The following is a 46,828-nucleotide window of genomic DNA, read 5'->3' on the forward strand; positions in this document are numbered from 1 at the left end:
CACACAAGTTGTTCTTCATAATCTCTTAATGATCTTTCTAACATCTCGTCAATGATAGAAGCTGGACTCGAAACACTTAACAACTCAGCAACATGCTTCGTTCGTTTCCGTGTATCTCGTCGGTATGGGGTGCATTCTAGAGCATTTCGAAATCATTGCAAGTGCTTTTAACCCCATGTTTTAATGAGTGTTCTATTTTTATGCACCATTATGATTCATTAATAATCACATTTACACTTAACCCTATAATATTGAAGCAAAAATATTAATTTAATATTTCTGCTTCTTTTTTTAATCACTATTTCGCTTTTGAAGGTTTTATATTCACACTTAAAATTTTAATAGGATTTTTTGGCACATCTTGATACATACCAAATCTACCAGTAGGCACTTTTGCAATTTTATCGACAACATCCATGCCCTTAGTTACCTGACCAAACACAGCATAACCAGGATTCATTGGCGCTTTATTTAGAAAATCATTATCCGCAATATTGATAAAAAATTGGCTTGTTGCTGAATCAGGCTGGTTTGTACGTGCCATGGCTAAAGTGCCACGGTTATTCTTTAAGCCATTATAAGACTCGTTCTTGATTGGAGGTCGATTCGCTTTTTCTTTCATCGATACATCTAATCCTCCACCTTGGATCATGAACCCTGGAATAACCCGATGGAAAATTGTGCCGTTATAAAAATTAGCTTTCGCATAAGTTTCAAAGTTCTTTGCTGAAATCGGAGCTTTATCATTAAACAACTCGATTTCGATATCTCCTGCTGATGTTTTGATTTGCATATGCGTATTTGCTGCCAAAGACAAAGTACTCATCGCCGCAACAGAAGCACCTAACATCATTTTTTTTAACATACGCTATCCTCTTATTGATGTTTTATCTTATCTATTATTCACGAATCAATCGCCAGAAAAGATTCAATTTTTTGTTAAGCATCAAAGTATTTTTATTCGATTGCTGTATATAAAGAAAAAATCCTGAGTTTCGTTTGAAACTCAGGATTTGAAAGTAAGCATCTATTAACTATTTTTATCCCAAAATTTTCTAAACTCTTTACTCATTTCAATCAACAACTTTTTAGAACGCCCTGAGACTAGCGTTAGATTAATAAATCCGTGTGTTTGATCTTCAAAATCTTGATACAACACTTTAGTGCCATTTTGACGTAATTTGTGGGCGTAAATTTTGCCTTCATCATGCAATACATCATGTCCCGCTGTAACAACATAAGCTGGTGCCAATTTTTTTAGATTGCCGTATGTTGGGGAGATTAGTGGATTATCCAAAGCAACTTTATGTCTTGTCGCGTAGTATTCTGTCACATAGTCAATATCGCTGTTGGTTAATACTAAACCATCTTTATACGCAAAGAATGATGGATGACGACTTTTGAAATCAACCGCAGGATATATTAAAAATTGAGCTTGAGGCGCATAACTAGCATTCAATGCACGTTGAGCAACGACAGCACTAATATTACCGCCAGCACTATCTCCTGCCACAGCAATACGGTTTTTTAAGATTTTAAAGTGACGGCGATTTTGATATACCCATGCCAATGCATCTTCACATGATTGAATCAATGATTGTGGAGAAACTTCTGGCGCTAAAGGATAATCAATACTGATCACTTGTACTTTTGCATAATTCGCAATGATTCGGCACGCTTCATCATGTGTATTCACACTTCCGACAACAAACCCACCACCATGATAAAACACAATCATTGGTAATTTTTTATTCGGGGCAGGATGATAATGTCTGGCAAATACAGTACCACTTTGTAGAGGAAGACGAATATCTTCTACATATTGAACATGAGATGATTTATGTGTGATGGATTGGATTTGATTTTCAAATTCTTTTCTTGATTTATCAATATCAGCGCCAATAAAGCCTGATTTTCCTTGTTTCAACTGTGCAGCCATCAAGCATTTTGTAAAACTATCGAGTTGAGGATAGTCATAGGGATAGCCAAGTAACTTCACTAGAGATTCTTGAACGATCTTTGGGAGTCGATCTAATGCACGTCCTGCAGAACCCTGACCATTTTCAAGTAATTGTTGTATTTTTTGATTCACGATTCCGATCCTTTTAAAAAATCCGTATTCTTCATAATTTCTACACGATCAGCCATTTCATGACTATTTTGTTAACTAAGTCTACTGATCAATATACAAACTTCAATTCCATTTACGCTAATCTGACTATAGCAGTCTTGTCATTGACTATTTAATCCAACATCAGGAATTTTTTGGTTGTTCTGATTCAACATATAAAGGTGAAAGCTATGGCAATAAAAGTAATGATAATGTCATTGGCCACAGCAGTTCTTGCAGTCGGTTGTGTGGCCTTCCCTGACGATGGCCATTATTATAATGGTAATTATGACCATCGTTATGATCGTGATTATGATCGCAACTATGACCGTCAACGTTGGGAGAGAGAACGCGCACAACGTTTACATCAACAGCGCCTTGAACAAGAAAAGCGCAAACGTGAATATGAACGTCAACGCCAACAACGTGAATTAGCAGATCGACGTAATAAAGAACGTGCTGAGCATGATCGTCGTAAACAGATTGAACAACGTCAAAAGGAAATTCTAAAACAACGTCAAGCTGAACGTAATCGTTGGAATCAAGATAATCGTAAAAAAGCGATTGAAGAACAACGTAAGCGCTTAGAACAGGACCGCAAGAAGCGAGAACAGGAACGTCAACACGATCGCCGAGATCGTTAAGCTTTCTTGGACTCAAGACAATTGATTTAAAGTTACCTCACAAACCTAACATTCACATTTGAATGTTAGGTTTTTTTAAGTGCTGTGATTCTAAAAATAGACAGTAAAGGCATCCTATTTACTCTCTATTCTCTGCTTTTTCATAAAATTTAATCCATTATAAGCAGTTTAAATGAATTAAATTTCATTGCATTTTACTCAACAACTTGAGGGGCTTCTGCACCTTCAGCTGGGACAGCTTGAATCGGTTCAGCAGACTCTACACTTGGGTCAGCTTGTACAGCCACACCATTTTGGGTATCCATTTCAGTAGTTGCCGCTTGCGCTATTGAAGCATCTGTTTGTGTGGTCGGTTGAATCGCTTGAGCAGTTTCATCAGATTGGTTTGAAGTACAACCTACAGTAGCAAAACCAATAGCTGCAAATGCCAGGGAAATGAGACCTAATTTTTTCATTGTTTAATTCCTTACTTGAAACATTCAAAGTCAGAGTTAACTTTGAAGGCTTATCATTCCTGACTTTTTTATTTCATGCGTCAGTTCTTGGTTCAAGTTTCGATGACTTCAGGTTGAACTTATGAAAAAAGTGTAAAGAAAATGCAATTCAACTTTTATAGTTGAATATATTTCCTAAGCCATTTATTTAATTTATTTTTTAGTGAATATGTGGTGCGATATAAGCCCTTTTTGAAGGTGACTGAATCACAGTGTGGCTACACGGTATATCGGTTGCTTAACATTGTTACTCAGATCTCGACAAGCAAAAAAAAACTCATCCAAGGAGGTTGGATGAGCTATTAAAAAGCAAAAACAAAATAAATAGAAACTACAGCGTTAGTATCTGGTTAAAGATAATACAGTTTTGATTATTTAAAAGGAAAGACTTGTTTTATCTGAATCTATATTTTTTATATATAAAATATACACTAAATCATATTTTTATAATCTTTCTTCAGCTCATCTCCTCTTCTTATTCTAGACTTTAGATTTCTCTAAATGGATCGAAAAATTTTCATTCCTTGTTGTAAAGATGAATTTAGTAGAAATAAACATCGTTTAAGCTTGAATTATTTATAGTCGCCCACATTACCTTTGTATTGATGAATTACACACGCATGGCAGTTCAGATTAACGCAGTTAACACTGATGCCAAAGGACTGTACATGTTTAAAAACCCATTTAAGCGGAGATCTTCCATGGCAAATGAGCAAAACGAACAAACTCAGGACGTTCAAACGGAACAAACTGAACAGCAAGTTGAAAATCAACAAGCTGAAGTCGAAGTTTCTGTAGAAGACCTTCAAGCGCAAATCGCAACGCTGACTGAAAACTTAAAATATGAAAAAGCAGTTGCTGCAAATGCGAAGTATGAAGCAGAAAAAACTAAAGAACGTTTAGAGCGTGAAGCGGATACTGCGAAAAAATTTGCTTTAGAGAAATTTGCAAAAGAATTATTGGATTCAGTTGACAACCTTGAACGTGCAATTGCTGCTGCAGGTGATGAAAAAACGCCTTTATCAGAAGGTGTAGAACTCACACTGAAGTCATTATTAGCAACATTAGAAAAATTTGGTGTTGTGGCAGTTGACACTGAAAATGGTTTTAATGCTGATTTGCATCAAGCAGTAGGTATTGCTCCAGATGCAAAAGCGGGTGAGATTGGTACGGTACTTCAAAAAGGTTACACCCTTTCTGGCCGTTTACTTCGTCCTGCAATGGTCATGGTAGGCCAATAAGTCAAGAAATACGGGAGTTTGTAAAAATTTTTTTAAGTTTTTAACTTGAAAAATAATGAATGGCTCTCATATCGGATAACAAGTGAAAGATCACAACAAAATTTTCGAGGAACACATCAATGGCTAAAATTATTGGTATTGACTTAGGTACTACAAACTCATGTGTTGCAGTACTTGAAGGCGATAAAGTTAAAGTAATCGACAACGCTGAAGGCGCTCGTACAACTCCGTCTATTATTGCGTATAAAGATGGCGAGATCCTTGTTGGTCAATCAGCTAAACGTCAAGCGGTAACAAACCCGAAAAATACATTATTCGCGATCAAACGTTTGATCGGTCGTCGTTACGAAGATCAAGCAGTTCAAAAAGATATTGGTCTTGTACCTTACAAAATCATCAAAGCTGACAATGGCGATGCTTGGGTTGATGTAAACGACAAGAAACTAGCACCACAACAAATCTCTGCAGAAGTTCTTAAGAAAATGAAGAAAACTGCGGAAGATTACTTAGGTGAAACAGTTACTGAAGCGGTAGTTACTGTTCCTGCATACTTCAACGATGCTCAACGTCAAGCAACGAAAGATGCTGGTAAAATTGCTGGTTTAGATGTTAAACGTATCATCAACGAACCAACAGCTGCAGCGCTTGCGTTCGGTATGGATAAGAAAGAAGGCGATCGTAAAATCGCGGTTTACGACTTAGGTGGTGGTACTTTCGACGTATCAATCATTGAAATCGCTGACCTTGATGGCGACCAACAAATCGAAGTGTTGTCTACAAATGGTGACACATTCCTAGGTGGTGAAGACTTTGATAACGCGTTAATCGACTTCTTGGTTGAAGAATTCAAGAAAGAACAAAATGTAAACTTGAAAAACGATCCACTTGCTTTACAACGTTTGAAAGAAGCTGCTGAGAAAGCGAAGATTGAATTGTCTTCTTCGAATGCAACTGAAATTAACCTTCCATATATCACTGCTGATGCGACTGGTCCTAAACACTTAGTGATCAACGTAACACGTGCGAAATTAGAAGGTCTTGTTGCTGACTTAGTTGCTCGTACAATCGAGCCATGTAAGATTGCACTTAAAGATGCTGGTTTATCAACTTCTGATATCTCTGACGTGATCTTGGTTGGTGGTCAGTCTCGTATGCCGCTTGTACAACAAAAAGTACAAGAGTTCTTCGGTAAAGAGCCACGTAAAGACGTGAACCCTGACGAAGCTGTAGCAATGGGTGCTGCGATCCAAGGTGCTGTACTTTCAGGTGATAAAAACGACGTTCTATTACTTGACGTTACACCATTGACACTTGGTATTGAAACAATGGGTGGCGTGTTAACTCCAATCATCGAGAAAAACACAACAATCCCTGCGAAAAAATCACAAGTGTTCTCTACAGCTGCTGATAACCAGCCTGCAGTAGACATTTCGGTTTACCAAGGTGAACGTAAAATGGCTCAACAAAACAAATTGTTGGGTAACTTCCAATTGGGCGATATCCCACCTGCTCCACGTGGTGTGCCGCAAATTGAAGTATCGTTCGACATCAACGCTGATGGTATCTTGAAAGTATCTGCGAAAGACAAGAGCACGGGTAAAGAGCAATCAATTCAAATTAAAGCAAACTCAGGTTTGAGCGATGCTGAAATTGAAGCGATGATCAAAGATGCTGAAGCGAATGCGGAAGAAGACCGTAAGTTTGAAGAATTAGCAAAAGCGCGTAACGAAGCTGATGCATTAGTTTCTTCTGCTCAAAAAGCAGTAAAAGACCTTGGCGAACAAGTAACTGCTGATGAAAAAACTGCGGTTGAAACTGCTATTTCAGAACTTGAAGCTGCAACAAAAGAAAATGATGTTGATGCGATCAAAGCGAAAACTGAAGCACTTCAAAACATCATCATGCCGATCACTCAACGTGCTTATGAAGCTGCGCAGGGTGCTCAAGGTGGTGCGCAAGGTTTTGATCCAAATGCATTCCAAGGTGATGCTGCTGGTCAACAACAAAAAGCGGACGACGGCGTTGTAGATGCTGAGTTCACTGAAGTAAAAGATGACAAAAAATAATTTGTCTCTTTAAATAAAAGACCGCGCGAAAGCGCGGTTTTTTTATTTACATCTTTGAATTTTTAAATGATTATCAGATATTTGTATCTTGCATTGCAGGCATCATAATTTCTTTCACACAAGATGCTCTAGACGTATTAAGCACAAAATGAACGGCAGCAACTACATCAGACACAGGAATTAAAGATTCGTCTGTTTCTTCTAGGACAGATTCTATTGTTGTATCTAGATCAAAATCAGGTGCTAAATATCCAAGATTTAACACCGTAACGCCTATTCGATCCTTTCGTATCAACTCTCTTAAGGCATGGGAAATTCCACGTATTGCAAATTTGGTAGCTGAAAATACTATTTCTTTTCCATTGTGATTGTCTAAACCCCATGTTGAACCAATGAGGATCACTTTGGCATGATCTGATTTCTTTAAATTTTCCAAAATGGATTGTATAGATAAAATACAACTGGTGATATTTGTATTGATGATCGTTTGAATTTCTAATGCTGAGATTGATGAAAAATCATAGTCATGCGTAAAAGCATCTTGCTCCCAAACACCTACATTATAAATAAATACATCTAATGCTTTATCTCCAATTACGTCTTTAATTTTCTTGCATGCTTGGACAGGATAAGCTAAATCAGTTTGAATCCACTCAATCTGGCGTGGTAGTTGTGGGGTTGAGCGTGATATTCCATAGATTAAATCATCATCATTTGGAACTAAAGTAGCTAACGCTTTTCCTAGACCATAACTGATTCCATGAATTAAAAAAGTTTTATTGATTGATGATGGCACTGTCGTTTTTCCAATTTTGTTATTAGATTTCTTATGATCAAAACTCAAGTTAGCTTGAGGTCAAGTTGAATTAAAAACACAAATAAAATAAAAAAATTAAAATGACAGTTTTTATGACGATGACCAAAATAACGCCTATTTTAATAAAAAAGCCCAATCTACATTGGGCTTTTTATCACAAATTACTCATCAAACGAACTTTCTAACTCTTCAAGTTCCATCATCAGTTCAAGCATTTTTTCTTCTGCTTGTGCTAATTTTCCTTTAAGCTCAGTTTGTTCATTCATCAATTTTAAAAGATCATCTTTCCGAGACGCATCATAAAGTGATGCCTCCCCTAAAGCATCCTCAATTTGAACTAAACGTGGTTGAATCTTTGCAATCTCAGCTTCCAATTTTTCGATATTTTTACGAATTGGGCGGCTCATTTCACGGCGACGCGCAGCTTCTTTACGCTGTGCTTCTTTATCTACTTTAGAAACTACAGGCTTATCGATCACTTGAGATTTTACTGGCTCAGGTGCTTGCTGCCCTTGCTTCATCAACTCTGCACGTGCTTGACGTAACCAGTCTGCATAAGCGACCAGATCACCTTCAAACTCACGACATTTACCGTTATGCACTAGGAGTAATTCATCACAGACACTTGCAATTAATTGGCGTTCATGTGAGACCAACACCACTGCCCCTTCAAAGTCTTGTAGTGCCATAGTTAATGCATGACGCATATCCAAGTCTAAATGGTTGGTCGGTTCATCTAGAATTAAAACATTTGGACGCTGCCAGACAATCAAAGCCAATGCTAAACGTGCACGCTCCCCCCCAGAAAAGCTTTCACACTGTGTATCCATACGCTCACCAGAGAAGCCAAAACTTCCTAAGAATGCGCGTAAAGTCGCTTCACTGATCTTCTTATCTGCGATACGAGATAACTGCAACATTGGACTCGCATTACCATCTAATGCATCCATTTGATGTTGGGCGAAATAACCAATATTAAGTAATTCGGATGCTTTACGTTGACCTTGGATTAAAGGTAAATCACCCACCAAAGATTTAATTAATGTGGACTTACCTGCACCATTCATACCCAGCAGACCGATACGGCTGGTTGGCGTGATTTGTAGCTTCACATTGGTCACAATCAGTTTGTCGCCATAACCAATATCAGCACTATCCAGTTGTAACAACGGAGAACTCATTTTGGTCGGTTCACGGAAGCTAAAGGTAAAAGGCGTATCGACATGCGCAGCAGAAAGCTCTTTCATTCGTTCAAGCTGTTTAATACGACTTTGTGCCTGTTTCGCTTTGGTTGCCTTAGCTTTAAAACGATCAATATATTTTTGCAGATGTGCACGTAGCTCGAGCTGTTTCTCATAGGCTTGTTGTTGCTGAGCTAAACGTTCACTTCGGGTACGTTCAAATGTTGAATAGTTGCCGGTATAAAGCGTTAATTCTTGGTTTTCGATATGCAAAATATGGTCGGTAATGGCATCCAAGAAATCACGGTCATGCGAAATCAGTACCAATGTGCCTTCATATGCTTTTAACCAATCTTCTAACCATAAAATAGCGTCTAAATCTAAATGGTTCGTCGGTTCATCAAGTAAGAGTAAATCTGAACGACTCATCAAAGTACGTGCAAGATTTAAACGCATACGCCATCCACCAGAGAAACTTTTTACACTAAGTTCTGACTGATGTTCAAAGAAGCCTAGCCCAGCCATCAGTTGTGATGCTTTAGACGGCGCTGAGTAGCCACTAATTTCATCAAAACGACCATATAGATTTGCCAAATCTTGATCAGATAATCCCTCAGGATGCTCAAGTTTGTGTTGGATATCCCAATACTCTTCATCACCGGATAGAACGAAATCAATCGCTTTCATATCCAGCGCTTTAATCTCTTGCGCCATATGCGCCACTGTCCAAACCGATGGTCGTGTTAATGAGCCACCATCTGATTCCATGCCTCCAAGTAATGCTGAAAACAACGTCGATTTTCCTGCACCATTGACACCTGTTAAACCAATCTTCCAACCAGGGTGAAGTTGCATAGACGCTTTTTCAAATAAAATGCGACCGCCGCGGCGAATGGTAAGTTGGTCTAACTGAATCATAGATATTCAAACAAATAAGTATTGGATGGCGCATTTTAATGGATTTCAACCAGAACAACCAAAAATTAATCCATCTTTCATCTTCATTTCATTCTTGACATAAACAAGCCATCACTCAGGATGGCTTTTGAATCATTCAAAACTTAACGATTTAGTCAGTAAAAGTTACTTTAGCAATGGCCTTTTTACCTGCTTGAACAATCACTGTTTTGTTTTCGTTAATTGAGAATGATGCATCCACCACTTCCCAATCAACTTTTACGGCTCCACGTGAAACAGCATCTTTGGCTTGCGCTGCATTTTTGGTTAAGCCCGCTGCACGAACAATAGAAGCAATAAACATTTCACCACCGAATTCACCACGTGAAATCGTCACTTCTGGCGTTCCTTCAGGAAGCTCACCTTCTGTGATGATATTCCCTGCACCTTTATGTGCATTCGCAGCAGCTTCGCTTCCATGGAAACGTTCCACTAACTCGAGCGCTAAGATACGTTTAATTTCTTGAGGGTTACGACCTTCAGCCATTTCTTTCAATAAGCCTTCGATCTCTTCCATTGACTTGAAGCTCAGCAGTTCGAAATATCGCTCAATTAAGCTGTCTGGCATCGAAAGTACTTTTTGGTACATCGCACCAGGTGCATCGAATACACCAATGTAGTTACCTAAAGATTTAGACATTTTGTTGACGCCATCTAAACCTTCAAGAATTGGTACAGTGATACACACTTGTGGCTCTTGATTATAACGACCTTGTAAAGTACGCCCCATCAGCAAGTTAAAGGTCTGATCCGTACCACCTAACTCAACATCTGCCTCGAGCGCGATAGAGTCATAGCCTTGCACCAATGGATATAAAAACTCGTGAATCGCAATCGGCTGTTGGTTGTTATAGCGTTTAGTAAAGTCATCACGTTCAAGCATACGTGCAACCGTTTGCTGTGAAGCCAATTGAATCAGGTCAGCAGCAGTTTTTTGAGCAAACCATTCTGAGTTAAACACCACCTTAGTTTTATTTGGATCAAGAATTTTGAACACTTGTTCCTGATAGGTTTTCGCGTTTTCTAAGACTTGCTCACGTGACAATGGTGGACGAGTTGCACTTTTACCTGTTGGGTCACCAATCATCGCAGTGTAATCACCAATCAAGAAGAATACTTCATGACCTAAGTCTTGAAACACTTTAAGCTTGTTAATTAATACCGTATGACCTAAGTGTAAGTCTGGTGCTGTAGGATCAAAACCCGCCTTAATTTTCAAAGGACGATTCAATTTTAATTTCTTCAGAAGATCTTCTTCTGAAATAATTTCATGTGTGCCTCGTTGAATGAGGGCAAGTTGTTCTTCAGCAGGCAGGAAATTTGACATCACAAAACCCAAATACATCTGTTGTTCAATTTGTGCGATATACTAACACTTTTTCAGCACAATGCAGGCTTAAGAATAATCATGACCACAATCTACATTGGTGTAATGACTGGCACGAGTATGGACGGCGTCGATTTTGTAGCCGCTTCTTTTGATCCATTACAGATCCATGCAACGCTGACATTAGCCTTTGATCCAGATTTACGTGATGAACTGATGGCACTTACTTTGCCAGACGATAATGAAATTGACCGCATGGGTAAAGCTGATGTCGCTTTAGCACAGATGATCGGTCATGGAATCAATCAACTTATACAAGAAAATAATCTCGATAGAACTCAAATAAAAGCCATTGGATCTCATGGTCAAACGATTCGTCATCGTCCCGAACATGGATTTACCCTGCAAATTGGTGATCCCAACATTATTACTGAAATCACTCAAATTCCTGTGGTATCAGATTTTAGACGCCGTGATATGGCTGCTGGTGGTCAAGGTGCTCCTCTAGTGCCAGCATTCCATCAAGCCTTATTTCAGCATCCGACGATACACCGTGTGATCTTAAATCTCGGTGGAATTGCCAATGTCAGTATGTTACCTGCGGGTAATCCTAAAGGCGTATATGGCTTCGATACTGGACCAGCCAATATTTTGATGGATGCTTGGTGTGAACGTTACACAGGTCAGCCTTATGATGAAAATGGCAATTGGGCTGCTTATGGTACGCCTATTCGCGCTTTGCTTGATCGTTTGCAATCACATGACTTTTTCTCCAAAGAACCGCCAAAAAGTACTGGTCGTGAAGACTTTAATTTGGAATGGTTGGATGAACAAATTGCCGATTGGCGTAGCGATGTTGAATACGATGAACTTGAAGATACGCCTGAAAATATTCAAGCAACGCTGATGAAACTCACGACACGTGCCATTAAGAAAGCCATTTATCGCTCCCCTATGGACACAGGTGAAGTTTATGTCTGTGGGGGTGGTGCGTATAACTCACAATTATTAGAACAATTACGTTGGCGTTTACGTAAACATGAGTGGAGTGTTCAAACCACAGCAGATTTGGGATTAGCACCGACTTGGGTGGAGGCGACTGCTTTTGCGTGGTTGGCTATGCGATTTGTAAACCAGCTTGCTGGTAATTTACCTGAAGTGACAGGAGCTCAAGGAGATCGAGTTTTAGGAACGATCACTGCGGTTTAAATGAAGAATCGATGTATCCACTATCCTGAGTTGATACATCGATTAACTTAAACAGGTGCAAAATTCAATTTTGAAAGTGGCGAGTTTACAGCAAAGATTCGATGTCTACATTCAGTAAAGCCATTTTCCCTTAAACGCTGAAGATGCATATTTAGATAGTCCTCTGCATCTGCTTGGCTTTCAAATAAGTAAATTCCACCTGCTTCTTTGGATACTTCATTTTCAGTCCAAATTTTCCAAATCAAGCCTTTCTCATTTGCTATTGAATCCGCGAGTGTTTTGAAACTTTCAAACATTTCATGACCCCAAGGTCCATCATAGGGAAAATCAATTTGTAGAATAATTGCCATTCAACTTTTCCTTATATACGCGCATCTTTGATTAAGTCATCAATAGCTTGTGTTAATTTTTCCAATGCCACATGACCAGAGCCTATGATTTTGACATTGTCTCCATGACGTATCACAAAACTTGGGAACCCTTTTATGCCCCAACTTCGGTTAAGCTTGAACTCTTCATAGGTCGCTGTTTGGGTCTCAGGTAATTCAAACAAAGTTGAGAATACGTCGAAATCCAGCTCAAACGTTTCACATATACTTCGATAATATTCAAGCTCGTTCGGATCTTCACCATCCACATAAAATTTATATTGGATTGCTGAAAAAAATGCCAAAAGTTTTTCATCGTGATGATCATGGTCTTGCCAAAGTTGTCGAGCAACGTAAATAGCACGTGCTGAAGGCTCGGTATCATAGTTAAAATGTGCTCTTTCTAACAATTTTTCAGTGAAAGGCTGTTGAGTCAGTCTCTGAATATTTTTCCATTCGGTGCGTAAAAAATTTTTGAAAGTATCGGTCCAAGCATCACCTCCACCAGGTCTTAAACCACCGCTAATCACTTGAAAGCCAACACCATGCTGAATTGCATATTCACGCGCTTGTTTAATGATATTTGAACTTCCCCAACACCATGAGCACATTGGGTCACCCACATAAATCAGGCTGAGGTCAGATGCTACATTGACCACTGCATTTTGGCCTTTTTCCAATTCGGCTACTGAACAAGTACCAGTTTCTAAATCACAATTCATTGTCATTGCTATGTCCTCAATTTGCTAAATCAGATCATTTGCTACATCTGATCGATTGACTTAACTTAGCGGTTCTATAATGATGTGAATAGACAATAAAAATGAAAGGTGGTGTTCGATTTTATGAACAGATTACCCTACTCAATCGATGACCTATATTGGTTCGTACTGATTGCAGATGCTGGAAGTTTATCTGCGGCAGCAAGACGTTATGATATTGCTAAATCCACGTTATCCAATCGACTTTCAAGACTTGAAGAATCCTTAAATATTAGATTATTAAATCGAAATACTAATTCAAGCTCACTGACTGATGCTGGGAAGATTTTCTTAAAAGAAATCTCCCCCCTATTTCATCAGATTGAATCTCTGACGAATGATCTCACACAATTAGAAATACAACCCAAAGGTCGAATTCGAATAGCTGCTTCGGGAACTTTTGGAAAATTGGTGGTATTGCCTTTAATCTCTCAATTTTTAATTGAATATCCACACATTGATATTGAAATTGATTTGAATGACACTAAAGTTGATTTGATTTCTGGAGGATATGACTTAGCCATCAGACTTGGTGATTTAGCAGACTCTACACTCCATGCTCAAAAGGTTGGACAAGTTCGAAGAATTTTATGTGCCAGTCCGACCTATCAAATGCATTGTGGCATTCCTGAAAACCCAGAGCAACTGTGTGATCATCATTTTATCTCGCATAACCGCGAGCTGTCCAAAATCACACTTTTCAAAAACGGTACGATAAAAAAATTTCAAATTTATACCCATTTGATGGTGACACCATCCGAACATGCACTTGCTGCTGTAGAAGCACATTTAGGTATTGCCGCCGTTGCAGAAATCCAAGTGGCCCATCAATTAGTCAACTCAACGTTAATTCATATTTTACCTGAATGGTCTCTAATCCCTGAAGATGTCCACTTGGTTACTCCGAGCTTAAGCTATCGGACCTTAGCTTTGAGACTTTGCTTAACGTTCTTACAAAAACAAATACCAATACAAATACACCGTTTAATCAACCCATAATATTGTCAGACAATGAACGACCTTCTTTCACCTAGAACTGACCCGTTCAGCCCTAGTTCTATCATCCAAATTTGATAAAGATATGTAAAGGAAAGAGGATATAGATCATGGAAAAACAACAACGACTCACTGAGTTTCAAAAAGGTAATCTTATTTTTGATGTAATAGACAGCGGTCCAATCGATGGCACTCCAATTGTGCTATTACATGGTTTTCCTGAAACATCAAAAATTTGGCAGCATAGTGCCGAAATACTAAACCAACATGGTTTTCGCACCTACGCGTTAAACCAACGTGGATATAGCTTAAGGGCTCAACCAAAGAAACGTGCAGATTATGCCATTCAACATTTAGCAGATGATGTAAATGTTTTACTCGACTTAATTGGAGAGCCTTCATATATCGTAGGACACGACTGGGGCGCAGTCGTTGCTTGGGAAGTTGCTCTACGTTATCCTAATAAAATTAAACATTTGACCGCGATCTCCGTCCCTCACAAAGCAGCATTTATGCGGGCTTTTTACAGCAGTACACAACTTTTTAAATCCTATTATATGGGACTATTTCAGCTTCCATGGATACCTGAGTTGCTCTTTAATAAAACACCTCAAATTGGCGAGGCTTTATTAAAAAATTCTGGAATGACAGTTGAACAATTAAATGACTTTAAACAAGAAATGATTATAGAAAAACGGCTCAGCCCATCACTCAATTGGTATCGAGGTTTACCTTTTAGCTCTAATAAAACGCTATTCAATAAAGTCAAAGTTCCCACTTTATTTATTTGGGGCAAAGATGACGTTGCAATTGATGCTAAAGGTGTTCAGTTCAATCAAAATTATGTTGAAGGTCCGTATACGGAAATTCATTTAGAGGCGAATCATTGGATTCCAGTTCAAAATTATCATGAGCTGACTGATTTAATTCTGAAAGAACAGCAAAAATTATCATAAAAAAAGCCCGCTTAGCGGGCTTTTTTTTTGCTGCATATTAAATTGAGAATGAAGATCCACAACCACATGTCGTTGTCGCATTAGGATTTTGCACGATAAAGCGTGATCCTTCCAAACCTTCGACATAATCAACAACTGAACCAACGAGATATTGATAACTCAGTGAGTCAACAAGCATCTTCACATCACCATTCACAAATTCAGCATCGTCTTCATTTTGAGATTCAGCAAAATTGAATCCGTAAGAAAAACCAGAGCAACCACCACCTGTCACATATACACGTAACATCAAATCTTGATTTCCTTCGCTCTCACGAAGTTGACGAACTTTATTCGCAGCATTGTCAGTCAGCTCAAGTGCTTGGGCAGTCATGATGGATTCCTCAAAAAATTAAATAGGCTTTGAAATTAAAAGACCATATATCAAGTATAACATACTCGATATATGGTCATAACTCGAACTTTAAAGTTTATTCAGAGTAAATTTATCGGATTTAAATGTAACGTCCTATGAACTTATTTGTAGTTCTCATCCTGCAAGCTACATTCAAAGTTTGTCGGTTCATTCTTACAACGGAACTGCCAAAGTAGTTTCATCATTTGTTTGTTGTAAACACCTTGTTTAGTAAGTGCAATACGAGATTCACGCATCAATTTTTGATAACCAGGTTTATCTCCAGCTGGCACATTCATCCAATATTTAGCCGGAATATCCGCTTTCATTTTGCCTAAAATTTGATTCGCACGTGGTAATTGTGTTTTCACCCAATCACGCGATTTCTGTCCGAAACCTTCAGGGAATTTATCATGACGAATGATGATGTTACCGGTCACTTGAAGAATTGGATAATTCACAATTGCACCTTTCGTTCCTAGCCCTTTATGAAGTTCTAAAGGACGGAATACCGCTGCTGGTGCACCAATAATATCAACTTGGCCGTTATTGAATTTACTACCAAAATTAGTGACATCAGAACTCACTGCCTGCGCACCAATTTGCTGTACCATAATTTTTTGTGCCTGATCATAATCAAGTACGGCGATCTTTTTACCCGCAGCTTTAGCAACCGTATTAATACTACGATCACGCACCATTAAATAAGCATCGCCAACAGGAATCACACCTGCAACTTCATAGTTGCCATTTTTCATATGCTTTGCAAAGGTTGGACTTGCTAAACCTTGCATAACTTTGACAGCTAAATTGAGATTAGTAATCGCACCAATGGCATCTAAAGAGCCAGTGAAATTATTAAACTGACGACCGCGCATCCCTGTGATACTTACACCGTCACATTTACCTGCTTTGAAATCTTCAGCAATTACGCCTTCATTTTGTCCGACTTTAAGCTCAATATCAGCTCCCCACTGCTTAGCAGCAAGTTGATAATCTTTCATTAACGCATAGACATCGCCGTTTTTCCCGACGAGATCAAACACGCAGACGACTTGCTTTGCTTGTGAAGCCGTTGCAGCAGTCATTAAACCTGCTGATAGCAATAATGTTTTGGTTAAATTCATTTTATTGTTTCCTATTCCTTCTTTCTTATAGTCTCGAATATCCCATATCAAACACCTTAAACTTCAGTGTCAGTGTGTTGAACTAAAATGAGATTACACGATCCAATTGTGTAGATACTGATCCTGAGATGCTGTATGTATATGGTTTTTAGATACAGATCATTTAAATAGTACTTATTGTGATTAAAGCATACTTTTTTCTTATAAATGTGCATTGGCGAAAATGACATAAAATGAATAAAAAAAACCCTAGACCAGGTCTAGGATTTTTTCTTTAGAAATCAGAATTATTCACCACCAAGAGAACATTCGAAGTTGGATTTATCGACAGAGCAACGTGCTTTCTTAAGAACAGACATCATCTCTTTGTCATAAATACCTTGTTTAGTGAGATCCATACGACCATCACGAAGTAGTTTTTGATATTTCAGCTTTTCTTCAGCTGAGAATTGCATTTTGTACTTAGCAGGAATTTCACCCTCTAAACGCTTGATCATTGCGTAGCTTTTCGGTAAGTTTTTAACAAACCAATCACGTGATTTTTGACCAAACCCTTCAGGGAATTTTTCAGGCTTCATCACAAAGTTTGCTGTAATGTGTACTACAGGGAAATCAAACATTGCCCCTGTATTGCCTAAACCTTTATAAATTTCAAGAGGCTTATAGGCATATGCTGGTGCACCCACCATATCCACTTGACCATTATTGAACTTCGCAACAAAGTTCGAAACATCAGAGCCGACTGCTTGAGCACCGACACGTTGCACCATAATTTTTTGTGCTGGATCATAGCTTAATACTGCGAATTTCTTACCAGCGGCTTTTTCAATAGAATCAATTTTTTTATCACGCACGAAAATATATGCCGCGCCTAGTGGTGCAATACCAGCAACTTCATATTTTTTCCCGCCGAGATTTGTGACCATCTTTGCAGCATTACGTTTGTCTAAAGCAAAAGTAATCGCACGTTGTGCAATTGCATTTGATGGTGCGCCACCTAAAGAGTCAATCGAACCCACAAACTTGTTATATTGACGAGAACGCATCGCTGTTAAGAAAACAGCATCACACTTACCTGCTTTAAAATCATTATCGGCTACAGCCTCATCTTGACGTGGAATCAGATTGATATCTGCACCCCAGCCCTTTGCTGCCAATGCCCATTCTTGAGCCATTTGGAAAGATTCACCAGACTTACCGAGTAAATCAAATACACACACATCAACCTTTGCTTGAGCAGTTGAAACCATACCCATGGTTGAAGCCGCCAATAAAGCCAGAGTTGTTTTTTTCATTCTTAGTTCCTTTTAAGCATTTAAATGGATTCTTTTCCATGACAAAAATTTTAATCACTCTCTATTTAAAAAAATAGAGCTATTGCTCTATTTTTTATTATTCAATTATAAATTATTGAATTCTATAGTTTTAATTATTTATTAATTTCGTAAATGCTTATTTAATTATCTTTATATTTCATATAATAAATAGAATATGTGACTTCAAGCACATCATTTTATTCAAATTAATTACCAAAAAATGACTTAAGATTTTAGATTGATACAAAAAAAGCACTCCTAAGAGTGCTTTTTTTAACTTATAGCATTAAGCATCAATATCTGCATTCAATGCATTCTCTTCAATAAATGCACGACGTGGTTCAACATCATCACCCATGAGACAAGAGAACATGCGATCTGCTTCAATTGCATCATCAATCGTCACTTGAAGCATATTACGATTTTCAGGATCCATCGTGGTTTCCCAAAGCTGCTCTGCATTCATCTCGCCCAAGCCTTTATAGCGTTGGATCATCATGCCACGGCGTGAATCTGCCAATACTTGTTGCCATACTTGATGGAAGTTAGCAACATTGACTTTACGCTCACCTTTTTGCAAATAAGCCCCGTCTTCAAGTAACGTAAACCAACTCTTTGAGTTTTGAAGTAAACGTTTATATTCACCTGAACCCAATAAACCAGCATCTAATAAATAGTGATGAGGAAGGTTGTGTACATACACTGTTAAACGTGGCCAATAATGTGTTTCACGTGAACCATCTGCGAGTTCTTTTTCGAATGCTTCGAGCGTGAATTCAGGTCTTAAGCTTGGCTGTTGTGTTTCAATTGCTTGACGCAATTGCTCAGCCCAAGACGTCACATAAGCTTCATCTTGATTTTGATCTAATTTAAATGCATCTAAACCAAGTAAAGCATCTAACAAAGTTGCAGGATAACGAATCGTTAATCGCTGTAAGCTTTTTTGTGATGTCTGATAATCAGCAATGACTTTTGCAAGCGCTTCACCACGAATCGCAGGTGCGTCAGCACTGATATGTAATGCCAACTCATCAATTGCATTCGAAATTAAATATGTTTCAAGCGCATCATTATCTTTAATATACTGCTCTTGCTTACCTTTCTTTAATTTATAAAGTGGTGGCTGAGCAATATAAATATGACCACGTTCCACTAATTCCGGCATTTGACGGAAGAAGAAAGTTAATAACAGCGTACGAATATGTGAACCATCCACGTCCGCATCGGTCATAATAATAATTTTGTGGTAACGTAATTTGTCTGGATTATATTCTTCACGACCGATACCACAACCTAATGCTGTAATCAGTGTTCCGACTTCAGCAGAAGAAATCATCTTGTCAAAACGAGCACGTTCCACGTTTAAGATTTTACCTTTGAGCGGTAAAATCGCTTGCATTTTACGGTTACGACCTTGTTTCGCTGAACCACCTGCTGAATCACCCTCGACAAGATATAGTTCAGATAAAGCTGGATCTTTTTCTTGGCAGTCCGCCAATTTACCAGGAAGACCTGCTATATCAAGCGCACTCTTACGACGAGTCATTTCACGTGCTTTACGCGCCGCATCGCGTGCACGTGCTGCATCAATAATTTTACCCGCAATTGATTTAGCTGCAGCTGGATTTTCAAGAAGATATTCTGAAAAAGCTTTATTCATTGCTTGTTCAACAGCAGGTTTTACCTCGCTCGATACCAATTTTTCTTTGGTTTGAGAAGAGAATTTTGGATCAGGAACTTTCACTGAAACAATTGCTGTTAAACCTTCACGTGCATCATCACCAGAAACCGCAACCTTCTCTTTTTTGAGTAAGTTTTCGTTTTCCATGTAGTTATTTAGGCCACGAGTTAAAGCAGCTCGGAAACCAGCTAAGTGAGTACCACCATCTTTTTGAGGAATGTTATTGGTAAAGCAACGTACGTTTTCTTGGTACGTATCATTCCATTGCAATGCAACTTCAACACCAATGCCATTATCAGCTTGCGTGGTAAAGTGAAAAATATCGTTAAGATGCGTTTTGCCTTCGTTAATGTATTTAACGAATTCTGATAAACCACCCTCATAATCAAATACATGTTCTAAACCAACACGTTCGTCACGTAGAACAATTCGAACGCCCGCATTTAAAAATGACAGTTCACGTAAACGACGAGCTAAAATATCGACATTGAAAATGGTCTGACTGAATGTTTCAGCACTTGGATAAAAACGTACACGTGTACCCGAACGATCTGTATCGCCCACCACCTTTAAAGGGTATTGAGGGTCACCATGGCGGTATTCTTGTTCATGAATTTTACCAGCACGATGAATTGTGAGTTCCAGTTTACTAGACAAAGCGTTTACAACTGAAACACCCACACCGTGTAAGCCACCAGAAACTTTATAGCTGTTGTCATCAAACTTACCACCCGCATGAAGAATCGTTAAGATCACTTCAGCAGCAGATACACCTTCTTCAGGGTGAATATCTGTGGGAATACCACGACCGTTATCTGCGACAGAAACAGATTCGTCTTCGTGAATGGTAACCAGAATTTCATCACAGTGACCAGCAAGGGCTTCATCAATCGAGTTGTCCACCACTTCAAACACCATATGGTGTAAACCAGTACCATCATCCGTATCACCAATATACATGCCTGGACGCTTACGTACTGCGTCTAAACCACGTAATACCTTGATGCTAGAGGAATCATAAGCCTTTTCAATGGTTTGTTCTGTTTGAGAAGCAGCTTGATCTTCTGAACTCATGGTTACTCCCTAGTGAAAAAAAGGTCTATCCAAAGATGGAGAAAACTTCAAAAAATTATTGCACAACAACTTGAACAGAACCGTTTTCAACATTGAATAATTGATAGGAAATAGACAAATCATGTAAATGCTTTTGTACAGATTCATGGTCTAAAGTGGTAATGAAAACTTGACTACCAAGTTGGCTCAATCGCTCAATTAAACGTTGTTGTGCGGTTATATCTAATTCTGCTGTCACATCATCTAATAATACCACAGTTTCCTTATTAGACGCATGCAACATTGCGATCTGTGACAATTTTAAAGCCATGATTAATAATTTTTTTTGCCCCCGTGACAGTACGGCATCTGCATCTCCTGTTGGGGTTTTTAACTTTAAATCTGCACGGTGTGGACCATATTCTGTATAGCGTCTTTCGCAGTCTTTTTGATGATACAAAATCAAGTCTTCAGCCAAGCCATGTTCCACATGAAAGCCTGCTGCATACTCCATATGGATCTCGATATCTGGTAATAGTGTTTTAAGATCTTGCTGAAAAAATATCTGCCACTGTTCAACAATAGCCTGACGTTGTAAATGCAATATTTCACCGTACTCACTCAGCATTTTGTTCCATGCTTCTAAATCTTGCAGCATCAGATTACGTTTTGATTTTAATAAGCTGTTTCGTTGTTTTAAAGCTCTAGAATAAAATTGCCATGCATAATAAAAATCTGGTTCCACGTGAAACATTAACCAATCAAGCAATTGTCGTCTTGGTTTAGCTCCGTGATCAATAATATCTGTACTCAGAGGGTCAATAAGCTGTAATGGTAAGATCTTGGCTAGCTGTCCCTGCGTAGCAATACTGTCCCCATTCACTTTGATGTTTTGCTCACCCGTAATGAGCTTTTGCATACCTATCTTTTCAGTAGCAGACTGTGCAAATACAATCGCATCTTGCATTTGATTTTGAATGTAATGTTTAGGAATATGTGTACGAAAAGATCGACCAGTGGCCAATAAGTGAATTGCTTCTAATATAGACGTTTTTCCTGAACCATTTTGTCCATAAAAAACATTAAACGGTTGCAACTCTTGGAGTGCAACCGCTTTTAAATTTCTCACACGCTGGATATTTAAACGCGTAATGAACATGACCAGATCAAACTAAATCAAAAACAACATTAAACACGCATCGGCATGACGACATAAGTTTGATCTTGATGAGCAGGATCTTGAACCAATACAGATTGGTTTGCCTCAGTCATCGTCATTAACACATCATCACCGTCCAGCACATTCAATACATCCAAAATGTATTGTGCGTTGAATGACATTTCCATAGGTGCATTATTGTATTGAATCGCAAGATCTTCAACTGCCTCATCTTGCTCTGGATTATTGGCACGAAGTTGCAGTGAATCTGGATTGAAGTTTAAAAATACACCACGTAATTTTTCATTACTCAGAATAGCAACTCGCTGTAATGATTGTTTGAAAATATCATGTGCAATCGTAACTGTTTTATCACCGCCACGAGGAATAACACGTCGATAATCAGGGAATTTACCATCAATTAATTTTGTAGTAATACGAACAGTAATATCACCCTGCTCTTTATCACGGCTTGGAATTGTCAAAGTAACATTCAGCAGTTCACGACCAATTAACAACGAGAGTTGATTATCTTCGATACTCAATAGACGCTGTAATTCACCGACCGCTTTACGAGGCACAATTGCTTGCACTAACTGCGAAGCATTCGAACTGGCCAATGTTTCACAAAGAGCAAGACGATGTCCATCTGTCGTCACTGCACGAAGCTGATTTTCATCAATTTCCAGTAAAGTGCCTGTAAGATAAAAACGGACATCCTGAACAGCCATCGCAAAAGAGGTTTTTTCAAATAATCGTTTTAGTTCACGTTCAGTCACCTGAACTTGAGTCCCTTGGCTATTTTCAGTCGTTAATAAAGGGTAATCCTCAGCAGATAATGTTCCTAATACAAAGCGGCTATTACCAGATTTCAAAATACAACGCTGGTCTTCTGTGATTTGTAAATCAATAAGTGCTGCTGTCGGCAAAGATTTACAGATATCCATCAATTTACGTGCGGGTACTGTGGTTTGACCTGCTTGTAAACAGGCTCCCTCTACAAGCGTTGTACTCGCCACAAGTTCAACTTCAAGATCGGAACCTGTAATCGTCAGTGCATCTTGAGTAACCTGAACTTTGACGTTTGAAAGAATATTTAACGTATGGCGACGTTCTACAGCACCTACAACATGAGACAAAACATTGAGTAAGCTTTCTTTCGCGATCTTCAAACGCACGATGGATTTCCTCTAAAACAGTATATCGACGACAGACTAAAACACTTTAATCATGTACTATGCGGCAGAATATGCCGCATTGCAAGAATAGAATTTAAACAGATTTAGCTTTGTAATAAGCGCATTAAATTTTTGTAATCTTCATTAAAGATAGGATCTTCAGCACACAAACTCTGCACTTTTTCACAGGCATGCATGACTGTACTGTGATCACGACCACCAAATGCCATGCCAATTTCAGGAAAACTGTCGCCCGTTAATTCACGCGCAAGCCCCATTGCTAACTGACGTGGTCGAGCATAAATACGAGTTCGTTTAGGTCCAACCAGCTCTTTCAATGGAATACGAAAATATTCACTGACTACACGCTGAATATTTTCGGTGCTAATCGTACGAGCACGAATCGCAAGAACATCTTTCAGTGATTCACGCACCACATCTAAGTCGATTGGTGTCCCTTTAAAACGAGAAATCGCGACGACTTTATTTAATGCACCTTCAAGTTCACGTACGTTTGCCACAACCTGCTGTGCAATAAAGAGCGCACAGTTACGAGGCAAATCGATACCATTACTTTCAGCTTTTTTAAGTAAAATCTCAATTCGAGTTTCAATATCAGGCGGTTCTACCCCTACCGATAATCCCCATGAAAAGCGAGATACCAAACGAGGATCTAACTCGGTCAACTCTTTAGGATAGCGATCTGAGGTTAAAATAATTTGTTTAGATTCATCTAATAAGGCATTAAACGTGTAAAAAAACTCAACCAAGCTGGCTTCTTTACCTGCAAGTAAATGGATATCATCAACTAAAAGTAGATCTAGTGAACGGCAATTCTTTTTAAATTCTTCGACTTTACCTTGTTGAAGTGAGCTCACAAAATCCTGAACAAAACTTTCAGCAGTCATGTACATCACACGAGCATTTGGTTTAGCTTGTAATAAAGCATTACCCACTGCTTGCATCAAATGTGTTTTACCTAAACCGGTCGGACCGTATAAAAATAACGGGTTATGTTGAGGTTCGCCTAACTGAGTTAACACTTTACGGCAGGTTTCTGCCGCCATCTGATTTGAACGCCCTTCGACGAACAATGCAAAATTAAACAGAGGATTTAATAATCGTTTTTTTGATGTTTTTGCATTTTGCTGCTCATTGCTTTCTTTTTTTGCTCTGACTACAGGTGCTGCTGCTGAAGACTCAAGCGCTGCAGTTGTTGTCGCTGGTTGCTCTGAAGCAGATAAAATCGCGCCTGGTCGTGAGTCGACTAAAATTTCAACTTTACAAACACGTCCTTCAGACATTTGTTCTGCAAGAATGCTAATTAATTCTAAATGATGTTCTTGAATATAGCGTGTCCAGTAAGGATTAGGTGCATAAAGCTTTAAAACACCATCTACCTCTTCGGCAACCAATGGACGTATCCACATTGCAAAGACATTATCTGAGAGCTCTTGTCGCAAGCGATTTAAGCAGTCTGTCCACAGCATGTGAAACCCCTCATTCCATTTAAATTTAAAAACAACCCCATGAGATTGGGGAGGCAATCATACCCAAGTTATCCACATATGTCATGAGTAATTTTGAACTTTAACCACAAATAATCAAATTTAAAAGTCTAAATTTAAATTTAAAACAGGGTGTGGATAAGGTTTTCCACAAACTGTGGATAAATAAAAACAATAACTTATCCACAATCTATAAAAAATATGGAAACATAGTTATCAACAACCTAAGTATATATATTTTAAAAAAAATAATGCCTTATCCATAGAAAATTACAACCCTAATAATAATAAATTTAAATTTATAAATTTGAATTTATTTAATAAGATTCTGTTTTCTGTGGACAATCACTCCTTGTGTTTAAATTTAAATTCAAATTTAAAAATCAGCCATAATTGAATTTCATCTTGTGTATAAGTTTATGGATATTTCTGTGGTTAACTCAAATACTATAATAAAAACATATATTTATTTTGTGTATAAATAGATTATTTAACAAATTTGTATCTTTCTCAGAGTCAAGCAACTTTCATCAAAAGTGTTACACAATACTGTTTAATATTGACAGAACAAACAATGCACAATACAATCGCGAACCTTTATAGAACACCAACTTTGGAGTTTCGATATGAAACGTACTTTCCAACCATCTGAATTAAAGCGTAAACGCGTTCATGGTTTCCGTGCTCGTATGGCGACTAAAGCTGGCCGTCAAGTATTAGCTCGTCGTCGTGCAAAAGGTCGTCACAGCTTAACTGTTTAATACCAGTTTAGTTTATCGACGATTTGGGTGTTATGACACTTTATAGTTTCAGTCCAGAGGTGAGAATCCGCTGTGCTGCAGATTACAAAGGTGTATTTGATGGTGCGCTTTTTAAAGTGCATCAACCCCATTTCTTATTTTTAGCTACACCAACTAAACAGCCTAAAAGCCGTTTAGGTATTGTTGTTGCTAAAAAGAAAGTGCGCCGTGCACATGAAAGAAATCGAATAAAACGTATTGCTCGCGAAAGTTTTCGCTTAAATCAGCAAGATATAGATTTATTGGATATTGTGGTCATGCCTAAGGTAGGTATTGAGTCGATTCCGAATGCTGAATTGCATAAGCAATTACAATTTGCATGGCAGAAGCTACAGCGTCTTGTAAAAAAACATCATAAAATATCAGTTCCCTCTCCTCAAAGTTAGAGGTGGCCAATGGTCCGTATATTGCATTGGTTGATTCGTTTCTATCAAATTGCGATTAGTCCGCTCCTTGGACCTCGTTGCCGTTATTTCCCAACTTGTTCTCAATACTCGTTAGAAGCTATTCATATACATGGCCCGATTAAAGGTGTCTGGTATGCAACGCGACGGATTTGTCGTTGCCATCCGTGGGGTGGAAGTGGATATGATCCTGTTCCCAAAAAAGCAATTCGTTTTATTTCATTTCAGCAAATAGATTCTCAAATGACTCACGTTACTGTACCCTTGCGTGAGCGTTTATTGAACCAAAAATCACTCTAACCAATTGGGGTAATCGATATGCAACAATGGGCCAGGTTTGCAATTCTCGGGGCCATGTTTGTCACCGCATATTTGCTTATTCTTGCTTGGCAAAAAGACTATGGTCAAACTGAAACAACTGCTGCGACAGCACCTGCTGCCGTCGTTGCCCAAGATGTTTCTGCTGATCTGCCAACGAGCCAAACGACAGCGGGTTTAACTGATATTCCGCAAGCAAATATTGCAGCTGAACAACAAGACACAACTACACCTGCAACAGCAAATCAACAATTAGTTGCTGTTCAAACTGATTTATATCATCTTTGGATTAACCCTAAAGGTGGTGACATTGTCCGTGTTGAACTACTCAATCATGATAAAAGTAAAAATAGCGAACAACCGTTCGTTATGCTTGAAAATGATGAGAAACGTACTTATGTCGCTCAATCAGGTTTAATTGGTTTAAATGGACCTGACAGTAGCCGTAGTGGACGTCCAACATTTGAGTTTGAAAAGTCGACTTATACTTTAGCTGATGCTCAAGCAACCACCAATAAAGATGGTGAAGCTGAGAAAGTGTTAAAAGTACCAATGGTATTAAAAACGGCTGATGGTGTTGAAATCATCAAAACGTTCACTTTCCAAGAAGGTGCATATCCAGTTAACGTAAGTTACCAAGTGATTAACCGTAGTCAGCAAAACTGGCAAGGTCAAATGTTTGGTCAAATCAAACGTGATAACTCTGAAGATCCAGGTAAAACTGATCAAGGAATCTTTACACTGGGCACTTATTTAGGTGGTGCTTGGGGTACACCTGATGAGCACTATAACAAATTAAAATTTGATAATTTTAATGAAGAAAAGTTAAGTGTTGAGGCTCAAGGTGGTTGGGTTGCAATGGTTCAGCATTACTTTGTAAGTGCTTGGGTACCTGGTAACTTTGGTAACCAGCCGTATCCTGCAAAAATGGAGTCACGTAAATCTGCTGATGGTATGAATATCATTGGCTTTACTTCGCCTACCATTAATGTGCCAGCTGGCAAAACAATGACTGTTGATGCAACATTCTACTCAGGTCCAAAAATTCAATCTGAATTAAAAGACTTGGCAACTGGTTTAAATCAAACGGTTGATTATGGTTGGTTATGGCCAATTGCGAAATTGCTATTCTTAGGTTTGCAATTCTTCCATGGCATTGTTGGAAACTGGGGTTGGTCAATTATTCTGTTGACAATTCTTGTGAAACTTATTCTTTGGCCTCTTTCATCTAAGAGCTATCGCTCTATGGCGAAAATGCGTGTGATTGCACCAGAAATGCAACGCATGAAAGAAGAGTTTGGTGAAGACCGTATGCGTTTCTCACAAGAAATGATGGCACTTTATAAGCGTGAACAAGTCAATCCATTATCTGGTTGTTTACCTTTACTTCTTCAAATGCCAATTTTCTTGGCTTTGTATTGGGTGCTCATGGAGTCTGTTGAGTTACGCCACGCTCCTTGGTTAGGTTGGATTCAAGATTTATCTGCAATGGACCCATGGTTTATCCTACCATTGTTGATGGGTGTGACGATGTATGTTCAACAAATGTTGAACCCACAGCCGACAGATCCAATGCAAGCAAAAGTCTTTAAGTTTATGCCGATTATTTTCACGGTGTTCTTATTGTTCTTCCCTGCTGGTCTTGTGCTTTACTGGATTGTCAACAACTTGATCACGATTCTTCAGCAAGGTCTGATCAATAAGAGTGTTGAGAAAGCTCGCTTAGCAAAAGAAGATACAGCATCTATGAACTAAGTTTTGTTAGTAGCTGAATCGATCCGCTTAAGGTGATATCCTTAGGCGGATTTTTTTTGCCTTGCTTTGAGATCATTTCAATGACGAACCTACAACATCAAACCACTATTGCTGCGATTGCAACACCGCCAGGTCGTGGAGGTGTAGGTGTAATTCGACTGTCTGGTCCTAAGGCATATGCCATAGCAGAGGCTTTAACTGGTAAGGCACTCGGTCCTGCTCGTTATGCTGCATTTCGTCAATTTCTTGATGCGAATGGGCAAGTCATGGATGAGGGTTTGGTCATTTGTTTTCCAAATCCGAATTCTTTTACGGGTGAAGATGTAGTTGAGTTGCAAGGTCATGGTGGACCAGTGATTCAAAATACATTATTGGGCCGACTGTTAGAGCTAGGCGCAATTGCAGCAAAAGCGGGTGAGTTTTCAATGCGCGCTTTTGAAAATGGAAAAATGGATTTAGTCCAAGCCGAAGCAATTGCTGATTTAATCGATGCTACTTCACAAGCAGCTGCTCGTTCTGCAGTACGATCATTACAAGGTGCATTTTCGTCCAAAGTAAATACGGTATTAGAAAAACTCATTCACTTACGATTGCATGTTGAGGCGGCGATTGATTTTCCGGAAGAGGAAATTGATTTTCTTGCAGATGGAAAAATTTTAGCGTTATTGGAAGATGTGCAAGCATCAGTGGGTGCAGTACAACAATCAGCACGCCAAGGTCAACTTCTGCGTGAAGGTTTACAAGTGGTGATTGCAGGGAAACCCAATGCAGGTAAATCGAGTTTATTAAATGCATTGGCTGGTGTTGAACGTGCGATTGTAACGGATATTGCAGGTACAACGCGTGATGTACTACACGAGAAAATAAGCCTAAATGGTTTGCCAATTACCCTGACGGATACCGCAGGTCTGCGTGAAACGGGAGATATTGTTGAGAAAGAAGGTATTCGTCGAGCGATTAAAGAAATAGAAAATGCTGATCTCCTACTCTTGGTTTACGATTTGAGTCAAGGTGAAGATCCGATGCATTTGGCAGATACCTACTTTGCTAATTATATCGATCCTAAACGCTTAATTTTAATCGCTAACAAATGTGATTTAGTAGATAGTGAAGCTAAAGTTGCTGATCTCCAAGGCTTTAGACACATTACGGTCTCAGCCAAGCAAGAAATGGGTGTTCAATCGCTTGTAGATGCGATTACAGCACATGCAGGCTTTCAGCCTGAAGAAGATACCTTTATTGCAAGAACACGCCACCTAGACGCAATGAAGCGCACTCAATCTTATCTTGCGGAAGCTCGTGAACAACTTGTTGTTTACCATGCAGGCGAGCTTGTCGCAGAATCGTTACGTCTCGCACAGAATGCATTAGGTGAAATTACTGGTGATTTTAGTGCGGATGATTTACTCGGAAAAATCTTTGGCTCTTTCTGTATCGGGAAGTAAACGAGTTTTTATCTGTGGTTTAAAAAGCCCAGTAATGGGCTTTTTTGTTAATTGGCTAAAGGTAACTTGCTTGACTTAACCCTCATCTGCTTTATGAATAAAACAATCAATAAAATTGAAATTGCAATACAGAACCAAATCACTGCATTTGTAAGCCCAAAATGGTCAGCTAAATATCCTACTGCTAGGATGGGTAGAATTGTTCCGAGATAGCCGATAAAGAGATAAGTAGACATGACGGCGGCTCGATTGTGAGGTGTGGTCATGTGATGAATAAGCCCGAAAGCCCCAAGTAAAGCTAAGCCATGTCCAATCCCAAACAGACCATCGCTTAGGAAGAATAACCAGCTGATTTTAAACTCCATACAGAGGAATAAAGCGATCACACTAATGAAGCAAGTCATGATACCGAGTAATAGGCTGGATTGCGGTTTGATTGATCTTGAAAAAAATTGTGTCGCAGCTGAAATCAGTAAAATGACAGTAATGGCAGAACCACTAATCAGTGGACCGTGCCAAGGCAAAATGTCTTTAACAAATGAAGGAGATAGTGAGGCGTATAAACTAAATCCTGCAAAAACAGCAAATGCAGTCAAGCTCAGTATAAAAAATTGAGTGCGATCATGTGATTGTGGTGTTAATAATTTGGGAGCAAAATTAAATTTTTGCACATCAAAAGGTATAGGTTTGAGTGTAAGTAGACTAAAGAAGCAAAATATTGAACCTATCACAATGGGTACATAAGGTATTACCAAAGGATATGCAAAAAATTCAGCAAAGAATCCCCCAAATAAAGGACCTAAACCAAATCCAACAGCAGTAATGATTGAGCTTAATTGTGGTGCAATTTGTTTGTGGGAAGTTGGAACAGTTTGAATAAGCCCAATAAGAGCAGATGTCGTCATCAATCCAGATGCAATACCAATGATAAATCTTCCCCATGAGAGAGACATGACATCGCTCGAAAAGATAGACATTAACAAGCCAATGGTGATAAAAATAAGCCCAAGTTGCATAGTTTTTACATAACCAATGGTATTACTGGTTCTGCCCAAAAACAGTAAAGTGGTCAGGCACCCTAGCATGTAGGAAACGAAAATAAAGGTGATATCGCTCGGGTTTAACCCCCATAATTCTTGGTAAATTGGATAAAGTGGGCTAGCAAGCGCTGTTCCAATGGTGCCGATACAGAGTGCGATACTTACGAGAATAAAATCTCGCCACGATTGGTTTTCATTCATTATTTGTCTTATAGAACAGCAGTGCTGATACGATGATTCATTAGTCTATGTCGACTGTTAAGCATGAGTCAATTATCTTCAATCAGTTAAAATTCAACTGTCATATTTGGTTTCACGTGAAACAATTTTTGAGGTTTAAAATTACATAAAAACTGATCTTTGTAGAAAGTAGAAGATTAGAATAAGCAATAATATCCATCAAACATATGCTCAACTTATGTATAAAAAATTTTTAATCAGTGCTTTACTTGCACTGTCTACAAGTTCTAGCTTTGCGAATATTGAATTGCTTCAGCAGAAAATTAAAACGCAACATCCAAAATTGAATATTCAAAATTTACAAAAAACTGACATGAAAGGTTTCTATAGCGGATCTTTAGACAATCAGATTATTTATATTGATGAAGAAGCTAAGCATTTATTCTTTGGATCAATGATTCGTATCGAAGATCAAAAAAATCTAACACGTGATTTGGTGCTGAAACATAATTCAGTAGACTTTAAACAACTTCCACTTCAAGATGCCATTAAGACTGTAAGGGGGAATGGTAAGCGTCAGCTCGCGATCTTTTCTGACCCAAATTGCCCATATTGTAAGACGCTTGAAAATAATTTAAGCCAGTTAAAAGATGTGACAATTTATACGTTTATGTATCCAATTAAATCTCAATCGATCCAGCCCTCTAAACAAGTTTGGTGCTCCGCAAACCGTGAGTTTGCATGGAATGCCCTTTTACAAAAGAATCAACAACCAACAGCCCAAGCTGATTGTTCAAACCCTATTGAACGAAATTTGGAACTTGGACGTCGTCTAGGTGTTCAAGGAACGCCAGCAATTATTTTTGAAAATGGATTTAAGGTAACAGGCGCTTATCCAGCTTCAGAAATTGAAAAAATTTGGAAAGAGCTGAACTTATAAAATCTAGTTCATAGAAATGAAAAAAAGCACCTTAACAAGGTGCTTTTTTTGATTAAGATTTTTTTGTAACGAGGTTATAAATAAACAGAACGATAATTGCACCTATGACTGAAGCAATAAAACCTGCCGATGAACCTTCGGGATAAATATTAAGAAGGCGTCCACCATATGTAGCAAGTAATGAACCAGCAATACCTAATAACGTCGTGACGATGAAGCCTGCTTTATCGTCACCAGGATGAATTGCGCGAGCAATTAAACCTGCTATAAAACCGATAAGAATAGCTCCAATAAGTGAAAACATACTTGTTCTCCTTTTTATCATGAATTTTTATTGTGTCGCTCAAATATAGTTGATTATGTATTGATGTTTGAAAAGAAGAATCACGCTACATGTTGTTGTTATTTTGTTGTTTATAAAAAAAGTGGCATATGCCACTTTCTTAAAAAAACATTACAGACCGATTTCACCAATGAATGGAATATGACGGTATTTTTGATCGTAATCTAGTCCATAACCTACGATAAATTTATCTTCAACTTCAAATCCTAGAAACTCTACTTCCAAGTCGATTTCTCTTCGAGAAGGCTTACTGATCAGCGTGCAAAGTTTGATAGAGTTTGGCTCACGAGTTTCAAGGATTTCTACCACTTTACTCAGCGTATTGCCTGAATCGATGATGTCCTCTACGACAAGAACATCTTTACCACGAATTTCACCATCAAGGTCTTTTAGAATTCTAACATCACGACTAGAAGTCGTTCCACTGCCGTAACTTGAAACTGTCATAAAGTCGAGTTCGTGTGGTTTTTCAATGGTGCGGCATAGGTCTGCCATGAAAATCACTGAACCGCGAAGTAAGCCTACAAGAACCAATTCTCGATCACTATTTGCATAGTGAGCATTAATTTGATTACCAAGTTCATTAACTTTCGCTTGAATTTCTTCAGCGGAAATCAACACTTTCATGTCAATGGTCATGGGTAGATACCTAAAACAACAATTCTAAAATTAAAAAAGGTGTTGACCTGCAACACCTGAAATATGCTTCGATTTTAAAACATATCCCAGAATGTTGCACCCTTTTTAAAAAAACGAAATGTAAACTAATGGTTTATTAATGCGCATCGCGTTTTAGTACGACAGCACAAACTAAGAATACAGCACCAATCAACACATATTTTTTAATTGGGTGTTGTGGTTGAGTCTGAGCATTAGGATGCTGATTGTTGATATGCTTTTTGTCCATAAATATAAGTCGCCTCAATATTTCGATCATCACCCATGGTAAACAATGCGAAAAGTGCATCTTCAATATTTTTAGCGCGTTGTTGTCTTAATGTTTGTAATGCAGTGGCATTCAAATTTAATACAACAAAATCCGCTTCTTTTCCAATATTAAAGTTACCAAGTTTATCCTCGAGCGCTAATGCTTTTGCTCCACCTAGGGTCGCATGATAAAGCGATTCAAATGCAGATAATTTGTCGCCTTGGAGTTGTTGAACTTTATAGGCTTCATTCAACGTTTGAAGCTGATTAAATGAAGTCCCCGCACCGATGTCAGTGCCAAGACCGACTTTGACTTGTTTATCCCAGGTTTTTTTCAATGGAAACAATCCACTTCCTAGAAAGAGGTTTGAAGTCGGGCAGAAGGCGATTGCAGAGTTTGTTTGATGCATACAATCCCATTCATGCTCTTCTAAATGAACGCAGTGAGCGAAAACAGATTTATTGCCTGTTAATCCATAGTGGTGATACACATCTAAATAGCCATTTTGCTCAGGAAAAAGCTCTTTCACCCAAGCGATTTCATTGGTGTTTTCACTCAAATGAGTATGAATATATACATCAGGATATTCAGTTTTTAACTGCCCTGCTCTTTTTAATTGTTCTGGTGTAGAGGTAGGCGCAAAGCGAGGCGTAATGGCATAAAGGTTTCGACCTTTACCATGCCATTTCTCAATCAATTCTTTGCTATCTGTATAAGCATTTTCAGCGGTGTCTATCAGTGTTTCAGGTGCATGACGATCCATCAATACTTTGCCTGCAATCAAACGCATCTGGTATTGTTCTGCCGCTTCAAATAGTGCATCAACAGATTCTTTATGAACTGTACAAAAAACCAATGCAGTCGTTGTGCCATTTTTCAGCAGCTCATTGACAAAAAAGTGTGCAATTTGGTCTGCATAAGCTTTGTCTTGAAATTGGATTTCTGTAGGAAAGGTATAAGTGTTCAGCCATTCGAGTAATTGTTCGCCATACGCACCTACCATTTCAGTTTGAGGAAAGTGAATATGCGTATCGATAAAACCAGGAACAATCAGTTGATCTGGGTAATGCTCAACTTCGATAGAGGATTCAAGCTGACGGAGCTGTTGTTGCGCATCTTCCCAACGACCAAACCATTGAATTTTACCCGCTTGAGTAATCAATAAACCATCTTCTACGTAACGCACTTGGTCGTGAATTTCACGCGCTTGGGCAACCGTATTCTGAATATCTAGGAAGCGACCGCGAATCGCCGTCGATGCAACTACAGAAGACATTTAAAACCTACACTTTTAATTTTTTCGATTGATTGTAACTGATCTATCTTAATTAAACTGTATATCGTTTGCTGAGCCCCCATTCTGCGAGAATACGACGATAAGTAGTCGAAGATCGATCAGCCTCAAAATGCGCTTCCATCATTAAATCAAGTGGTAACTCTTCAGGTTTTTGCGATTCTACGATGTCTTGGTCTTCGGCAAAAATTTGGGCATTAAAATCATAGACTGCTTGTAAATCTCCAGTCTGATCAAAATTACGCGTCAAAGGAACAAATAATCTGGTTTGATTGACAGATACAGGACAACACGCATTCAAGATTTTTAAAATCCCATTGTCTGGAAAATCTACAGTTAATATTGCTGAAAATGGTGGGTAAATATCAAAAGTCCTTTTCCATTCAAAACCTTCTGGTTCTAGGTGTTTCAAAGTATGAGGGTAATTACTGACACCACTAATATAAATTGTTTTTAAACCATAGTCTGTTCTCTCAGTATGGTATTTCGGTACAACTGGGTTGTTTCGATCTGCAAAAGCTTCGTGATGCACCCATGCAAAGTGAGCTACATCAATGAATCCTTCGAGTTGACGACCTGCTGAGCCTGCAATATCAACATATGGAGGTAAAATAGACTGATGATCAGGATGATCCCAAGTGTCAAGTTGAGGAATATTATTGTGTTGAAAATCACGTCCATGCAAGCTAGTCCAGACCAGTCCATATCTCAAAATTACTGGAAACTGGGTTAAACTAAAACGGTCAGATATCTTAGTTAAATCAGGTTGAGCAGGAATTTTTGTACACTTCCCTGCAAGGTCGAATCTTAGACCGTGATATCGGCAAATAATTTCTTCACCCTCTACCCATCCTTTACTTAGAGGTACACCACGATGAGGGCAGATATCACGCACTAATCGAATTTCCCCATTGTCAGTTTGGTAAATCGCCATTTTTACATCAAGTAAAGTGACCTGATGTGGTGTGGTTGAAACATCTTGAATACGAGCCACTGGATACCAATATTGCGCGAGAATTTCCCAATCTTGTAAGTCGAAACTACATTGGCAAGGTGCACTGAGTGGATTTAATGCGGGAATCATATTCATCGTCATTTCCTAAAAAAAGAGCTCCGAAGAGCTGCGCTAAATTTACTGAGCTTTTTTCTTTGGAGATGATGCAATATCTTTGCCAACCGTCTCTTAACATTTAAAATTGGAGAGCTGAGTGGAAATATTAAATTCTAATCAAAATATATAAAGTGAATTCACCCATGGACTTATATGAGAAGTTAAGCCATTTAATACGATCTAATGCAGATATCTATGAACTTTTACAGTGTTTACGGCAGATTGATAGTGCGGCCTATTTTAGTGCGGGCTTGATTCGAAATTGGATCTGGTCTTATTTACATAATCAAAATTATTCCATTTTTGAAACTGAAATTGATGTCATTTATTTTGATCCTTCAGAAAAAATGGATGAGAGACGAAATTATTTAAAAGGTGCACTTCAACATAGATATCCTAATATTCATTGGGACATTACAAATCAAGCTCTGGTACATCATTGGTACAGAACTGATGAAGGTGCTCAAATTGATCCATATACTTCAGTACATCATGCTATGAGTTTTTGGCCAGAAACGGCAACCGCAATCGCTATCAAATTAATGGAGAATAATCATATTGAAATCCTCGCCCCTTTGGGGCTTGAAGATTTATTTACTTTAAAATTAAGGTGGAATAATCGTTTGGTTTCACGTGGAGTCTTTGAACATAGGGTTAAGTCAAAATGTTTTTTGGAACGATGGCCTAAGTTAAGCATTGTGAATTAGATGGCTCATCTAATGATATAAATAAAGCCTTCAGATGAAGGCTTTATTGAATCCAACAAAGTTTGACCTTATAAGGTCGTTTGATGATGTTTTTTACTATAACGAATTGAAAGCCATGCTGTAATTGAAAGGGCAATCACGATAAAACTTAATGAGATCCAAATTGGCATATGGAATACGTCAAGCATAAGCATTTTGAAACCGATAAAAATTAAAATAGCCCCAAGTCCATAAGGCAAATAATGCATTTTTGAAGCGGCTCCAGACAGTAAGAAAAACATAGCCCGTAGACCGAGGATAGCCATCAAGTTAGCTGTAAGGACGATAAAAGGATCTGTGGTGACCGCAAAAATCGCTGGAATAGAATCGACTGCAAAAATAACATCAGATGCCTCGACTAAAATTAGCACTAAAAATAATGGGGTTGCCCATAGAACGCCATTTTGCCTTACGAAAAACTTATTTCCTTCCAACTGTGGAGTAATTCGCATGTGTTTACGTAGCCATTTCAGAATGGCCATATCTTCAATATTTGGATCATCCTCTTGTCCTTTAAGGAATTTAAATCCAGTGTATACAAGGAAAGCACCGAAGATATAGAGGATCCACGAAAATTCCTGAACGAACCACGCACCGATAAAAATAAAAATTGTTCTGAGAATAATAGCGCCCAATACGCCATAAAGGAGTAATTGACGTTGAAGTGCAGGAGGTATAGCGAATGCAGCAAAAATCATTAACCACACAAAGACGTTATCAATTGCGAGTGACTTTTCCAGTAAATAGCCGGCAAAATATTCCATAACTTTCGTATTGGCTACGTTTATACCAGCGGTATTTTCTAGATATAGCCATAGTCCACCACCAAAAAGTGTTGCGACAGTGACCCATGCAATACTCCAATAAGCAGCAGTTTTAACTTTAACTTCTTGACCTTCTTTTTGTTTAAAACCTAGAAAGTCAATTAAGAGCATAATCGTGACGATGCCAAAAAAAATGACATACAGCCAAATATTGCCTATGGTTTCCATAGTAATCTCCAATACTGGCAATTGATTTTGGCATAAAAAAACCTCGATCAGTTGCCAGATAATAATTCTGAAACAACATGATCAAGGTCTTGCCTACACCATTTTGATTATGCATTTTTTAGATAATCGAAATGATGCTCAGATACCGACTTTTTTCAAAGTGTAATGACGATATTCTGACACAGTATTTAAGTACTGTTGGAGGAGGCTACTCCCCTTGTTCAAATTTGATAATAAATTACGTTGAAATCATTTTATTTGATTTCGAGTGCACGAAGGATGACACACTTATAAGTTGTGTGCAAATTATTTAAATGGGTTATTAAATTTGTCTTTAAAAATTGAAATTAATAAGATCATTGCAATGATGATCAATACTGCAATTGATATTAAATAGATATCCATACTCATTTACTCATTAATTTTTTAACAATAATAATACATTTATATGGTAAAAAAATAACATTTAACTATTGTGACTGACAATATATATTTTTGTTTTTTATAATATTTCTTTTTTTAAAATAAATTAAAGTTTTGAATTTGTAATTGATAGACAAGTTTGTCCCATTTTTTCATAGTGTTATGTAAATATGTCGTTCTAATCTATATTTAATAACGAATGATAGGATAATGATAATGTTAGAAATTAAACATCAAGAAAATGGATCAAAAGGTGAGTTTTTTATTGGTGAAGATGGCCATCATTTAGCTGAAATGACTTATTCATGGGCAGGTGAAGATAAATTTATTATTGATCATACTTGGGTTGATGATTCATTAAGAGGGCAAAACGTGGGACGTCAACTTGTTGACCGTGCGGTGGAATTAGCTCGTCTAAAGAATGTTAAAATCTTACCGCTTTGTCCATTTGCTAAATCTGTTTTCAACAAAGATGAAGCAATCCACGATGTTCTGTTTAAATAAAATCATATAGTGAGCGGTCATATGCAGTTTGAACATATCGATAGTGTGAAAGGCGGTGAGTTTTATCTCACGGACGCAGATCAATCAAGAATTGCAGAAATCAGCTATCGTTACCAAACTCCACAGATCATTATAGCGGATCATACTTGGGTCGATGATCGTTTACGTGGACAAGGAACTGCAAAGTTATTGTTAGATCGACTTGTAGAATTTGCTCGTACAGAAAAATTAAAAATTGTTCCAACTTGCTCTTATGTGGTTGTCATGTTTAAGCGTTTTCATAATGAGTATCATGACGTTATCGCTTAAATATAAAAAAGCCCGCAGAGCGGGCTTTTTTATTTATTCTTTTGCTTTGAGTGCTTGAATGAGTTTTTGATGCAAACCACCAAAACCACCATTTGACATGATCACAACGGCATCCCCCTCGCCTGCATCATTCACGACAGTTTGAATGATCTCTTCTAAAGTACGCGCTACCACAGCTTTATTCGGAGCAGCTTCAACAACAGGTTGTAAATCCCAATCTAAACCCTCAGGTTGATACCAAATCACCTCATCTGCCAATCGAGCAGAATATGCTAAACCATCTTTGTGGCTTCCCATTCGCATCGTATTTGAGCGAGGCTCAATAATCGCCCATAGTTTACGTTCGCCTAGTCGTTTACGAGCACCATCCAGTGTTGTGTCAATTGCTGTTGGGTGATGAGCAAAATCATCGAAAACTTCAATACCTCGAATGGTATCGAGGAGCTCCATACGGCGTTTTACACCACCAAAATTCGATAATGCTTCGCATGCAGTTTCAATGGAAACACCTACATGCTCTGCAGCCGCAATGGTTGCTAAAGCATTTGCAACGGAGTGTTGACCTGTCATCGACCATTGGACTGTACCTTTTACTTCGCCGTCTTTTAAGACTTGGAAGTGAGTACCATCTGCAGAAAGTTGGTTTGCAGAGATAGTTGCTTGATCATGAGATTCAAGCGATGTACGGACGATCGGTGTCCAACAGCCTTGTGCCAAAACTTCATCAATATTTGATTCAGTGATTGGTGCGATGATACGGCCTTCACTTGGAATAGTACGAACCAAATGATGAAATTGTTTTTGAATGGCAGCGAGATCATCAAAGATATCTGCATGATCAAATTCAAGATTATTTAGAATAGCTGTCTTTGGATGGTAATGAACAAATTTAGATCGTTTATCAAAGAAGGCAGAGTCGTATTCATCTGCTTCTACACAGAAATATTGACCTCCGCCTAGACGAGCACTTTCTTTAAATCCAAGTGGTACACCACCAATTAAAAAGCCCGGTTCTAAGCCCGCTTGATCTAATACCCAAGCTAACATCGTGGTAGTGGTTGTTTTTCCGTGCGTACCAGCAACCCCTAATACATGTTTACCTTGTAACACATGCTCGGCAAGAAACTGTGGTCCAGAGATATAGGGTAACCCCTGATTTAGCATGTATTCAACGGCATCAATTCCACGTTTCATGGCATTACCAACGATCACTAAATCTGGGTGTGGTTGCAAATGACTACGGTCATAACCTTGCATTAAGGTAATACCCGCATTTTCGAGTTGTGTCGACATAGGTGGATACACATTTTGGTCCGAGCCTGTCACTGTGTGCCCTAGATCTCGAGCTAACAGTGCTAAAGATCCCATAAAGGTGCCACAGATTCCCAAAATATGCAGATGCATGATGATTTACTCCACTACTCTTTTCGACACAAACATCTTTTTGGTGCTTTTGTCATGTGTTATTTGATTTGATGTCAACGATAACAAGGCTCTTGGTGAAAAGATAGTGATTATTAGAAGGCCTTCCGTAAAATTTTGCAGAAATAAATTTTTAAATTTATGAACTAAAATATATGAATATTTTTAATCTAGTATGATGAAACGAAATGATTTAATCGTAGAATAACGCGGACGATTTAACTTGAGATTTAAATGATTTATTTACCTTTATTGCTTCTGATTTTAGCAAATTGCTTTATGACTTTGGCGTGGTATGGTCATTTAAAATTTTTGCCGCATGATGCCCCTTTATGGCAAGCCATTCTATTTAGTTGGATCATTGCATTATTCGAATACAGTTTGATGATTCCTGCAACCAAGATGCTGGCTCAAAATGGCTGGGCTGTGGGACAAATGAAAATCACTCAGGAAGTCGTTACGCTATTGGTATTTGTTCCTTTCATGATTTTCATGTTTAAACAGCCTTTCAAATTGGATTATGTATGGGCTGCACTTTGCTTATGTGGTTGTGTGTATTTTGTATTTAGAACACCATGATTCATAAGGTTAAAGATTAACTAAAGTTATTTTCATATTCCCGAACTAATCTTTGACGATCAGGCTCAAATTCAAAATGCTTTAAGCAGCGTGCCAAGATTTCATGTGCCATTTCATGAGCAGCTTCCCGTAGTTCTGGTTCAGATACATTTTTTTCAATCATGGATAAGCATTTAATTATTCTTTGATTTAATTCGATATTACTTATACAGTCCCGTGCCATAGGTGCAAAGCTACTGTTAATATACTCACGAATATCAAACATATCGACACTGATATTCGAGAAATTAAAAGTTTTCTGTTCTGGATCTGGCTGACTATCAATAATAATCCGAGTTAAGGCATTGATCGCACTAATTGCTGAACCCACATCATTAATTGCAGCTGACATCGCTTTTTGTCCAACCTCACTCATGACCAATAAACCAAATCTTGGGTCTTGTAAAAAGCTACGGTTCATTTCGATAATCACGTATTCATGAATTTGTTGTTCTAAATTTTTTAATTCTTCATCATCTATTAGATTTTCTGCAAAGACTTCAATCAGAACCAGTGATGGGTCTACAAATTTCCCAGGAAGAAAAGCAAGATGAATATGTGCATTGTGAGTTTGAGCAAGAAGATTTAAGGACTCAATATCAAAATGAGTAAAATAACCTGTCTGTTTTGGGTGTATTTTGAGTTGGCTTTCGCCCAATGGTTTTTGTCCAGAAGCGCCAAAGTTGGGGTGTGTACGGAATGTACTTAAAGCTTGAGATGCTGCTGTTTCAATTTTAGAAATAGCATTGGTTAATGTGCCAAGCTGAGACAATGTTTGTACCCAGCGAATTAATGTCACAATCAAATAAATGAGAACCAAAATGGTACTTACGAATAAGACAAATCGACCCGAAACGCCATAATATTGTAAACCTAAAGCGATTTTTGCGATGACGGCATAGATAAATGCGGAAATAAAACTGGTAATTGCGAGACGAGTATTATCATCATTCATCATCAGCTTATAAGCACGTGGCGTACCACTCGATGAAGCTGAAGCAAATGCGGCAACCATAATCGAAAGTGAAAATGTAGTGACCGCCAGCATACTCGAAGCAATGATATCCAGTAGGCTACTTAGTGTTTCAATACTGATATTTGGAACCGCGTGTGATGGAATAAAATAACGACTTGCAGTTGCAAATAAAGAGAAAAAAATCGCTAATAAAGCTCCAAGTGCTGGTGTAAACCATAAATTTTCTGCAGGGTTATTCCACCATAATTTCAGTTTAAACCACATTCTATATTCTCCTTTTTATTTTTTAATTTGAATGGCTTAGTTCAGTTTAATCCAAATTCAATTTCAATTTATCTTGAATGAGCCAGATGTTTAAGGTGGATGAGGCAGAACAATGACCAATCATAAAATTCATTTTTATGTCTATTAACAAGTATATATTTTTAATCCTTATTTTATCAGCTTAACTTTAGACCTATTCATTTTCAGTCTATAATAGTGAGTTCTTATTAAAGCTTGGCTCTCGTCGAGATTTATCTCTCTTACTTTAATCTCTGGAAACATTGCAATGAATGCGGCCGCTTCACAAGACACTCCTCTCGTTGGAATTATCATGGGCTCTCAGTCAGACTGGGCGACACTCGAACACACTGCCAATATGTTGAATCAGCTTGGTGTACCCTTTGAAGCGGAAGTTGTGTCAGCACACCGTACGCCAGATCGTTTGTTTGAATATGCTGAGCAAGCTCGTGATCGTGGTATCCAAGTGATTATTGCGGGTGCTGGTGGTGCAGCGCATTTACCGGGTATGTGCGCAGCGAAGACTGATCTTCCTGTTCTAGGTGTGCCGGTTAAATCTTCGATCTTGAATGGTGTTGATTCATTGCTTTCCATTGTACAAATGCCAGCAGGTATTGCTGTCGGTACATTGGCAATTGGTCCTGCAGGTGCGACCAATGCTGCGATTATGGCGGCACAAATTTTAGGTTTAACTCGCCCAGATATTGCAAAGAATGTAGCCGATTTTCGTTTAGCGCAAACTGAGAAAGTTGCGAGTAAAAATATTCCTGGTCAAGCTTAATTCGAGAGAAATCTTATGGATAAAACCATCGGTATTTTTGGTGGCGGTCAATTGGGTCGAATGATGGCGCAGGCGGCACTTCCATTAAATATTCAATGTACTTTTTTTGAAGCAAGTACAGACTGCCCTTCTGCTGCTTTGGGTCCAGTGATCTCAACTCAAGCTAAAAATGGCTTACAGGATTTCATTAATAGTGCAGAAGTCTTTTCTTTAGAATTTGAAAATACGCCATTGTCAGATGTAGATGTATTAACTGAAACCAAGCAACTGCATCCCCCGCGTCAGGCTTTAGCGATTGCTCAGCATCGCTTGTCTGAAAAAGCGTTATTTGATGAGTTAGATATTCCAGTAGCACCTTACAAAGCGGTGACATCACTAGAAAGTTTACAAAACGCGGTCGCTGAACTTGGTCTTCCAATCGTACTAAAAACTTCACGTGGTGGTTATGATGGTAAAGGTCAGTTTGTCTTACGCACTGCGGATCAAATTGATCAAGCATGGGCGGAACTTGGTCCTGCGGGTGAATTGATTGCTGAAAGTTTTGTGACTTTCTCGCGTGAAGTGTCAATCATTGCAGTACGTGGTCAGAATGGTGATGTGAAAACATGGCCATTGGCTGAGAACCACCATCACAATGGTATCTTATCGCACTCGATTGTCCCTGCACCGAACAGTGTAGATCTACAACCTGTAGCACAAGATTACATCACTCGCTTGCTTAACCATTTGAACTATGTCGGTGTGCTGACGCTTGAGCTATTTGTGACGGACAAAGGCTTATATGCTAATGAGATGGCGCCACGTGTACATAACTCAGGTCATTGGTCGATTGAAGGTGCTGTGTGCTCTCAGTTTGAAAACCATATCCGTGCTGTTGCAGGCTTACCTTTGGGTTCAACTGAGATGATTCGTCCAACGGTATTGGTGAACATTATTGGTCAGCATCCAAAGACTGAAGATGTGTTGGCTTTAGAGGGTGCACATTTGCACCTTTATAACAAGTCAGAACGTGAAGGTCGTAAAATTGGTCATATTACCTTAATGCCAATCGATAGCTCAGAATTGACTACACTCTGTCGCCAATTGTCGAAAATTTTACCAAACCCATTAGCATTAAGTGAAGATATGACCATCTAGACTTTAAGTTGCTGATAAAAAAAGCGATCACACGAGTGGTCGCTTTTTTATTTATCTTGTTTAAGGCATGATTGCGCCTCTTTAAAAATCACTTGCCATTGGTCGGATGAAATTTTAAAAAAAATTGCATAATAATTATACTATTAGTTCTGATTAGAATACATATTTTGAACTGTGTATAAGTTTGATTATGGCTATGTGAGCCATCTTAACTTTGAATTCAAAGTGGGTTTAAATTCAAAATAATAGGCTTGCAGGATATTTTGAATTCAAAGTTACTATTGAGGTTTGAATTCAAAAATGTATTTAAAGATTTATATCTAAATTCTTATCTATTGAGTAAATTAAATTATTTTAATATTTATAATTTTCAATTATTTAGGTTGATTTGTAGTATTGGGTGACTGTGGATAAGTTTTTTGAATTTAAATGTTGTGTGGCGGTTTAAATTTAAATTCAATAACAAATGAATTTAAAACCAGGTTGTGGATAAGTTTTTAAATTTAAATTTTCAAAATAAATTTAAAAAAGTAGAAAGTATGAATTTAAATTTACGATTCGATGCTTTAATTTTTAGAGTGAGCTGTTAAGGTAAAGACATAATTCCAACATTTTAGAATTACAGGGTCTTATGCAACGGCTTGCACTCACGATAGGTTCATTTATTTTAGCGATGTCTCAAACTCATGCTGAGTTGATTATTAATGGTCAGTCTGTGACAGCCTCGCCATCCATGACGGCAACTGTGTCATCCGCTCCTAATTTTCAGCAATGCATCTCGAATTTAAAATCACAAGCGATCACTAGAGGGGTTAGCTCGGCGACGTATGATCGTTACACGCAGAATTTAACTCCTGACTATTCTGTGATTGAACGTTTAAATTATCAGCCTGAATTTTCGACGCCAATTTGGGATTATTTGTCAGGTTTAGTTGATGATGAACGTGTTCAATTGGGGCAACAGAAACTTCAACAGCATCGAGAAACACTTGACCGTGTAAGTGTGGCTTATGGCATTCCAGCTGAAATGGTGGTTGCAGTTTGGGGAGTTGAGAGTAACTATGGTGATATTTCTGGACGCTATCCATTGCTTCAAGCTTTGGGAACTTTAAGCTGTGAGGGGCGCCGTCAATCGTATTTTAGAGGTGAATTTTTTACCACCATGAAACTTTTACAGCGTGGTGATGTTCGGGAAGAACAATTGAGAGGATCGTGGGCAGGGGCTTTTGGTCATACTCAGTTTATGCCTTCAACCTATGATGAGCTTGCTGTAGATTTTGATGGTGATGGACGACGTGATCTAGTCTCGAGTATTCCAGATGCTTTGGCTTCAACAGCAAATTTTTTGAAGAAAAGAGGATGGCAAACTGGTCAACCTTGGGGATTTGAAGTGCAGATTCCTGCAGGAATGTCAGTTGTAGGTGAGGGGCGACGTAATAAGAAAGCATTGTCTTATTGGGTCAATCAAGGATTGAATAGAGTGGATGGCTCCCCTTTAATTCAGGGTAATCTTTCTGCATCTTCTCAAGCTGGGTTGCTTGCGCCTGCTGGCAGTGCTGGGCCGGTCTTTCTAGTATTTAAAAATTTTGATGCTATATATAGTTATAACGCAGCAGAAAGTTATGCGTTGGCAATCGCACATTTATCAGATCGATTGCAAGGAAAAGCTAAAATTGCAAAAGCTTGGCCGACTGATGATCCTGGTACATCAAGAGCAGAACGCCGAGAAATTCAACGCTATTTAATCTGGCGCGGTTACGATATTGGTGCGATTGATGGTTTAATTGGGGATAAAACTCGACAGGCAATTCGTCAAGAGCAAACCCGATTGGGCTTAAATCCTACAGGTCGAGCGGGACAGCAGATATTGAGTGCATTTAGAAATGAGCAGGCTCAGCTGATGATGCAATAAATAGGTTCTCGGATTAAAAAAGGTCAACATAGGTTGACCTTTTTTTGTGATGATGTTTCTAAATAATAGAGCGATCGATTTTAACAGCATCGAGTAAGTCAAAAATGACTAAGGTTACATCTTGACTTAATTCTCGATCGTTAAAAATTTCATAAGCTGTAATGGTGACATCTGTATCGCTTGGAAGCTGGCGTTGTTCCTCTTCAATTAAATCTTGAATAGGTAATAGTGTTTGCTTAATTTGAATATGTAAGACGTCTTCGAATTTAATGTTCTCATCATCGAGTTCGATGAGTTGTTTATTGAAATATGGCAGTAAAATTGAGTAGAGATAAGGTTGAAGCTCGACAATATCAAATATTTCAATATCACGAGTTTCCTCGATCGTGCTGATATGATCATTTACCTCAAGAATAATATGATAATAACTCACGTCTCTCTCCTCTGATTAATTTTAAAATACCTTAACACGAATTCAAAACTATTCAATTAAATCCGTAATTTAATTATGGGATTGAGCTGTGGTGCTGATTTTATCGACTTTTTAGTAGTTCGAGGTCGGCAGCAGTCAATTTAAAATTGGAGAAATTCTGCTTTTCTAGAATTGGATACATTAAGGCATTAGGGTCGTTAGTATGCTGGAGACCTAATGCATGACCTAATTCGTGAGCCAATGTGATTCGAAGTTCATCTATAGATTGAAATTCATAAATATTGATTTCACGACCATTAAACTCGCCTTTATGGAACATTTTGGCTTGAAAAACTTGGTTGAATTCATCAATGGCTTTACGTTGTTGGTGTTGGGATTGATTGAATTTTTCAACTTTATCGTTGAGTTCTGTTCGTAAGGTGTTAAATCGTTCAATATTGCTTTCAATCTCAAGCTTTTGTTGTGTGAGTCGTGTCTTAGAGGTATTGATCTGTTGAAATTGTGAATCTGTAATAGATGTGTTTAAGCCATTAATGTGGTGGACGAAATTATTATGTTGATCTAGATCATTACTATAGTTGTGTTGCTGCTGTTCAATTTGCTGTTTTAAAAATTCAAGTTGTTGTGATTCTTGTTCTAGCTGTAATCGCATTTGGTCGGCTAATAATTTGTTATTTTCAAATTGCTTTAGCGTATGCTTTCTATAATTGGATTCATTTTGACGTTCATCGAAAATGAGATTAATTGTAAGACGAGCATTAGGGTCGTAAACAAAATACTTTTGTTGAGTTTGATTTTCCCAGATATTCGCTGCCTCTTGAGTTATTTGGCGTAATGCCTCTGCATCAAGTTGAAATCTTGGGTCAATAAAACCAATACGATATCTTAGGCGTTGATCAATGGGGTATTGAAGCCGATCTAAAGTTGAATTGTGATTTAATTGAGGATGAATAAAACGTTGTACAGCAAAATATGCAATGCATAAAAAGGAAAAGATCAAAATAATGGAGCGCATCATGCGAGCAATTCAACTTAATTTTTATTCAATGTAGCGTAAAAAAACATTTTGGAAAATAAAACATCAAAATATATGAGCTCCAGTAGATCTCTTTCATAAATCAAAAAACGATCTATTTCTTGCTGATTATTTGTACCGAAGAATTTTAAATATTCATGCATAATCTGCGGATGA

The 46,828-nt window shown here is 38.3% G+C and carries 44 protein-coding genes and 1 pseudogene; 19 read left to right on the forward strand and 26 right to left on the reverse strand.

The window, feature by feature from the left end; translation table 11 throughout:
* Positions 1-298: 298 nt before the first annotated feature.
* Both AC1M9P_RS14215 and AC1M9P_RS14220 read right to left on the reverse strand, forming a co-directional pair.
* Positions 299-865: a peptidylprolyl isomerase gene (locus AC1M9P_RS14215; protein WP_481588046.1), complete on the reverse strand. Its 567-nt coding sequence runs from the start codon at positions 863-865 to the stop codon at positions 299-301.
* Positions 866-1,030: 165 nt separating this feature from the next.
* Positions 1,031-2,101: an alpha/beta hydrolase gene (locus AC1M9P_RS14220; protein ID WP_481588070.1), complete on the reverse strand. Its 1,071-nt coding sequence runs from the start codon at positions 2,099-2,101 to the stop codon at positions 1,031-1,033.
* A gap of 200 nt (positions 2,102-2,301) precedes the next feature.
* Here AC1M9P_RS14220 and AC1M9P_RS14225 point away from each other — a divergent pair, with 200 nt between their 5' ends.
* Positions 2,302-2,754: a hypothetical protein gene (locus AC1M9P_RS14225; protein WP_481588047.1), complete on the forward strand. Its 453-nt coding sequence runs from the start codon at positions 2,302-2,304 to the stop codon at positions 2,752-2,754.
* 194 nt (positions 2,755-2,948) lie between these two features.
* Here AC1M9P_RS14225 and AC1M9P_RS14230 read toward each other — a convergent pair whose 3' ends face one another.
* Complete coding sequence (locus AC1M9P_RS14230) at positions 2,949-3,209, reverse strand: molybdenum ABC transporter substrate-binding protein (protein WP_481588048.1); 261 nt, start codon at positions 3,207-3,209, stop codon at positions 2,949-2,951.
* Between the two features lie 707 nt (positions 3,210-3,916).
* Between AC1M9P_RS14230 and grpE the strand changes: the two genes are divergently transcribed.
* Both grpE and dnaK read left to right on the forward strand, forming a co-directional pair.
* Entirely contained in the window at positions 3,917-4,489 is a 573-nt protein-coding gene (gene grpE, locus AC1M9P_RS14235; RefSeq protein WP_257219952.1) for a nucleotide exchange factor GrpE, read from the forward strand.
* Positions 4,490-4,608: 119 nt separating this feature from the next.
* Positions 4,609-6,555 carry a molecular chaperone DnaK gene (gene dnaK, locus AC1M9P_RS14240; protein ID WP_481588049.1) on the forward strand — a complete coding sequence of 649 codons (1,947 nt, stop codon included), beginning with the start codon at positions 4,609-4,611 and terminating at the stop codon, positions 6,553-6,555.
* A gap of 73 nt (positions 6,556-6,628) precedes the next feature.
* Here the strand turns inward: dnaK and AC1M9P_RS14245 are convergent, their stop codons facing one another.
* The 3 genes from AC1M9P_RS14245 to tyrS all read right to left on the reverse strand — a co-directional run bounded on the left by AC1M9P_RS14245 (position 6,629) and on the right by tyrS (position 10,855).
* Positions 6,629-7,351: an SDR family oxidoreductase gene (locus AC1M9P_RS14245; protein WP_481588050.1), complete on the reverse strand. Its 723-nt coding sequence runs from the start codon at positions 7,349-7,351 to the stop codon at positions 6,629-6,631.
* A 182-nt stretch (positions 7,352-7,533) separates the two neighbouring features.
* Positions 7,534-9,471 (reverse strand): ATP-binding cassette domain-containing protein, encoded by a 1,938-nt coding sequence (locus AC1M9P_RS14250; RefSeq protein WP_481588051.1) that lies wholly within the window; start codon positions 9,469-9,471, stop codon positions 7,534-7,536.
* Between the two features lie 151 nt (positions 9,472-9,622).
* Positions 9,623-10,855, reverse strand: coding sequence for a tyrosine--tRNA ligase (gene tyrS, locus AC1M9P_RS14255; protein WP_171076798.1), 1,233 nt, complete (start codon positions 10,853-10,855; stop codon positions 9,623-9,625).
* A gap of 63 nt (positions 10,856-10,918) precedes the next feature.
* On the opposite strand from tyrS, the gene AC1M9P_RS14260 reads away from it, so the two are divergent.
* Positions 10,919-12,046, forward strand: a complete 1,128-nt coding sequence (locus tag AC1M9P_RS14260) for an anhydro-N-acetylmuramic acid kinase (protein ID WP_481588052.1) — start codon at positions 10,919-10,921, stop codon at positions 12,044-12,046.
* 47 nt (positions 12,047-12,093) lie between these two features.
* Here AC1M9P_RS14260 and AC1M9P_RS14265 read toward each other — a convergent pair whose 3' ends face one another.
* Positions 12,094-12,396, reverse strand: a complete 303-nt coding sequence (locus tag AC1M9P_RS14265) for a monooxygenase (protein WP_481588053.1) — start codon at positions 12,394-12,396, stop codon at positions 12,094-12,096.
* 11 nt (positions 12,397-12,407) lie between these two features.
* Complete coding sequence (locus AC1M9P_RS14270) at positions 12,408-13,142, reverse strand: DsbA family protein (protein ID WP_481588054.1); 735 nt, start codon at positions 13,140-13,142, stop codon at positions 12,408-12,410.
* Positions 13,143-13,259: 117 nt separating this feature from the next.
* Between AC1M9P_RS14270 and AC1M9P_RS14275 the strand changes: the two genes are divergently transcribed.
* Entirely contained in the window at positions 13,260-14,174 is a 915-nt protein-coding gene (locus tag AC1M9P_RS14275; RefSeq protein ID WP_481588055.1) for a LysR family transcriptional regulator, read from the forward strand.
* A gap of 107 nt (positions 14,175-14,281) precedes the next feature.
* Positions 14,282-15,127, forward strand: coding sequence for an alpha/beta fold hydrolase (locus tag AC1M9P_RS14280; protein ID WP_481588056.1), 846 nt, complete (start codon positions 14,282-14,284; stop codon positions 15,125-15,127).
* 37 nt (positions 15,128-15,164) lie between these two features.
* Here the strand turns inward: AC1M9P_RS14280 and erpA are convergent, their stop codons facing one another.
* The 7 genes from erpA to dnaA all read right to left on the reverse strand — a co-directional run bounded on the left by erpA (position 15,165) and on the right by dnaA (position 24,525).
* Positions 15,165-15,500, reverse strand: a complete 336-nt coding sequence (erpA, locus tag AC1M9P_RS14285; RefSeq protein WP_035268624.1) for an iron-sulfur cluster insertion protein ErpA — start codon at positions 15,498-15,500, stop codon at positions 15,165-15,167.
* Positions 15,501-15,643: 143 nt separating this feature from the next.
* Positions 15,644-16,648: a putative solute-binding protein gene (locus AC1M9P_RS14290; protein ID WP_035268621.1), complete on the reverse strand. Its 1,005-nt coding sequence runs from the start codon at positions 16,646-16,648 to the stop codon at positions 15,644-15,646.
* Positions 16,649-16,935: 287 nt separating this feature from the next.
* Positions 16,936-17,943 carry a putative solute-binding protein gene (locus tag AC1M9P_RS14295; RefSeq protein WP_180029024.1) on the reverse strand — a complete coding sequence of 336 codons (1,008 nt, stop codon included), beginning with the start codon at positions 17,941-17,943 and terminating at the stop codon, positions 16,936-16,938.
* Positions 17,944-18,250: 307 nt separating this feature from the next.
* Complete coding sequence (gyrB, locus tag AC1M9P_RS14300; RefSeq protein WP_035268615.1) at positions 18,251-20,719, reverse strand: DNA topoisomerase (ATP-hydrolyzing) subunit B; 2,469 nt, start codon at positions 20,717-20,719, stop codon at positions 18,251-18,253.
* Between the two features lie 55 nt (positions 20,720-20,774).
* Positions 20,775-21,857 carry a DNA replication/repair protein RecF gene (recF, locus tag AC1M9P_RS14305; protein ID WP_092768706.1) on the reverse strand — a complete coding sequence of 361 codons (1,083 nt, stop codon included), beginning with the start codon at positions 21,855-21,857 and terminating at the stop codon, positions 20,775-20,777.
* Between the two features lie 29 nt (positions 21,858-21,886).
* Positions 21,887-23,035: a DNA polymerase III subunit beta gene (gene dnaN, locus AC1M9P_RS14310; protein ID WP_092768709.1), complete on the reverse strand. Its 1,149-nt coding sequence runs from the start codon at positions 23,033-23,035 to the stop codon at positions 21,887-21,889.
* A 104-nt stretch (positions 23,036-23,139) separates the two neighbouring features.
* The gene (dnaA, locus tag AC1M9P_RS14315; RefSeq protein WP_092768712.1) at positions 23,140-24,525 is read right to left on the reverse strand and encodes a chromosomal replication initiator protein DnaA; all 1,386 of its coding nucleotides are present in this window, start codon (positions 24,523-24,525) and stop codon (positions 23,140-23,142) included.
* A 644-nt stretch (positions 24,526-25,169) separates the two neighbouring features.
* Here dnaA and rpmH point away from each other — a divergent pair.
* The 5 genes and pseudogenes from rpmH (at position 25,170) to mnmE (ending at position 29,265) form a co-directional block, all read left to right on the forward strand.
* The gene (rpmH, locus tag AC1M9P_RS14320; protein ID WP_000831329.1) at positions 25,170-25,304 is read left to right on the forward strand and encodes a 50S ribosomal protein L34; all 135 of its coding nucleotides are present in this window, start codon (positions 25,170-25,172) and stop codon (positions 25,302-25,304) included.
* 32 nt (positions 25,305-25,336) lie between these two features.
* Positions 25,337-25,729 carry a ribonuclease P protein component gene (gene rnpA / locus AC1M9P_RS14325; protein WP_035268604.1) on the forward strand — a complete coding sequence of 131 codons (393 nt, stop codon included), beginning with the start codon at positions 25,337-25,339 and terminating at the stop codon, positions 25,727-25,729.
* A gap of 9 nt (positions 25,730-25,738) precedes the next feature.
* A pseudogene (gene yidD / locus AC1M9P_RS14330) lies at positions 25,739-26,060 on the forward strand (membrane protein insertion efficiency factor YidD).
* Between the two features lie 5 nt (positions 26,061-26,065).
* Positions 26,066-27,820: a membrane protein insertase YidC gene (gene yidC, locus AC1M9P_RS14335; protein WP_481588057.1), complete on the forward strand. Its 1,755-nt coding sequence runs from the start codon at positions 26,066-26,068 to the stop codon at positions 27,818-27,820.
* An 80-nt stretch (positions 27,821-27,900) separates the two neighbouring features.
* Positions 27,901-29,265 (forward strand): tRNA uridine-5-carboxymethylaminomethyl(34) synthesis GTPase MnmE, encoded by a 1,365-nt coding sequence (gene mnmE, locus AC1M9P_RS14340; protein ID WP_092768715.1) that lies wholly within the window; start codon positions 27,901-27,903, stop codon positions 29,263-29,265.
* 47 nt (positions 29,266-29,312) lie between these two features.
* On the opposite strand, the gene AC1M9P_RS14345 is transcribed toward mnmE, so the two are convergent.
* The gene (locus AC1M9P_RS14345; protein ID WP_481588058.1) at positions 29,313-30,506 is read right to left on the reverse strand and encodes an MFS transporter; all 1,194 of its coding nucleotides are present in this window, start codon (positions 30,504-30,506) and stop codon (positions 29,313-29,315) included.
* Between the two features lie 217 nt (positions 30,507-30,723).
* Here AC1M9P_RS14345 and AC1M9P_RS14350 point away from each other — a divergent pair, with 217 nt between their 5' ends.
* Positions 30,724-31,425, forward strand: coding sequence for a DsbC family protein (locus AC1M9P_RS14350; protein ID WP_481588059.1), 702 nt, complete (start codon positions 30,724-30,726; stop codon positions 31,423-31,425).
* A 52-nt stretch (positions 31,426-31,477) separates the two neighbouring features.
* On the opposite strand, the gene AC1M9P_RS14355 is transcribed toward AC1M9P_RS14350, so the two are convergent.
* The 5 genes from AC1M9P_RS14355 to AC1M9P_RS14375 all read right to left on the reverse strand — a co-directional run bounded on the left by AC1M9P_RS14355 (position 31,478) and on the right by AC1M9P_RS14375 (position 35,080).
* Positions 31,478-31,729, reverse strand: coding sequence for a GlsB/YeaQ/YmgE family stress response membrane protein (locus AC1M9P_RS14355; protein ID WP_035268591.1), 252 nt, complete (start codon positions 31,727-31,729; stop codon positions 31,478-31,480).
* Positions 31,730-31,879: 150 nt separating this feature from the next.
* Positions 31,880-32,407 carry a hypoxanthine phosphoribosyltransferase gene (gene hpt, locus AC1M9P_RS14360; RefSeq protein WP_481588060.1) on the reverse strand — a complete coding sequence of 176 codons (528 nt, stop codon included), beginning with the start codon at positions 32,405-32,407 and terminating at the stop codon, positions 31,880-31,882.
* A gap of 136 nt (positions 32,408-32,543) precedes the next feature.
* The gene (locus tag AC1M9P_RS14365; RefSeq protein ID WP_257219949.1) at positions 32,544-32,675 is read right to left on the reverse strand and encodes a hypothetical protein; all 132 of its coding nucleotides are present in this window, start codon (positions 32,673-32,675) and stop codon (positions 32,544-32,546) included.
* Positions 32,641-33,972: a guanine deaminase gene (gene guaD / locus AC1M9P_RS14370; protein WP_481588061.1), complete on the reverse strand. Its 1,332-nt coding sequence runs from the start codon at positions 33,970-33,972 to the stop codon at positions 32,641-32,643. The genes AC1M9P_RS14365 and guaD overlap by 35 nt, the downstream gene beginning before the upstream one ends.
* A 52-nt stretch (positions 33,973-34,024) precedes the next feature.
* Positions 34,025-35,080 carry a Rieske 2Fe-2S domain-containing protein gene (locus AC1M9P_RS14375; protein WP_481588062.1) on the reverse strand — a complete coding sequence of 352 codons (1,056 nt, stop codon included), beginning with the start codon at positions 35,078-35,080 and terminating at the stop codon, positions 34,025-34,027.
* Positions 35,081-35,244: 164 nt separating this feature from the next.
* On the opposite strand from AC1M9P_RS14375, the gene AC1M9P_RS14380 reads away from it, so the two are divergent.
* Positions 35,245-35,808 carry a nucleotidyltransferase family protein gene (locus tag AC1M9P_RS14380; protein ID WP_180028803.1) on the forward strand — a complete coding sequence of 188 codons (564 nt, stop codon included), beginning with the start codon at positions 35,245-35,247 and terminating at the stop codon, positions 35,806-35,808.
* 68 nt (positions 35,809-35,876) lie between these two features.
* Here AC1M9P_RS14380 and AC1M9P_RS14385 read toward each other — a convergent pair whose 3' ends face one another.
* Entirely contained in the window at positions 35,877-36,839 is a 963-nt protein-coding gene (locus AC1M9P_RS14385) for a TerC family protein (RefSeq protein WP_481588063.1), read from the reverse strand.
* Positions 36,840-37,478: 639 nt separating this feature from the next.
* Here AC1M9P_RS14385 and AC1M9P_RS14390 point away from each other — a divergent pair.
* A complete protein-coding gene (locus AC1M9P_RS14390) occupies positions 37,479-37,766 on the forward strand; it encodes a GNAT family N-acetyltransferase (RefSeq protein WP_481588064.1) in 288 nt (95 codons plus the stop codon).
* A 21-nt stretch (positions 37,767-37,787) separates the two neighbouring features.
* Complete coding sequence (locus AC1M9P_RS14395; RefSeq protein ID WP_035268576.1) at positions 37,788-38,075, forward strand: GNAT family N-acetyltransferase; 288 nt, start codon at positions 37,788-37,790, stop codon at positions 38,073-38,075.
* 33 nt (positions 38,076-38,108) lie between these two features.
* On the opposite strand, the gene mpl is transcribed toward AC1M9P_RS14395, so the two are convergent.
* Positions 38,109-39,479: a UDP-N-acetylmuramate:L-alanyl-gamma-D-glutamyl-meso-diaminopimelate ligase gene (mpl, locus tag AC1M9P_RS14400; RefSeq protein ID WP_481588065.1), complete on the reverse strand. Its 1,371-nt coding sequence runs from the start codon at positions 39,477-39,479 to the stop codon at positions 38,109-38,111.
* A gap of 252 nt (positions 39,480-39,731) precedes the next feature.
* Here mpl and AC1M9P_RS14405 point away from each other — a divergent pair, with 252 nt between their 5' ends.
* Positions 39,732-40,076: a DMT family protein gene (locus AC1M9P_RS14405; RefSeq protein WP_035270328.1), complete on the forward strand. Its 345-nt coding sequence runs from the start codon at positions 39,732-39,734 to the stop codon at positions 40,074-40,076.
* Between the two features lie 16 nt (positions 40,077-40,092).
* Here the strand turns inward: AC1M9P_RS14405 and AC1M9P_RS14410 are convergent, their stop codons facing one another.
* The gene (locus AC1M9P_RS14410; protein ID WP_481588066.1) at positions 40,093-41,355 is read right to left on the reverse strand and encodes a DUF2254 domain-containing protein; all 1,263 of its coding nucleotides are present in this window, start codon (positions 41,353-41,355) and stop codon (positions 40,093-40,095) included.
* A gap of 286 nt (positions 41,356-41,641) precedes the next feature.
* Between AC1M9P_RS14410 and purE the strand changes: the two genes are divergently transcribed.
* The 3 genes from purE (at position 41,642) to AC1M9P_RS14425 (ending at position 45,203) form a co-directional block, all read left to right on the forward strand.
* Positions 41,642-42,154: a 5-(carboxyamino)imidazole ribonucleotide mutase gene (gene purE, locus AC1M9P_RS14415; protein ID WP_035270333.1), complete on the forward strand. Its 513-nt coding sequence runs from the start codon at positions 41,642-41,644 to the stop codon at positions 42,152-42,154.
* Positions 42,155-42,169: 15 nt separating this feature from the next.
* Positions 42,170-43,291, forward strand: a complete 1,122-nt coding sequence (locus AC1M9P_RS14420; protein ID WP_481588067.1) for a 5-(carboxyamino)imidazole ribonucleotide synthase — start codon at positions 42,170-42,172, stop codon at positions 43,289-43,291.
* Between the two features lie 631 nt (positions 43,292-43,922).
* Positions 43,923-45,203, forward strand: a complete 1,281-nt coding sequence (locus tag AC1M9P_RS14425) for a lytic murein transglycosylase (protein WP_481588068.1) — start codon at positions 43,923-43,925, stop codon at positions 45,201-45,203.
* Positions 45,204-45,261: 58 nt separating this feature from the next.
* Here the strand turns inward: AC1M9P_RS14425 and AC1M9P_RS14430 are convergent, their stop codons facing one another.
* Complete coding sequence (locus AC1M9P_RS14430) at positions 45,262-45,636, reverse strand: hypothetical protein (protein ID WP_035270344.1); 375 nt, start codon at positions 45,634-45,636, stop codon at positions 45,262-45,264.
* Positions 45,637-45,736: 100 nt separating this feature from the next.
* Positions 45,737-46,654: a matrixin family metalloprotease gene (locus AC1M9P_RS14435; protein WP_481588069.1), complete on the reverse strand. Its 918-nt coding sequence runs from the start codon at positions 46,652-46,654 to the stop codon at positions 45,737-45,739.
* Between the last annotated feature and the right edge of the window lie 174 nt (positions 46,655-46,828).

Source organism: Acinetobacter sp. 25-47-122 (assembly GCF_056779695.1).

Excerpts from the sequence above, each read along its gene's own strand:
- AC1M9P_RS14215 (WP_481588046.1), bottom strand. The coding sequence starts at position 865 with ATGTTAAAAAAAATGATGTTAGGTGCTTCTGTTGCGGCGATGAGTACT.
- AC1M9P_RS14225 (WP_481588047.1), top strand. The coding sequence starts at position 2,302 with ATGGCAATAAAAGTAATGATAATGTCATTGGCCACAGCAGTTCTTGCA.
- AC1M9P_RS14230 (WP_481588048.1), bottom strand. The coding sequence starts at position 3,209 with ATGAAAAAATTAGGTCTCATTTCCCTGGCATTTGCAGCTATTGGTTTT.
- grpE (WP_257219952.1), top strand. The coding sequence starts at position 3,917 with ATGTTTAAAAACCCATTTAAGCGGAGATCTTCCATGGCAAATGAGCAA.
- dnaK (WP_481588049.1), top strand. The coding sequence starts at position 4,609 with ATGGCTAAAATTATTGGTATTGACTTAGGTACTACAAACTCATGTGTT.
- AC1M9P_RS14250 (WP_481588051.1), bottom strand. The coding sequence starts at position 9,471 with ATGATTCAGTTAGACCAACTTACCATTCGCCGCGGCGGTCGCATTTTA.
- tyrS (WP_171076798.1), bottom strand. The coding sequence starts at position 10,855 with ATGTATTTGGGTTTTGTGATGTCAAATTTCCTGCCTGCTGAAGAACAA.
- AC1M9P_RS14260 (WP_481588052.1), top strand. The coding sequence starts at position 10,919 with ATGACCACAATCTACATTGGTGTAATGACTGGCACGAGTATGGACGGC.
- AC1M9P_RS14265 (WP_481588053.1), bottom strand. The coding sequence starts at position 12,396 with ATGGCAATTATTCTACAAATTGATTTTCCCTATGATGGACCTTGGGGT.
- AC1M9P_RS14270 (WP_481588054.1), bottom strand. The coding sequence starts at position 13,142 with ATGACAATGAATTGTGATTTAGAAACTGGTACTTGTTCAGTAGCCGAA.
- AC1M9P_RS14275 (WP_481588055.1), top strand. The coding sequence starts at position 13,260 with ATGAACAGATTACCCTACTCAATCGATGACCTATATTGGTTCGTACTG.
- AC1M9P_RS14280 (WP_481588056.1), top strand. The coding sequence starts at position 14,282 with ATGGAAAAACAACAACGACTCACTGAGTTTCAAAAAGGTAATCTTATT.
- erpA (WP_035268624.1), bottom strand. The coding sequence starts at position 15,500 with ATGACTGCCCAAGCACTTGAGCTGACTGACAATGCTGCGAATAAAGTT.
- AC1M9P_RS14290 (WP_035268621.1), bottom strand. The coding sequence starts at position 16,648 with ATGAATTTAACCAAAACATTATTGCTATCAGCAGGTTTAATGACTGCT.
- AC1M9P_RS14295 (WP_180029024.1), bottom strand. The coding sequence starts at position 17,943 with ATGAAAAAAACAACTCTGGCTTTATTGGCGGCTTCAACCATGGGTATG.
- gyrB (WP_035268615.1), bottom strand. The coding sequence starts at position 20,719 with ATGAGTTCAGAAGATCAAGCTGCTTCTCAAACAGAACAAACCATTGAA.
- recF (WP_092768706.1), bottom strand. The coding sequence starts at position 21,857 with ATGTTCATTACGCGTTTAAATATCCAGCGTGTGAGAAATTTAAAAGCG.
- dnaA (WP_092768712.1), bottom strand. The coding sequence starts at position 24,525 with ATGCTGTGGACAGACTGCTTAAATCGCTTGCGACAAGAGCTCTCAGAT.
- rpmH (WP_000831329.1), top strand. The coding sequence starts at position 25,170 with ATGAAACGTACTTTCCAACCATCTGAATTAAAGCGTAAACGCGTTCAT.
- rnpA (WP_035268604.1), top strand. The coding sequence starts at position 25,337 with ATGACACTTTATAGTTTCAGTCCAGAGGTGAGAATCCGCTGTGCTGCA.
- yidC (WP_481588057.1), top strand. The coding sequence starts at position 26,066 with ATGCAACAATGGGCCAGGTTTGCAATTCTCGGGGCCATGTTTGTCACC.
- mnmE (WP_092768715.1), top strand. The coding sequence starts at position 27,901 with ATGACGAACCTACAACATCAAACCACTATTGCTGCGATTGCAACACCG.
- AC1M9P_RS14345 (WP_481588058.1), bottom strand. The coding sequence starts at position 30,506 with ATGAATGAAAACCAATCGTGGCGAGATTTTATTCTCGTAAGTATCGCA.
- AC1M9P_RS14350 (WP_481588059.1), top strand. The coding sequence starts at position 30,724 with ATGTATAAAAAATTTTTAATCAGTGCTTTACTTGCACTGTCTACAAGT.
- AC1M9P_RS14355 (WP_035268591.1), bottom strand. The coding sequence starts at position 31,729 with ATGTTTTCACTTATTGGAGCTATTCTTATCGGTTTTATAGCAGGTTTA.
- hpt (WP_481588060.1), bottom strand. The coding sequence starts at position 32,407 with ATGACCATTGACATGAAAGTGTTGATTTCCGCTGAAGAAATTCAAGCG.
- AC1M9P_RS14365 (WP_257219949.1), bottom strand. The coding sequence starts at position 32,675 with ATGGACAAAAAGCATATCAACAATCAGCATCCTAATGCTCAGACTCAA.
- guaD (WP_481588061.1), bottom strand. The coding sequence starts at position 33,972 with ATGTCTTCTGTAGTTGCATCGACGGCGATTCGCGGTCGCTTCCTAGAT.
- AC1M9P_RS14375 (WP_481588062.1), bottom strand. The coding sequence starts at position 35,080 with ATGAATATGATTCCCGCATTAAATCCACTCAGTGCACCTTGCCAATGT.
- AC1M9P_RS14380 (WP_180028803.1), top strand. The coding sequence starts at position 35,245 with ATGGACTTATATGAGAAGTTAAGCCATTTAATACGATCTAATGCAGAT.
- AC1M9P_RS14385 (WP_481588063.1), bottom strand. The coding sequence starts at position 36,839 with ATGGAAACCATAGGCAATATTTGGCTGTATGTCATTTTTTTTGGCATC.
- AC1M9P_RS14390 (WP_481588064.1), top strand. The coding sequence starts at position 37,479 with ATGTTAGAAATTAAACATCAAGAAAATGGATCAAAAGGTGAGTTTTTT.
- AC1M9P_RS14395 (WP_035268576.1), top strand. The coding sequence starts at position 37,788 with ATGCAGTTTGAACATATCGATAGTGTGAAAGGCGGTGAGTTTTATCTC.
- mpl (WP_481588065.1), bottom strand. The coding sequence starts at position 39,479 with ATGCATCTGCATATTTTGGGAATCTGTGGCACCTTTATGGGATCTTTA.
- AC1M9P_RS14405 (WP_035270328.1), top strand. The coding sequence starts at position 39,732 with ATGATTTATTTACCTTTATTGCTTCTGATTTTAGCAAATTGCTTTATG.
- AC1M9P_RS14410 (WP_481588066.1), bottom strand. The coding sequence starts at position 41,355 with ATGTGGTTTAAACTGAAATTATGGTGGAATAACCCTGCAGAAAATTTA.
- purE (WP_035270333.1), top strand. The coding sequence starts at position 41,642 with ATGAATGCGGCCGCTTCACAAGACACTCCTCTCGTTGGAATTATCATG.
- AC1M9P_RS14420 (WP_481588067.1), top strand. The coding sequence starts at position 42,170 with ATGGATAAAACCATCGGTATTTTTGGTGGCGGTCAATTGGGTCGAATG.
- AC1M9P_RS14425 (WP_481588068.1), top strand. The coding sequence starts at position 43,923 with ATGCAACGGCTTGCACTCACGATAGGTTCATTTATTTTAGCGATGTCT.
- AC1M9P_RS14435 (WP_481588069.1), bottom strand. The coding sequence starts at position 46,654 with ATGATGCGCTCCATTATTTTGATCTTTTCCTTTTTATGCATTGCATAT.